This is a genomic window from Paenibacillus sp. SEL3 (genome assembly GCF_054602585.1).
Map to the genome: position 1 here is coordinate 3,202,501 of NZ_CM137725.1, position 57,671 is coordinate 3,260,171.

A 57,671-nucleotide genomic window follows, 5' to 3' on the forward strand; every position below is an offset into this window, starting at 1 on the left:
AAGGTGCCCGTACCGCAAACCGACACAGGTAGGCGAGAAGAGAATTCTAAGGCGCGCGGAAGAACTCTCGTTAAGGAACTCGGCAAAATGACCCCGTAACTTCGGGAGAAGGGGTGCCTCGGTAGGGTGAATAGCCCGAGGGGGCCGCAGTGAAAAGGCCCAAGCGACTGTTTAGCAAAAACACAGGTCTGTGCGAAGCCGCAAGGCGAAGTATACGGGCTGACGCCTGCCCGGTGCTGGAAGGTTAAGGGGAGTGGTAAGCCTTCGGGCGAAGCTATGAACCGAAGCCCCAGTAAACGGCGGCCGTAACTATAACGGTCCTAAGGTAGCGAAATTCCTTGTCAGGTAAATTCTGACCCGCACGAATGGCGTAACGACTTGGGCGCTGTCTCAACGAGAGATCCGGTGAAATTTTAATACCTGTGAAGATGCAGGTTACCCGCGACAAGACGGAAAGACCCCATGGAGCTTTACTGCAGCTTGATATTGAATTTGGGTACGATCTGTACAGGATAGGTGGGAGCCGTAGAACTTTGAGCGCCAGCTTGAAGGGAGGCATCCTTGGGATACCACCCTGATCGTATCTAGGTTCTAACTTGGTACCGTGAACCGGTGCGAGGACAGTGTCAGGTGGGCAGTTTGACTGGGGCGGTCGCCTCCTAAAGAGTAACGGAGGCGCCCCAAGGTTCCCTCAGAATGGTTGGAAATCATTCGAAGAGTGCAAAGGCAGAAGGGAGCTTGACTGCGAGACCTACAAGTCGAGCAGGGACGAAAGTCGGGCTTAGTGATCCGGTGGTACCGCATGGAAGGGCCATCGCTCAACGGATAAAAGCTACCCTGGGGATAACAGGCTTATCTCCCCCAAGAGTCCACATCGACGGGGAGGTTTGGCACCTCGATGTCGGCTCATCGCATCCTGGGGCTGAAGTAGGTCCCAAGGGTTGGGCTGTTCGCCCATTAAAGCGGTACGCGAGCTGGGTTCAGAACGTCGTGAGACAGTTCGGTCCCTATCTGTCGTGGGCGTAGGAAATTTGAGAGGAGCTGTCCTTAGTACGAGAGGACCGGGATGGACGTACCGCTGGTGTACCAGTTGTTCCGCCAGGAGCACCGCTGGGTAGCTATGTACGGAAGGGATAAGCGCTGAAAGCATCTAAGCGTGAAGCCCCCCTCAAGATGAGATTTCCCAATTAGTAAGACCCCTTGAAGACGACGAGGTAGATAGGTTGGGGGTGGAAGTGCAGTAATGCATGGAGCTGACCAATACTAATCGGTCGAGGGCTTATCCTAAGATAAAACGCAAATGAGTTTCGGATCCAGTTTTCAGGGTGTAAGCTTTGTATTGTATAAGCTCAAGTGGCTTATATGGAACAAGTAAACACACAGCATTTGGCGATGCTGATTCCTGAAAAAGAATTTACGATGTAAATTCATGTTTGGTGGCGATAGCGGAGGGGTTCCACACGTACCCATCCCGAACACGACCGTTAAGCCCTCCAGCGCCGATGGTACTTGGACCGCAGGGTCCTGGGAGAGTAGGACGTCGCCAAGCAACAGGTGAAGAGGACCATGATCTCATTGAGATCATGGTCCTCTTTTGCATATACGTATATTTTGGGAATATCCTTGCAAAAGGAAGGTAACATTTTTGTTACGGAATGTAAGAGTAAACCCTGTATAATATAGGTATTGAATCCCATACACACACGCTGCATTGTTGCAGAATTATGCAAACTCCATCATAGGGTTTTTGTATAATCAATCAGGCTGGTAAGGAGGGAAGATCATGCGGCGAAATAAATGGCTTGCTCTATTGGTGCTATTCAGTGTCGCTGTCGCGATTCTTACCGGGTGCGTGGAAGAGGAGCCTTCTTGGACATCGTTTGAGGGTGCTGCCAACGAGAAGACGTTTCCGGTTCCCAAAGAAGCTAGTAAAACCGATCGGGCCAGCAGTAATTCGGACATGGACTATGTTCGCTATGCACTGCCAGCGTTGAAGGAAAGTGATAGTCTACCTGCTCCTTATCTAGAGGAGATTGCAGCTTGGGGGTGGACTGAGGAACCGAATCTATCCACCTCCAATCAGAAGGTGTTTCAGAAAAATAAACACATGGTGCATTTGTCTGTGCATGATGGTTCTTTTACTGTATTGGTTCCAAAAGACAGAAAGGCTGTTGTGAAGAGCAAAAGCGTGGATCTTAATTAGGAGTACGGTTTTCAACCGGTAAGCAGCATAGGACTTAATGTAGATCATATTTATAGTAAACTCATAGCGTATCGTATGCTGTGTATAATGAGGAATGATGAGATTGGATGTGGGGAAGCACTCAGAACTGCCGTTGAGTAGGGAGTAGCTTCCTTTTATATATTTGCATGTTGAATAATTGCTCTACATTAATAATGAGGATAAAGGTGAGGAAAGTTTACTTGATAAGAGAATAAAGCGATTATGGTTGTTAAGTCGCAAAAAAAGGAGTAACCGATTGAGGTTGCTCCTTTTTGCTTCAGTCTAGATCGTTGTAGGTAGTTCAGATCGGAATTTTTTATCTGTACGGATATGAGTGGTTAGATTTACTGTTGATAATATGAGGCATCTTCATCGGTAAACTTCAACATGCCGTCTTTTCTCTCGCCCGTAAGCCGACTGAGGATGTATAGACGCGGTGCAATAAGCCATAGATGCCAGAAGAGTAAGGATACCGTAAAGGCTGGTGGAGACCAGAGAATGAATACGCCTGATAAGCAGATACCGATCCAGAGGGTATGTATGTGCACACGACGAAAGATGCTATAGCCTATGTACTGGTCTGTCATATAGCCTAGCCATGGTAACTTACGGTGGAATGTCCAACGTTTGCGGAAGGATGCTCCGCCACCGATGTATAGGACAGATCGTGAGATTACGAAGTGTACCCATAAGGTAAGGAAAAAGGCAAGAGCAAACAAAAACACGCTAGGCCAGGAAAAGGCAAGAAGCAGAAAGAGAAGCATAATAATAGGCAGTGAAATATGACTCCATACTAGTTGACGCGGTATACTGATTTTTTTAATGAGCTTGTAGTGATAGTAGGTAGCTTTGGTTCCGGTTTCCTCTGTCATGCGAACAGTCCTTTCATTAATCTACTGCATCACAAGTGGCTTCCCGTCCACAGCCGGAAAAAGGGACGGTACTTCGCTCATGCCGCTTTAAATAAGCATTTAATCGTTTTTGTAGAAATACAGAATGATCGACATCCAGTGTTAGCTAGCCTACTCTATAATTACTGGAAAAGCTATCACTGATGAAGTGTTCAAGGCTCCGATGAAAGGGTATCCATACATAAGAGCTTTTTCTTATTATATCGGCATAGACGGCTGTTTTTTAAACATACGGGGTACAAACACCATAATGGCCCAGGAGGAATATATATAGAGTATATCGTCAAACTGAGCTATGAAAAGGTTTAAAATAGTAGAAAGTGCCCCATACTAATAGTAAAAGAAACAAGGTGGGATGGATATGCATGATCAAGGCGGCCACCGCTGTATTATATGCGGACAGCACAAGCATGAAGGCATTTTTATCGTTTCCGAGTTTATCTGTGATACGTGTGAAGCTGAAATGGTACACACGGATGCAACTGATGCCAAATATCATTTTTTTATTGATCAACTAAAGCAAATCTGGGTACAGAAAAATGCATAATATCCTTTGCTAATTAGTCTTTGAAGGATTGGCATTCAAGGTCTGTCGATACGGGCCTTTTTTTCTGTGAGTAAAAGTAGGATTCCGCTTGATTTTACGATAAAATAAGGTAGATATAAAGCTTTGTTTGGAAGGATTGCAGAATGATGGGGAAAAAGGCGGTACACGCACCATTAATGGAAGCTCTAATACGTTACCGGACTCAGGGCAATGCTTCTTTCCATGTGCCCGGTCATAAAAATGGACAAGTATATGAGCATGAAAATATTGCATCTCTGTTGCAAGAAGTGATGTCTATTGATGCGACAGAAATTACTGGACTGGATGATTTGCATCACCCAGAAGATGTGATTCGTGAAGGGCAAGAGCTGGCTGCAAAGTGTTTTGGTGCTGAAGAGAGCTTTTGGCTAATTGGAGGAAGCACGGTCGGTAATTTGGCTATGATTTTAACTGTATGTACGGAGCCGGGAGATCTACTGCTGGTACAGAGAAATGTACACAAATCTGTCCTGAACGGTCTCATGCTGTCAGGGGCTAATGCGGTATTCCTGGATCCGGAAATAGATACACTGAGCGGATTGGCGGTTGCCCCAACGACGGATACAATAAAGGCTGCACTGAAGACATATCCTTCGGCAAAAGGGGTGTTACTTACACTACCTAATTACTATGGGATGGGACATGACCTAACGGCAACGGCTAAGGTCTGTCATGCAGCCCATGTGCCGCTATTGGTAGATGAGGCCCACGGTGCCCATTATGGGCTGCATCCTCGTTTGCCAGCCTCTGCGCTATCCTGCGGGGCTGATGTAGTCGTCCAATCGACACATAAAATGCTCCCAGCCATGACCATGGGGGCCATGTTACATGTGCAGGGAAAGAGAATTCATCGGGAACTACTTCGTCAGCGACTGGCGATGGTGCAAAGCTCTAGCCCTTCTTATCCGTTAATGGCTTCATTGGATTTGGCAAGATGGTATATAGAGGCGTATGGAGCAGATGCCTTTACCATGGGCTTAGCGGCAGTAGATGCTTTTAGAAAGGGCCTGGAGCAGCTCCCGCGCTTTCGCTTGTTAGAATCTACACAGCAGGCACTAGAGGGGGAATACGCTCACAGGGGAACCTCTGAGGTCCTAGAAAGGGCTGAGGAGGGAATAAGCAGATATTCAACCCAGGATCCCTTTAAATTGGTGCTGTATGATACATGGGGTATACTGGATGGATTTGAACTCAAGCACGAATTGGAGACTTACGGATGTGTTCCAGAGATGAGCGACGAAAAACATGTTGTTTTATTGTTTACGTTAGGCTCTACGGCTAAGGATGCGAGTCACCTGTTGCAGGCTCTTGTGCATATAAATAATGATATAAGATTTAAGGAGACGGCTGGTGAGCCGGGGCCAACGGAAAAAGAGCAGCAAAGACTCGAATTAGATTTTTCCACGTGGAACAATGATAGAATGAAGGGATACTCTATTCCGGTGCCGTTTGGGCTTCGACCGATTAGCCCCGATCAGATGGAGACGGTGCCTGTAGAGGAATGCGCTGGTAGGGTAGCGGCCGAAATGATTATCCCGTATCCTCCAGGTATTCCACTGCTATATGCAGGAGAAACGATCACAGAAGCGATTGCACTGCGGATGGGTCGTCTACGTAAGCTGGGAGCCAAATGGCACGGGGTAGCAGATGAAAGTATGCTTACAATTCGGGTATTCCGTTTACAATAAAGATTAGATACTAGAGACTTAACAAATACAGAAGACTGAATAAAAGAAGCATACGTAGCCTGTGGGTGACTTTTATTTTTCAGACAGGAAAGCAGGGAATAACATGAATCGCAAAGGGATTTTTATTACACTGGAGGGGGGAGACGGCTCCGGTAAAACAACTATGATTCAACGGCTGGCGAAGTTTATGGAGGAAGAAGGCTATCCAGTCATCACGACAAGGGAGCCGGGTGGCATCGAAATTTCCGAAAAGATTCGTTCTATCATTTTGGACCCTGCTCATACCAGTATGGATGCTCGAACAGAGGCACTTTTATACGCGGCGGCACGGCGTCAGCATTTGGTGGAGAAGGTAAAGCCGGCTATTGAACAGGGAGCTATCGTATTATGTGATCGTTTTGTGGATAGTAGCTTAGTCTATCAAGGATTTGCAAGAGGAATCGGAATTGAAGAGGTAGCTTCAATTAATCGTTTTGCGGTAGATGATTGGGAGCCGGATGTCACATTTTATCTGGATATTGAGCCCGAACTGGGATTGGCAAGAATTAGTGCGTCACGAGGAGCAGAAATGGACCGCCTCGACATGGAGAGTATATCGTTTCACCATAAGGTGCGAGAGGCATATTTGGAGTTGGCTCGCAAATTTCCGGAGCGAATTACAATTGTTGATGCATCTCCGGCGCCAGAGCAGGTGGAGCAAGTATTGAAGGATTTGCTGAAAACACGGTTTGCTCAGAATTTTAGCATATAATTGTCGAAGGATATACGGTAAAATTGAGCTAGGGACAAGGTTGTCTCTAATATGACTTGAAGGAGGAATACAGGATGAAGCTGATTATTGCGATTGTACAGGATAAGGACAGTAATAGATTATCCAGCGGACTGGTGAAAGCTAATTTCCGTGCTACCAAATTGGCGAGCACAGGAGGATTTCTGCGTGCAGGTAATACGACATTTATGATCGGTGTTGATGACAATCAGGTGGACTCATTAATGAACGTCATTCGCAGCAGTTGCAAGGTTCGTGAACAGCTGGTCACACCCGTTACCCCTATGAGCGGGACGACGGACTCCTATTTACCGTTGCCTGTTGAAGTCCAGGTGGGTGGAGCGACGGTATTCGTGATGCCTGTAGACCGTTTCGAGCATTTCTGAATCTACACAATAGGGCCTATTCTGCCGATATGATAGGGGAATCGCCTGTATCTTCCTGCATGATGGGAATGAGGGCAGATCTACTAAAACGGCAGCGCTACAGCGCAGTCCCCGGAAAGCCGAAGAAACCCTGAGTTCTAGGTTGAACTGTTCATGAAGGGGGAAAGTGGAAGCATCCGGGGAGAAAGCAGGTTTATATGAAAATAAATCCGGGCTATCGCCCTTTACAAAGTACATTGTCTACAAATGAAATGAGTGCAAAGCCAATTCAGCCCAAGAGCTTCTCCGACGTTATGCAGCAAAATGGTGAGCAAGCTTCGCAGGAGGAATTGAATCGGCGCTTTAAGGAAATACAAATGCAGGGAGATCGTCTTGCACGTTCAATGACGATTCGTGAGCTGAAGGCCTATAAGATGCTGGTTAAACGGTTTTTGGAAGATACCGTTCGGCGAGGCGTGTCCATGAAGGACACGAAGGGCTGGGATCGCCGGGGACGCAGCAAACGTTATAAGCTGATTGATGAAGTGGATGAGCTGTTGCTCAAAATGGCAGATGAACTGCTCGAAACCGAGCAAGGCAAGATTGAGCTTTTGCAAGGGGTCGGTGAGATCAGAGGATTGCTAATTAATCTCTCATTTTAATGCAGACTTATGTTATAAATGAATACAGACGGGCTATTGCCACGAAGAAATAATCTGCTTGCTGATCATGCTGGCAGATTATTTTTGACTATGTACATGCCTGGAAGAACAACGATTTGCCGATGGATCACAGTTGTTTTCAGTGGAGAAAGTGAGGAAATATGTCTTTTCAACATATAATGGGCCAGGATGTAGCCAAAAAAATGCTGCAAAGTGCACTACGGAATCATACGGTCAACCATGCCTATGTTTTTAGCGGGCCGCCGGGAAGCGGGCAGATGAACATGGCGCAGATCTTTGCTAAGGCTTTATTTTGTGAGCGACAGACGGACGATGCATGTGGGGAGTGTTTGTCATGCCGCAAGGTAGAGCACGGGAATCATCCAGATTTGCATATTGTAGAGCCGGATGGAGCTACGATTAAAATTGATCAGATTCGCGGGCTTCAACGTATATTTTCTTACAAATCTGAAAGCTCCAATCCGAAGGTATATATCATTCGACAGGCGGATACCATGACAGTGCAAGCTGCTAATAGCTTACTTAAATTTCTGGAGGAGCCCCAAATTCCAGTGGTCGGTATACTCATTTCTGAAAATGGACAGGCGTTGCTGCCTACGATTCAATCACGGACGCAGCAGGTTCCTTTCCACGCTTTACAGCCGGAGGTGATGATGCAGGCATTAATTGGGGAAGGCTATACGGCAGGGCTTGTCCGGTCGGTCGTTCATATTGCTTCAGGACTGGAATCATGTAGAGAAATTCTCCAGCAGAATTGGTTTGCAGAAATTAGAAACGTAGTGTTACAATTAGTGAAGGAGTCCATGAGTCGGGGGAGCTCGTCTATTATTCTGGCTCAACAGAAGATTTTTAAAACTGGACTTTCTGAACACCTGGATATTCTGTTTCATCTGTTTCATTTGTGGTTTAAGGATATGCTTCATTTCCGTTACGGAAGGCACGAAAGCATTGTTTTCATAGATCATTTGGAGTCCGTCTCCAAATTGGCAATCACCCGCAGCACGGAACAATGGGTCTCTTATATGGATTTGGCCGCGAATTGCAGGAAGAAGCTCCGTTTTCACGTCAACGGGCAGTTATGCGTGGAGCAGCTTCTGATTGGGTTGTCCGATACAAGCGGTTCTATCACCGGCTAACAGGAAGGCGCGCTTGTTCCACTCTGCACAATCCGCGACGCCAGGTTCCCGGTTTGTGCGACAGTGAGACTTCAATTGCGGCCATTCGTACAATGTCGGCTTCAAATGAGGTTTAGTGGCATACAAGGGGGTTAATTTTTGTATAGTGTAGTGGGTGTCCGTTTCAAGAAGGCGGGCAAGACTTATTATTTTGATCCGCTGGATCTTCCAGTGGAGAAAGAAAACTGTGTCATTGTAGAGACCGCGCGCGGTATTGAATATGGCAAGGTTGTAGTGGGCAAAAAAGAGGTAAATGATTCGGATGTTGTCCTGCCCTTAAAAAAAGTCATTCGTATTGCTGGGGATGATGACGCTCTTGTGGTAGAAGAGAATAAATTAGCGGCCAAGGATGCATTCGGCACGTGTTTAAATAAAATTAAAGACCATGGCCTTAAAATGAAATTGGTAGATGTAGAATTTACATTTGACCGCAATAAGATCATTTTTTATTTTACGGCAGAGGGTCGAGTAGATTTTCGAGAGCTTGTAAAGGACTTGGCCAGTATTTTTCGTACACGGATCGAGCTGCGGCAGATCGGCGTACGGGATGAGGCTAAAATGCTTGGCGGAATTGGACCTTGTGGACGTATTCTGTGTTGCTCCTCATGGCTGGGGGATTTTGAGCCGGTATCTATTAAGATGGCGAAGGATCAGAGTTTGTCGCTGAATCCGACGAAGATTTCCGGGTTGTGCGGGAGATTGATGTGCTGTCTCAAGTTTGAACATGATAACTACGAAAGTATGCGAGAAGAGCTACCTCAGGTGGGTAAGATGGTTATCACCTCTTTGGGGGAAGGTAAAGTCGTAGGTGTGAATGCAGGTCATCGCACGGTGCATGTTCAACTGTTTGAGATCAGTAAGGTCAAGGAACTTCCAATGGACGATGTAGTCGTCAAGTAAACCATTAGGTTGCTTCGGGGTGGAAACTTGGATAAATTAAATGTTTTTGCGCGTATTCACGAAATGGAAACCCAAATGGGACAGTTGCATAGCGATCTGGGTGAATTGAAACTGGCAGTTAAAGAGCTGCTGGAGGAAAATCAACGACTAACGATTGAAAACGAACAGGTGCGCAAGATGCTCAAACGTGAAACCTCTGGAGAAGAAAAGACGGCAAACAAGCCGAAGCTTCCTCCTCCGATCGTCATTAAGGATGAAGGGCAAACGGGTGAGGTCGTGGGCGAAGGCTACGACAATCTAGCAAGGCTGTATCATGAAGGATTTCATATATGCAACGTGTATTACGGACATTTGCGAACGGAAGGCGATTGCCTCTTCTGTCTGTCATTTTTGAATAAATAAAAACAAGCCGTAGGAGCAAGATGCCTACGGCTTTTTTTGTAGGGAAGTATGAGTGAAAAGCGACTTTGGTTATAAAAGATGGGAGAGCACTATGGAGGAAAAAGAAAAGAAGTCTGAACGAATTGATGATCTGCTTTCACATAATTTGCGCATTATCCAGAGTGATGAAGTATTCAGCTTCTCGATGGATGCGGTCTTGCTGGCACGTTTTGCTGGTATTCCGCAGCGTGGAAAGATTCTTGATCTGTGTACAGGCAATGGGGTTGTCCCCCTGCTGCTAACGACACGAACAAAAGCGTCTATTGAAGGAATTGAGATTCAACCACGCTTGGCAGATATGGCTAGACGCAGTGTCAGCTTGAATGGATTAGAAGCAGCAATTCAGATTCGGGAAGGGGACCTGCGTGAGCTGGTTCACATCACGGGACATGGTGTTTATGATGCGATTACCGTGAATCCCCCCTATATGCCGCTAAATGGTAGCGATATCAAGCTGAATCCTCACCAGGCAATTGCCCGTCATGAAGTGAACTGCACACTGGAAGAAGTCATTCAGGCATCCACCCGGCTTGTCCGTAATGGGGGAAAAGTATCCATGGTTCATCGCCCGCAGCGGCTGGGCGAGATTATAACCTTGATGCGTAAACATAGTTTGGAACCCAAAAGAATACGTTTTGTTCACCCACGAGTTCATATGGAAGCCAATATGGTACTGGTTGAAGCATTACGTGACGGTAAACCCGAGGTTCGTTTGTTGCCTCCGCTCATTGTATATCAGGAAAATGGGAATTATACTCAGGAGATAAGAGATATCTATGGAGAAGTAAGCAAGGGGGATTCTGTGTGAAAGCAGCTGTACAAAAAAGCTTTAGTAACAGCGAAGAAGAACGGGGAAAGTTGTATCTTGTTGCAACACCCATTGGGAATCTGGAAGATATGACCTTTAGGGCAATTAACACCTTAAAGTCGTGTAGTATTATCGCTGCCGAAGATACGCGGCAGACACGTAAACTGCTCACTCATTTCGAAATCACACCGGATATGCTCTTTAGTTATCATGAACATAATAAGGTTGCCAGTGGGCCTGAACTGATACGTTACATAATAGAAGGGAAAAACTTGGCGCTGGTTAGCGATGCAGGTCTACCGGCCATTTCTGACCCTGGTTCGGATCTGGTCAAGCTGGCACTGGAAGCGGGAATTAGCGTCATCCCCATCCCAGGAGCGAATGCGGCACTATCTGCTTTAATTGCCTCAGGACTGGATACAGAAAGGTTCACCTTCGCTGGTTTTCCACCACGGGAGAAAAAGGACCTAGAGAAGCTGTTGCTATCGTTTCAGGTATCTCACGGCACAATTATTTTTTATGAATCGCCTCATCGTATTGTGAAGACATTGATGGTGTTGAAGGAAACATTAGGTTCACGCAAAGTGGTGCTTGCGCGTGAGCTGACCAAGCTGCATGAGGAATGGGTACGAGGAACCGTGGAGCAATGCCTTGCTAAACTAGAGGAAAATCCACCGATTGGTGAGTATTGTCTAGTGGTTGAAGGAAAAGACGAAGAGGAAGAAGAACAGGAACGTCAGGCATGGTGGCAGTCCTTATCTTTGGAGTCCCACGTCGCACATTACGAGCAAGAGGGACTTACACGCAAGGACGCAATGAAGCGTACAGCCACAGATCGTGCAATCTCCAAGAGAGATGTTTACAACGCACTCTTATGAATATCTGCCTAAACAAAAAAGGGCCTTCCAACGGTTGGGTTCAAACCGTGGAAGGCAACAAGGAGTGTATATGAAAAAGGTTAGAATTAACAATATCTGATAAGTCTATTATATACTAAAATTCTCAGTTTGTCACAGGTGTTGGGATTTCAGAAATGCAATCTTGGCAAACAATTTTCCCTTTGAAGTAAATTACGTTCTCAGCATTACCGCAGAAGATACAAGCAGGCTCGTATTTTTTAAGCATGATGCGTTCGCCATCAACATAAATTTCCAACGCGTCTTTTTCCCCGATTCCCAGGGTACGGCGCAATTCGATTGGAATAACAACACGTCCGAGCTCGTCGACTTTTCTTACAATACCAGTGGATTTCATCATAATAAATCAGGCTCCTCTCGCCGTTTAAAATAATATAAGTGTCATGATTCGACAAAATTTTCTCTTTTCTGATATTTACTATACCAACGATTCCCAAAACAGTCAACCTAAAAAATGTAGTAACAGTCTGATTATGCAAAAGTATTTAGATTAAAGAGCTTTACTCATGTGCATTGCCTTATCTTATTGATGATTTATTCAATTTGTCGATTTGGAAATGTCGAAAAACTATAATTCGACATATTACGACAAAGAATGTCGAATGAGGGAAATGCTTTAGGATTTTATTGTATTTTAATCCATTATTCCGAATATTAAAGGAGCTGATATCTTGCACCAGCCACTCAGTGAAGAAAAAGTATTTAAAGACCCGGTACATAATTACATTCATGTTCAGGATACTGTGATATGGCGGTTGATCAACACGCCGGAGTTCCAACGTTTACGCCGCATACGGCAGTTAGGCACATCGTATCTTACGTTTCATGGAGCGGAGCATAGCCGTTTTTCACATTCATTGGGCGTATATGAGATTACGAGAAGTATTATTTCTCAATTTGAACGTGGAGATTTCCCAGATTGGCCGAAAGAGGAAAGGCTGGTTGCTCTGTGTGCAGCTCTATTGCATGATGTGGGGCATGGCCCATTTTCACATTCAATTGAGGAAGCCTTTCATATGAACCATGAGGATTGGACATGCCGCATTGTACTGGGAGACACGAAGATCAACGCCGTGCTACGGCAAGTCGACGAGAAGCTTCCACAAAAGGTGGCTGCAGTTATAGCCAAAACGTATGATAAGCCGATTGTTGTTAACTTGGTGACCAGTCCGCTAGATGCCGATCGTATGGATTATTTGTTGCGGGATGCTCATTCGACAGGTGTCAACTACGGCACGATTGATTTGGATCGTATTTTACGACTGTTGCGTCCTCATAATGGGAGAATTGTTGTGAAGGAATCAGGCATGCATGCAGTAGAGGATTATTTAATGTCACGCTATCAGATGTATTGGCAAATTTATTTTCATCCTGTAACACGCAGCTCGGAGATCCTTTTACGTAAAATTTTCAAGCGAGCAAAGGAATTGTTTAAAAACGGATATGAGTTTGGTTTTCTGCTGGACCCGCTGCCGGATCTGTTGAAAGGAGAGCTTACAGTAGAGCAATATCTAATGCTCGATGAGTCATTAATTCAGACCGTATTTAGCCAGTGGAAACGAGAAAAAGACGAAATTTTAAGTGATTTGAGCAGCCGCTTTATGGACCGTAGATTGTATAAATATGTAGAGATTGAAAATATGGATACAGATACCATTGACAGTATTCGGAAAGCTTTGGAAGAGGCTGGTTTGCACCCTGAATATGATTTTGAAATTGATTTTCCGACGGATCTTCCTTATGATGTGTTTCGGCAGGGTGGCTCGACGGACAACCAGATTTTACTGCTTGGACGTCAGGGCGAGGTGAGTGAAATATCCGAAGTTTCGGAAATTGTGCGCTCCATAAGTGGTATTCACCGAGGGAAATATCATATGTATTTTCCCCAGAATAAATTGAACGCGGTAAAAGACAGGCTTCCTGCCGAAATAAGGAATTATTTTGTCAAAGAATAGACAACTATATAGAAATGTAAGTAAAAAAAGGAGATGTAAACCTTGGATTTGTTCGACACTCATACTCACTTGGATGCGCCACAATTTGACGAAGATCGTGAAGAAGTTATAGCACGTGCTGTCGAATCAGGAGTAACGCGGATGATCAATATCGGATTTAATCGTGAGACCATTCCATCCACCATGAAATTGGCCGAGACGTATGATTTTATTTATGCGGCAGTTGGATGGCACCCGCAGGATGCGATTGCAATGCAAGAGGGCGATTTAGAATGGATTGCATCGTTATGCAGTCATAAGAAGGTCGTAGCCATCGGAGAGATCGGTCTGGATTATTATTGGGATACATCACCGAAGGATGTTCAGCATCGGGTGTTTCGAAATCAAATTGGTCTGGCTCGTGAGCTCAAAATGCCCATTGTTATTCATAACCGGGATGCCCATGAAGATATTGTTAAGATTTTGCGTGAGGAAAAAGCGAGTGAGATTGGCGGAGTCATGCACTCCTTTTCTGGGAGCTGGGAGACAGCCCAAATGGTGCTGGATATGGGATTTCACCTTTCCTTCGGTGGTCCTATTACGTTTAAAAATGCCAAGCAGCCAAAAGAGGTGCTGGCACAGGTGCCACTGGACCGTCTGCTCATTGAAACGGACGCGCCCTACCTGACGCCGCATCCGTTTCGCGGGAAGCGAAATGAGTCTGCGCATGTGAGACTGGTAGCAGAGGCTGCAGCCCAAATTAAGGGGATTACAGTGGAGGAATTAGTGTCAATAACGACCCAAAATGCCTTGGAACGATTTGACATTCAATAAAAAAGCGAAGAAATCGATCAAAATAAAGAGATAGACGAAGCTAATCATGAATTTGTTGCAGGAAACTCGAGAATATTACAATATTTTAACCGAATATTTTGAAAAATGTACTTGAAACCTGCTTTACAACATGCATAGAAACAGGATATCATCTTTTCAGTGAATTGTTGTTTGAATGTAAACATCAACAAGTCATTTCATGAACCAGTCTCGCTGAGTCCCTTTTACAGGGAACGGGGGAACCGATATGGCTTACAGTACGTCCGGCGTATGTGCAAGAAGGGAACGTCCCTTTCGCCAGCCGGCTCGACCTAATTTCTTTTCCCGGATGGGATTGAACAGGTGGAGGAGCCGTATTTCGATTTCTTTCTGGGTCTTCGGGGTGAATGTGAAGGCGACCGCCATGAGCGGTTGACCCAAGCTAGGGCGACTCTCTACGTCCGAACCCGACAGCTAACCCCGTAAGCGTAACAAGAGAGAAGCCATCTCGTGCATGAGTTTTCCCGCATATTCACACATGCCGGAAGCCACGAAAGAGCTCTCTAGTCTCTTTCTTTGGCTTTTTTTGTTGTGAATAAAAGAAAATCTGTCATCATACTGTGGTTAAACAGGGGAGGACAGCATGCCGCGAAGACGGGTACATGGTGCAGGACAGTCGCAGTTTGGGCTTGTCTTGTAGAAAATCTGTTATAGTCACGTCAAATCTCAACTATGTCTTACTCCAGACGGCGGGCTATGTAAGGAGGACGGAGGAAATGGGCATTTTCCAAAAAGAGGAGACCCATGAGTCACGCTCATCCAGCATGTCTTACGTATTGCGTTGGAAGCAAGAGAATGTGCGCCAGGCTGCTTTGGTTGCTATTTTTCTAATCGCGCTAACGATTATGATTTCAATTCTGATGTACACGCAATCTAAAAAACAAGTCTTTTTTGTCATTGATGGCAAGGCATCTGCGGTAGAAACCCGGGAATCCAAGCTTCAAGATTTGCTGAGCGAGCATTCCATTTCACTTCAGCCGCATGATACAATTTCTATGCCGCTAAATGGAGCAGTACAGGATGGGGACCGCATAGTCATTAAACGTGCCAATCAAGTTAAAGTATCTTCAGGCAATGAGACGAAAAAGCTGTACACAACAGAAAATACAGTAGAAGGTGCCATTCGTACCTCGGGCTATAAATTATCGTCAACGGATAAAGTTTATCCTGCGTTGGATGCCTCTGTTTCGTCTAACATGGACATAAAAATCGTCCGTGTGAAGAAACAGCAGGTCGAACAGAAAAAACAGGTGCCTTATCAGGTCATCAAAACGGCCGATCCAAGTCTTTATAAAGGCGATAATCGGGTCATTCAAAGCGGCAAATCGGGTGTGGTAGTCCAGCACGTTCAAAAGGTATATCATGATGGAAAGTTGGTATCCAAACAGCTGGTTAACAAGGAAGTTGCACAGAACCGTGTGGATAAGGTTATTGCGGTAGGAACGAAGAAAAAGCCGGTCGTTCTTGCTGCTTCCGTCGGTCCCAATGATGCGGTTAAGACAACAACGGTTAGTTCGGGCAGTGCTGTCCGTAAAGCAGGCGTCAATTTTAAATATAGCAAAGTTTTACAAAATGTCTCCATGACGGCGTATTCCTCACAGGAGCCAGGTATCGGTACACGTACTGCATCCGGCACGCGCGTGACGGAAGGTCGTACCATCGCTGTCGATCCGAGTATAATTCCAATCGGCTGGTGGGTGTATATCGAAGGGGTGGGCTTCCGCCGTGCGGAGGATACCGGTGGCGCGATTAAAGGCCACAAAATCGATGTGTATTATGAGAGTTTGAGCCGAGCCAACCAATTTGGTCGTAAGCACGGTAAAACCGTATATGTTATCGGACCGGTAAAGCCTGAAATCAACTAAAACAGGTTGTGTATGTTGAGGGCAATGCGATAGTATTAACAACATAGTTATGCCATGCTAAGAAGAGGATATCCTCTTCTTATTTTGTTTTCAAAAGCAGGGAAAGATAAATATAGCTTGCTGTGTAGCAGTGGAGGGAAATGCAAATGATCAAGGAAGTGATCGTGGTAGAGGGCCGGGATGATACGGTGGCCATTCGCCGCGCTGTTGAAGCGGATACGATAGAAACTGGCGGCTCAGCCATTAATAAAATGACGCTGCGTAAAATTGCATTGGCGCAGGAGCGGCGGGGGGTCATCATTTTAACCGATCCCGATCATGCAGGGGAGCGCATCCGTAAGATTATTGCTTCCAAGGTACCCGGCTGCAAGCAGGCCTTTATACCCGAGGCAGAAGCGACGCGCAAAGGAGATATTGGTGTGGAGAATGCCTCACCGGAAGCGATCAGACACGCTCTCGCACGGGTTCATACGACAGTAGAAGGCGCCGACCCGCTGATTGAGTGGGCGGACCTGATTGATGCTGGACTTATCACCCACCCCAATGCTGCTGCACGCCGTATGGCCTTAGGGAATGTGCTGGGTATTGGTTATTGTAACGGAAAGCAGCTACATAAACGGCTCTCTGTATTTCAGATCAGCCGCGAGGAATTTGCCGGAGCGCTGGCACAAATTGAAAGTGAAGGATTGTGATATCCGTATGACAGGAATTCAAGATATAGCAACACCGCGGCGTACAAAGGAAATTATTCAACGGCACGGTTTTTCGTTCAAAAAGAGTTTGGGACAAAATTTCCTGATTGATCAAAATATTCTCAATAAGATTGTGAATGCTGCCGGATTGGATGAGACGAAGGGCGCACTTGAGATTGGTCCTGGGATTGGCGCTTTGACCGAGAAGCTGGCGCAATCGGCCAAGGTAGTTACCGCTGTTGAGATTGACCAGCGGCTACTGCCAATTCTCGAAGAAGTGTTGGCCCCTTATGAGCATGTGAAGGTACGTCATGGAGACGTGCTGAAGCTGGATTTACGCGAGGTGTTTGCAGCTGATTTTGCAGACGTGAGTAAAGTAAGTGTCGTGGCTAATCTGCCGTATTACGTTACTACACCGATTCTGATGAGGCTACTGGAGGACAAGCTTCCTTTGGAGAATATCGTCGTTATGATCCAAAAAGAAGTGGCTGAGCGTATGGCTGCGTCTCCTGGAACGAAGGATTACGGTAGCCTGAGCATTGCAGTACAATATTACAGCGAACCTGAATTGGTCTGTATTGTACCGAATACAGTATTTATTCCCCAGCCAAATGTGGAGTCTGCAGTCATTCGGTTGCGTGTACGGGAAGCCCCTCCGGTGGAAGTGGTGGATGAGAAGCACTTCTTTGAAGTGGTTCATGCTGCTTTTGCCCAGCGTCGTAAAACGATTTCCAATAACTTAAAAAGCCGATTCTTCACCAAAGAGAACAAGGACACGTTGGAGCCGTTGTTGCAACAAGCTGGTATTGAACCCTCCCGTCGAGGAGAAACGCTAAGTATTGAGGAATTTGCGCGTCTCAGTGCTGTTCTGGTGGAAGCAGGTATATCCTAAGCTGGAACCAAACTGTGCATTCACCCATACGATATACGAGGGGTGATACAGTGTGATGAGTTTAGGAGACTTGGTCGTTCGGAAATCGTACGGCGGAGATGTCACGTTTCGCGTTGAGGACATCCAGCGGGATAAAGCGATCATTAAGGGAATAGAATTTCGGTTGCTGGCCGATTCCCCGGTGAACGATCTGGTCAGAGTGCCTGCAGACCAGATTAGCGGTAAGACTCAGCAGGCTCACATTAAGGCTGGTGAGTCTCTTAATCTGTTGCAACGGGCACGCCAGCAGCAAGCTGCTCGTAGTCAGGCAGCTCTGGTTGGGGACTGGAGTGATCCAGTCGAGTCAACGTATTTTGAAATGCCGGGAAAGGTTCTTCATCTGGATGGAGATCCCGGCTATTTGAAAAAATGTCTCAGTTTATATGAACAGCTCCGTGTTCCTGCAGAGGGACATCACGTTCATGAATCGGCAATGGCGGATACGTTGTACCGGCTGCTTCCCCGTATCCGTCCGGATATTGTAGTGATTACCGGACATGATGGCGTGCTAAAGCAGCCACAGCCTTACGATTTGTACAGCTTGAAAAGTTATAAAAATTCGCAAAATTTTGTGGCGGCAATTCAGGTAGCAAGACAATATGAACGTCATCTGGATTCGCTGACCATTGTAGCGGGGGCGTGCCAGTCCCATTTTGAGGCGCTGCTGCGTGCGGGAGCGAACTTCGCCAGCTCACCAGGGCGTATCCTGATTCACGCGCTGGACCCCGTTTACGTGGCTGCCAAGGCGGCCTTTACTTCGATCCGTGATACGGTGAATATGGGGGACCTGTTTCACCAGACAATCAGCGGCAGTCGCGGAGTGGGTGGAATTGAAACCAGAGGAAGCTATCGCATCGGCCTGCCGAAGCTTGAAAATTTGTCAACGCTTAAAGTAACGCCTTCTGCAATCTAGGATTCAAATGTGCCAATAGGATTGACTTGAACAAAAAGCCTCTGCTTTCAGAGGCTTTTTGTCATTTTTTATATAAATTATTCCTGTTCGCAAAAAATTAAATTGACAACTTATTTTTCGTGTTGTTATAATATTTAGCTCGATTTGACAATCCATCTAAAATTCGTTATAATGGACAAGGAAAGAGGTGGTCGTTAGGCAATGGCTAAAAATACGCTGTTGGAAATCAAACGCAGTCTCGACGCACATGTAGGGCAAAAAATTTTGCTGCGGGCTAACGGCGGACGCCGTAAGACCGTCGAACGAACTGGTGTCTTGGAAGAAACGTACCCTTCTGTTTTTATCGTCAAGCTGGATCAGGAGCAACAGACGTTTAAACGTGTCTCCTACAGCTATGCTGACATCCTTACCGAGTCGGTGGAAGTCAGCGTATATGATCCCGACTCCCATACAAGTGTAGTAGAATATTTTGAAACACCTTAATTCATTTCGTGATTTATACCAGCTTTGCAGGTTTAACGACGGCTTCGTCATTTCAAATGACGGGGCCGTTTTGTATATACAGAGCAGGATGAAGCATGACATCTCTGCACATACTAAGCCGGGAATGATCTTCCTTATTCCATTGCCGAAGGAGGCGTATGTATGAGCCGAAGAAGACGGAGTGTCATGTCGGAGGAGCTAAAGTACGAGCTGGCCAAAGATCTTGGATTTTACGACACGGTCAAGGAAGAAGGCTGGGGAGGCATTAAAGCCAAGGATGCGGGCAATATGGTCAAGCGGGCCATCCAGCTTGCTGAGCAGGCTGCTTCTCGCAAATCGTAGCCATCGGTGGTGCTGATGAAAAGCGGGGATATCCGGGATTAGACCGGGTCATCTCCGCTTTTTTGAACCTCATGACTTGACACGCTGAGTCTGATATAATATGTTAAGCTGTCTTGAGGGAAAAGTTGAAGGTGGGTGAACGCCTTGAAAATATATGAAAAAGCACCGGCGAAAATCAATTTAATGCTTGATGTTCTACGTAAACGGGACGATGGTTATCACGAGGTCGAAATGATTATGACCATGGTCGATCTGTCTGACCGATTGACGATGTCTGAGTTACCGCGTGATACCATTATTATTTCAAGTCAAGCCGGGTACATACCATTGGATGAAAAGAATTTGGCTTTTCAAGCTGCGCGTCTGATCAAAGAACGTTATAACGTGTCTACGGGCGTCCACATCCATCTGGATAAGCATATCCCGGTGGCCGCAGGGTTAGCGGGTGGAAGTAGTGATGCTGCCGCAGCGCTGCGTGGACTGAACAAGCTATGGAAGCTTGGTATCTCGGATGCAGAATTGAGGGTGCTGGGTGCGGAACTGGGCTCAGATGTACCTTTCTGTATTACAGGGGGTACAGCTTTAGCAAGTGGACGCGGAGAACTGCTCAAGCCACTTCCGAATCCGCCACAATGCTGGGTGATCCTTGCGAAGCCGCCGATTAATGTATCGACGGCAGAAGTGTATGGTCGTGTCAAAGCAGATCAGATTGCGCACCACCCGTCTGCCCGCCAGATGGAGCATGCGATCCGTAACGCTTCTTTTACCGATGTATGCAACGCGCTGGGGAATGTACTTGAGGATGTAACACTAAAGCTGTATCCAGAGGTAGAGCATCTCAAAAACTCCATGATCCGCTTAGGAGCAGACGGCGTGCTGATGTCAGGTAGTGGACCTACGGTGTTCGGACTGGTATCGAAGGAAGCCAAAGTGCCACGAATTTACAATGGACTAAGAGGGTTCTGTAAAGATGTGTACGCAGTACGACTTTTGACTTGATTTTAGATGCTTTTTTCTTATTATAGTGGTAATTGTTGTACAAATACGTACGAAGATGATATATTTACTATTAAATATTCGGATTTTACTATATCACTTACATTCCGCCAGCAACCGGCCAGTCCGCCGGTGCTTTACTGTACAAAGCGGGCGGCAGGAGAATAGATCGCGAGGAATTGTTGTGAAAAAACTTAAAAGAAGCTCACGATTGGTGGAAATGACTCAATTTTTGTTGTCACGGCCGCATACGCTGGTGCCTCTTACTCATTTTGCGGATCGCTACGGGGCAGCTAAGTCGTCCATAAGCGAGGATCTGGCCATCATCAAGGAAGTTTTTGAGGATGAGGGCACTGGCGAGCTTCTGACGCTGGCGGGAGCGGCAGGGGGCGTGAAACTGATCCCGAGGCTTTCCAAGCAGCATGCGCTTGCGTTTGCGAACGACCTGTGTGCGCAACTGGAGCAGCCTGACCGCATATTACCGGGAGGATACCTGTATTTGTCCGATTTGCTGGGCCAACCTGCGATGATGAACGAAGCTGGTAAAATATTCGCAACCGCTTTTGCCAATCGTCAGATTGATGTGGTTATGACGGTGGAGACCAAGGGTATTCCACTTGCCTATGCAACCGGAGCACAGCTGAATTTGCCAGTCGTTCTCGTACGGCGTGATCATCAGGTAACAGAAGGCTCGGCTGTAAGTATTAATTATGTTTCAGGATCACAAAAGAGCCTGCATACGATGTCTTTATCCAGACGTGCGATGCGTGAGAAATCGCGTGTGCTCATCGTAGATGATTTTATGAAGGCCGGGGGCACGATTCAGGGGATGGTCGACTTGCTGGCTGAGTTTGATGCTGAGGTGGCCGGTGTAGGTGTGCTGGTAGAATCGGGCGAGGTGGAGAACGAAGAGCGCCTGCTGCACGATTATATTTCACTGGCGAATCTGACCGCAGTCGATTCTCGAAGCAAGCAAATTACGGTCAAGCTGGGCAATTATTTTGATGAGTGAACAGGGCAGTAAATTGTCACAATCCATCATAAAATACCTAAATATGTCGAAAAGAAATCTTTTCAAAAAAATTACCTGAATTTAGGATACGAATTGCCGAAAAAAAGAAGGATTTCGAACTGCTGTGTGGAATGTATACACCAAGTCCTATTTGGAAAAAGGTGGTGAAACACACATGCAGATTACGGATGTTAGACTCCGCCGAGTGAACTCAGAAGGAAGAATGAAGGCGATTGCATCCATTACGATTGATAACGAGTTTGTTGTTCATGACATCCGAGTTATCGATGGTAATAACGGGATGTTCGTAGCTATGCCAAGCAAACGAACTCCAGACGGAGAGTTTCGCGATATCGCTCACCCGATATCTTCAGGAACCCGTGAGAAGATCCAAGCTGCTGTATTGACTGAGTACGAACGTGCAGCTGTGGATGAAGAAGTTGCTATTGAAGAAGGCGCTTAATTCGCCTAAAGCAGGATTGGGGTACAAAAGAAAAAGAGAGCCACTAACTGTGGCTCTCTTTTCTTTTTGTCTGGAATGAGATATATTCTTTAGTGAGTTAACAGTCAGTTTTAAGGCAACTTGGAGCCATCCGGGCTGCCGAAGCGGCTTTTTCATAAGACAGGGACTAGGCAGCGATGCGTCCCGGGGATGAATGTCCAGCACAAGCTGGCCTGAAAAAATAGCCATTAGCCAAAGGTTCGCCGTTATTTTTCAGGAGGATTGTGAAAAGTTAAGCAAAATCTGATCTGGGAATTAACGTTTTAGCCAAGGGGTAACTGTTATTTTCAGGATAGGAGGTTGGACTTGTTGGAAAGGTTGGCAGTCATTCTTGCCGCAGGGCAGGGAAAACGTATGAAATCCAAATTATATAAAGTTCTGCATCCGGTGTGCGGAAAACCGATGGTTGGGCATGTGCTCGACACGGTTCGTGAAATCGGTGTGTCCCGAAGTGTAGTCGTCGTGGGTCATGGAGCAGAGGCGGTACAGTCTTATTTGGGACCGTCGGCAGAATATGCGCTTCAGGCAGAGCAGTTGGGAACGGGCCATGCTGTTAAGCAAGCCAAGGACTTGCTCGGTCAGGAAAAAGGTACAACCATTGTCATTTGTGGGGATACTCCTTTGATCACAGCGGAGACGCTGGAAGGCTTGGTGCAATTGCACGAGAGCCGTGGGGCAGCTGCGACGATTTTGACCGCTGAGTTGGACGACCCGAAAGGATATGGACGAGTTATCCGTGATGCTTCCGGGGCCGTGCTCAAGATCGTGGAACAGAAAGATTGTTCACCTGAGGAAGATGCTGTCCGGGAGATCAATACGGGAACGTACTGCTTTGACAATGCCAAGCTGTTTGCAGCGCTGGACAAGGTAACGAACACCAATGCACAGCAGGAATATTATCTGACAGATGTCATTGGTATTTTGCATGGTGAAGGTGAACAGGTTGAGGCGTATTTGACAGATGATGTGTCTGAATCCATCGGTGTTAACGACAGAGTCGCTTTGTCGGTAGCTGAGGGCTATATGCGTGAGCGCATCGTTCGCAAGCATATGCTAAATGGTGTCACTGTCATTGATCCGTCTTCTACCTATATCGGGAGCGAGGTTGTTATTGGTTCCGATACGGTACTGTACCCGAACACATGGCTGCATGGTCAAACACAAATCGGAGAAGATTGTGTGATTGGTCCGCAGGCTGAGATTCAGAATACGATTATCCATTCAGGCGCAACGGTAAAACATTCGGTGTTGAACGAAGCGGAAGTGGGAAGCAGTACATCTGTGGGGCCGTTTGCTTATCTGCGTCCAGGCGCGAAGCTTGGCGAACATGTGAAAATTGGTGACTTTGTTGAGGTGAAAAATGCGACCATTGGAGATCATTCCAAGGTGTCTCATTTGAGCTATGTCGGTGATGCCAAGGTGGGTACAAATGTAAATATTGGCTGCGGGGCAATAACGGTCAATTATGATGGATATAATAAATCCATTACAGAAATTGAAGACGATGCCTTTATTGGTAGCAACGTGAATCTGATCGCCCCGATTAAGATTGGAAAAGGTGCTTATGTTGTAGCAGGCTCCACTGTAACACATGCTGTCCCTGATAACGATCTGGCTATTGCCAGACCACGTCAAGAGAACAAAGTCGGATATGCGGACAAAATCCGCGCACGTGCCAAAGCGAAGAAGAAAAGATCGGAATGACCTTAATCAGCAAGCTGTTGAATCTGTAATGAATGAACCAGCACGGAGGGTTTCTATTAATGACTTATTGCGATTCCAAACTCAAAATATTTACTTGTAACTCCAATCCGAAGTTAGCCCACCAGATTGCGGACTACATCGGCATCCCAATGGGGGAATCCCATACCACATCGTTTAGTGACGGTGAAATCCAGGTTAAGCTGTCGGAAAGCGTACGCGGCTGCCATGTGTATATTGTGCAGTCAACTTGTCTGCCGGTTAACGACAACTTGATGGAGTTATTGGTTATGATTGATGCACTTAAACGCGCTTCTGCCAAAAGTATCAATGTCGTTATGCCATATTACGGTTACGCTCGTCAGGATCGTAAAGCTCGTTCACGCGATCCGATTACAGCGAAACTTGTCGCTAACTTGATTGAAAAGGCGGGGGCTCACCGCGTAATCAGTATGGATTTGCATGCGATGCAGATTCAGGGATTCTTTGATATTCCAGTGGATCATATGCTGGGAGCACCAATTCTGGCCCAATATTTCCGTTCCAAGCAAATTGAGAACCCGATTGTCGTTTCACCCGATCATGGCGGGGTTGTTCGTGCGCGCAAGCTGGCGGACTTCCTGAGTGCGCCGCTCGCTATTATTGATAAGCGTCGTCCAGAGCCAAATGTCAGTGAAGTGATGAACATCATCGGGAACATTGAGGGTAAAACGGCTATTTTAATTGATGATATCATTGATACAGCCGGAACGATTGTATTAGGTGCAAATGCGCTTAAAGAAGGCGGCGTAAAAGATGTGTATGCGTGTTGTACACATGCCGTATTGTCTGGTCCTGCGATGGAAAGACTGGAGAATTCGCCATTAAAAGAGGTGGTTGTGACGGATACGATCCCGATCGTTCACCCGAATCCGACAAGCAAGCTGAAGGTATTGTCTGTGGCTCCATTAATGGGAGAAGCTATCATCCGTGTGCATGAAGAATTGTCGATCAGCAAACTGTTTGAAATCGAATAAGCGCTGGCTCATTAAAAAGGGGTTACCTTTTCCATGTGGAAAAGGTAACCCCTATCAGCATGTCAGGCTAAAAGCCTGGGCGAGATATGAATGTGAAACGTTGACGATTGTATAGTGTGTCCTCTATTTCGACGAAATGCTCATTAAAACGCGCAACGATGCCAATCTGGATATGTACATTCCCGTCATAAACCTGGACAGGAACGGAATGTTTTAAATGATATAGAAAATGGCTGTCATATAAGAGGATATCACCTTGATTGAGCATACCGGCACGCACCTTCCTATTCATAACAGGATTTTGCAAAATTCGATTCCAGTCGCTCCAAAGTGCAATATATAGACGAACTAGACCATTTCGATCTATATATTGTTCATTGAAAGTCGCTTATTAGATTTTTGCAAAATCCTCAATACAACTATTTTACCAAAAAATCCAGACTGTGAAAGAGGGTGTCAAGGTTATGAAGTGGATTGTAGGATTGGGCAACCCCGGTCCCCAATACGAGAAAACGAGACATAATGTCGGATTTATGGCATTGGATGCTCTTGCCTCGCGTCATAACATCCAGATTAACCAAAGCAAATGCAAGGCGTTGATTGGAGAGGGCCACATTGGTGGCGTGAAAACTGTACTGATTAAGCCAATGACCTATATGAATCTATCAGGCGAGTCTCTACGTGCTTATATGGACTATTATAAGGCCGATATGGAAGATCTGGTTGTCGTGTACGATGACCTGGATACAGAAGTCGGTAAAATAAGATTGCGTTATCAAGGTAGCGCAGGCGGCCATAACGGCATTAAATCGATCATTCAACATACCGGCACGCAGTCCTTCAATCGGATTCGCATGGGCATTTCCCGCCCGGAGCCTGGACATGCTATTGTCGATTATGTTCTAGGTACCTTTCCAAAGAAGGAAAAAGAATTGCTGGCCGGAATGATCGAGGACACGTGCAACGCCTTAGAATACAGCTTGAGTCATCCGTTTGAACGGACGATGGCTGAATTCAACAAGTAAGTTTAGACGTAGGCAGACGGGCTTAAATGGAAGATTGTTGGACATACTGAAAGGTATAGAAAACTTTCAGGAGGCATATACATTACATGGTTGTTAATTATGTATGCAGACATTGTCGAACTTTCTTGGGACGAATTGATTCCGCGGCAATAACCGAAGAAAGGTTAGGCTTCCATTCCTTGACCCCTGCCGAACGTAGAGATATAATAGCGTATAATTCGGGCGGTGAAGTGACCGTCAAAGTCATTTGCGAGCATTGCAGTCAGGCACTGGAGAATAATCCAGAGCTGAGTCTGCTCGTTAATCCGCTCCAATAACAGGTATTCAACTGGTCCGATGTACCAGCTTGAGAGGTGAAGCGGCAATTCCGCTTATGGAGCCTTGGCAGCATTGCTGAGGCTTCTTTTTCGGTTTACATGTAACTATTTATAAGCATAAAGGGGTGCCTTTTTTGTTACAAGCACTTATTCAGGCTTTTACGAAGGATGCTGATTATGCATCCATTGCAGCAGGCATATCATCAGGGATGAAGGAACAACTGATATCAGGTTTATCAGGCTCTTCCCGACAGGTACTGATGGCCGCGCTTGCCGAAGATACCGGACGACCGTTAATGGTCATGACGCACAATATGTTTGCCGCTCAAAAAATAGCAGATGACTTACAGGAAGCGCTTTCCCCTGATCAGGTTTTATTGTATCCTGCCAATGAGCTGGTAGCTGCTGAAGCAGCCATATCCAGTCCAGAGACCTTATCCCAACGAATTGATGTATTGATACGCTGCGCCCAGGGTTTTCGTGGGATTGTTGTCGTGCCGTTTTCTGGTGTTCGACGTTTATTGCCAATGGCGGAAACATGGCGTGAGGCTCGTATTGAGCTGAAAGAAGGCGAAACAATTCAGCTGGAAGTGTTTTTGCTACATATGGTCGAGATGGGATACCAGCGTGTAGAGCGTGTGGAATCACGTGGAGAGATGAGCGTACGTGGAGGAATTATTGATTTTTATCCAATGACAACCCGTTGGGGCTATCGTGTGGAGCTGTTTGACGATGAAATTGATTCGATCCGTAAGTTTGATCCGCAAGATCAGCGCTCGGTGGAAAAGGTTCAGGCCGTTACTGTAACGCCGTGTAAGGAAGTTATTGCGAATAACCAGCGTATGGATCAGGCGGCAGATGCCGCTGCTATTTTGTTGGAGGAGCAGCTGGGCAAAATGACGGATCGTCAAGCTAAGCAGCATCTGAAAGAAGAGATCCATCGTGAAATTGAGTTGCTGCGAGAGCATGTGTATTTTGACGAAATCTATAAATATATCTCCCTGCTGTATCCTGAACGTAAAACCCTGGCAGATTATATGCCGGAAGATACGATTCTGATTATTGACGAACCGGCGCGTATGCTGGAAACAGCCAAGCAACTGGAACGGGATGAGTCAGAATGGAATCTGCATTTGCTTCAAAACGGTAAAACGTTACCGCAGCTAGAACTGTCAGACGACGCGGACAATCTGCTGTACAACCGGAGATTTCAGACGTTGTTCCTGTCGATTTTCCTCCGTCAGGTTCCTCATACCCAGCCGCAAAATATTTTGAACTTCATCTGCCGAGGCATGCAGGATTTCCATGGCCAAATGAATGTGCTCAAGGCGGAGATGGATCGTTGGCGCAAAGCTGGCACACAGGTTATGATGCTGGCGAGTGGAGATGAACGTCTGGACCGGATGCGCCGAGTGCTTGAGGATTATGGTATTGATGAGCCGACGATGGCTATCGGCAATCTGCAAAGCGGTTTTGAAATGCCATCTATTCACCTGGCGGTCATTACCGAGGGTGAAATGTTTTCTCAGAAGCAGCGGAAAGCTCGTAAGCAGGGCCGCCATGTGGACAATGCAGAACGAATTAAGAGCTATAGCGAGCTGAAGGTGGGCGACTACGTCGTACACCAAAATCACGGGATCGGGAAGTACATGGGGATCGGCACGCTGGAGGTTGGCGGTATCCATAAGGATTACATGCATGTCCTCTACGCGGGTGGAGATAAGCTGTCAGTGCCGATTGAACAAATTGATTTGATTCAGAAATATGTTGGCTCAGAGGACAAGGAACCCAAGATTTATAAACTGGGTGGCAATGAGTGGACACGGGTTAAAAGTAAGGTGCGCAGCTCGGTTCAGGATATTGCGGATGACTTGATCAAGCTATATGCAGAACGACAGTCGGCACCAGGGTTTGCTTTTGAAAAGGATTCACCGGAGCAACAAGAGTTTGAGGATATGTTCCCGTATGATGAGACACGTGACCAGATTCGGGCCATCGAAGAGATTAAGAAGGACATGGAGCAGAGCCGCCCGATGGATCGTTTGCTATGCGGTGATGTAGGTTACGGCAAAACTGAAGTTGCGATTCGTGCTGCTTTTAAGTCTGCTATTGAAGGCAAACAAGTAGCGGTGCTGGTACCGACGACGATTTTGGCACAGCAACACTATGAGACGTTCCGTGAACGTTTTTCAGGGTATCCGTTCAATATTCAGGTATTGAGCCGTTTCCGCTCGCGCAAAGAGCAGAATGAAACGATTAAAGGGGTCCGGCAAGGCACGGTCGATATTGTCATTGGTACCCATCGTCTGTTGTCGCAGGATCTGGTGTTTAAGGATTTGGGAATGCTGATTGTCGATGAAGAACAGCGATTCGGCGTAACCCACAAGGAAAAGCTGAAGAAGCTGAAAACGAACGTAGATGTGCTGACGTTAACGGCAACACCTATTCCGCGTACGTTGCATATGTCCATGCTGGGTGTACGTGACTTGTCAGTCATTGAGACGCCACCGGAAAACCGTTTTCCAGTGCAAACGTATGTGGTTGAGCATAGCCAGACTCTAGTCCGTGAGGCCATTGAACGCGAGATGGCACGCGGAGGGCAGGTGTACTATCTGTATAATCGTGTGCAGGGTATTCAGGAGATGGCTGCAGAGATCAATGCGCTCGTACCGGAGGCCAAGGTGGGCGTGGGTCATGGACAAATGTCCGAAACCGAACTGGAGAAAACTATTTTGGATTTCCTGGATGGCGAATATGATGTGCTGGTCAGCACCAGCATTATTGAAACTGGCGTGGATATTCCCAATGTGAATACACTCATTGTGCATGATGCCGATAAAATGGGGCTTTCCCAGCTTTATCAGCTGCGTGGGCGTGTAGGTCGTTCCAATCGGATTGCCTATGCTTATTTCACGTACCAGCGGGATAAGGTGCTCACGGAAGTGGCGGAGAAGCGCCTTCAGTCGATTAAAGAATTTACGGAGCTGGGCTCCGGCTTCAAGATTGCAATGCGCGATTTGTCCATCCGCGGCGCGGGTAACTTGCTTGGCGCTGAGCAGCATGGATTCATCGCATCCGTCGGCTTTGATCTTTACTCGCAGATGCTGGCTGAGGAAATTAATAAACGTAAAGTCAGCGTACTTGGAGAAGAGGATCAGTCCAATCGGAATTGGAGTACGTCGATTGATTTAGGCGTCGATGCTTACCTGCCGGGTGACTATATTTATGACAGCATCCAGAAAATTGAGATTTATAAAAAGGTTGCAGCGGTCAGTACCTTTGACGAGGCTTCTGAACTGGAGGATGAACTGGTCGACCGATTTGGCGATCTGCCAGAGGCTGTGCGTCATTTGCTAGCCGTGGCCCGTCTCAAGGTATATGGACGCATGTATGGCATCGAGTCCATGGTACAACGGGATGACAATATCGTGTTGAAATTCCATGAAGGGCGCCAGCAGGCGGTACAGACCGCCAAACTTGCCGAGATTGGCAATCGCTTTGAAAGACGTGTACAATTTGAACAGGGCACTTCTATGAGCGCACGCATAAAGGGTAAAGGTCTAAGTGATCCACAGTTGTTAGAACTGCTGGAACAATTTTTGAGTGCATTGAAAGAAGCATTCACATTGAAGGAGGAACTGCAAAATGCCACAACTAAATAAAAGAAAACCTTGGAGAATGCTCTCCTTGGGAATGGCAGCGCTGCTAGCTATATCCGTTCTGGCAGCATGTACGAAGCAAGCGGATGAGAACAAGGTCAAGGATGAACCGAAGGACAACAGCAAGGTTGTCGTGACCTATAAGGGTGGAACGATTACCGAAAATGAGTTCAACCAAGAAATCAGCATGATGAAATTCCTGTACCCAGAGTATGAGGCTGCGTTAGCTTCGGATCAGGTACGAGAGCAAATTGTAAAGCAGGAAGTGGTGTACAAGCTTCTGGCGGCTAAAGCGGACGACAAAGCCAAGGAGCAGGGTGCCAAAGAAGGGAACGAACAACTAGAGCAGTATAAAAAGTCAGTCGGAGAAGATAAGTTCAAGACATTTCTGAGTGATAAAAAACTGACCGAACAAGGTGTGAAAGATTACTTCACGCGTGTAATGACGGTAATCAACAGCGAAACTAACAAAGTAACAGATGATCAGCTAAAACAGGAATTTGAGAAAAATAAAGATCAATTCACGACAGCAACCGTGCGTCATGTATTGATTAACTTCCAAGATCCTAAAACAAAGAAAGAGCGCAAAAAAGAGGATGCCCTCAAGCTGGCGAAAGAAGTGAAGGCGAAGCTGGACGGAGGAGCGGATTTTGCGACGATTGCCAAGAAATTCTCAGAAGACCCAGGTTCTGCGTCTAACGGAGGTCTGTATGAGAATGCATCTGTAGCGCAATGGGTACCTGCCTTTAAAGAGGCCGCTGAGACCCAACCGATTAACAAAATCGGTGAGCCGGTGGAAACGGAATACGGATATCACGTGATCAAAGTGGAGTCCCGCAATGAGCCAACGTTTGATAAATTGAAAGACAACGAAAAGGCTGCCCTGAAGAATAAATTGGCCGGGGAAAGTATCCAAAACTTTACCGAAAATGATTTGACGAAACTTGATTTGAAAATCAATCTGCCGAAGGTACCAGCTACGCAAGAGAAAAGCGGTGCAACTTCTGGTGCCGGTAGCACAACTACACCGGGCGCAACAACAAACGGTACGGGCGATGCCAAGGCAGGAACAGCCAAAGATGGAGCTACAAACGAAGGTAAATAACTGAACATGCATAAGGAATTGGGAACAGATGAATACTATGGTCAGATATCACCATAAACACCATGACCGTGACGTTCTTCGTGACCGCTTCTGGGGGAGTGGAAGCGTCTTTCGATACCGTCAGTAGTTTACTAAATTCTTCTTGAGAAAGTGGGGCAACATGTGAAATGAAAGCTACTGGTATAGTTCGCCGTATTGATGACCTTGGGCGGGTAGTTATTCCAAAGGAAATTCGCCGCACCTTGAGAATTCGTGAAGGAGATCCGCTTGAGATTTTTGTGGATCGTGACGGAGAAGTCATTTTGAAAAAGTATTCACCTATTGGTGAACTTGGTGATTTCGCCAAAGAATATGCTGAGTCCCTGTTTGAAAGCACGGGCCATATTACAATGATTACCGATCGGGACACCATTATTACGGTGGCTGGAGGCTCTAAAAAAGAGTTTCTGGACAAGCCAATCGGTAGCATTATCGAAGGTAGTATGGATAATCGCAAAACTGTGCTGGAGACAGCCAGCGGCTCTTATGAGCTAACGCGAGACCACGAAGAAACACTCTCGTCCTTTGTGGCGGCTCCCATTGTTTCCGGTGGTGATCCCATTGGTTCCGTTGTATTGTTGAACAAGGACGAAAATGTAAAAATGTCCGAAATGGAGGTCAAAATGGCTGAAACAGCCGCTGGCTTCCTGGGCAAACAAATGGAACAGTAACATCCCGTTTCACCCCTGTATGACGTACAGAATGGCGAAAGCCGTCCTACGTTGCACAGGGTTTTTTTTCTTTCCGTGAGAAGAGGCGGTATAATAGGACTCGGGTAAGATGCATATTTCAGGTGGGAGTGGAGACGGAGAATGCAGGAAAATCGCGCCGCTTCGCGGCTGCTACGAGGTGCTGTCATTTTGACACTGGCAGCGGTAGCGAGCAAGCTGATCGGCACAGTGCAAAAAATCCCGCTGCAGAATATCGGCGGCGACGGCGTGTTTGGCATTTATAATACGGTTTATCCTTTTTATACGCTGTTCATTACCATTGCAGCTGCTGGATTTCCGGCTGCAATATCCAAATTTGTAGCTGAGTTTGAGGCAGTGGGAAACCGAGCAGCGGGGCAACGTGTTGCTCGGTTATCTTCGCTTGTCTTGGGTGTCTTCGGGTTAATCCTGGGCGTGCTGATGTATACGTGTGCGCCGCTCATGGGTCAATGGATCGACAATGCTCACGTCATTCCGTCGGTGAGGGCGGCGGCGTTTGCCTTTTTGTTCGTGCCGGTTATGGCGGGACTGAGAGGATATTTTCAAGGTTTGCAAAATATGCTTCCGACTGCTGTTTCCCAAGTGACGGAGCAGGCGATAAGGGTAAGCGTGATGATTATACTGTTGCTGCTCATGCTGTCACAAGGAGCGGGAGCAGATATGATTGCTGCCGGAGCCGTGTTTGGTTCAGCAGCAGGTGGAGCAGCGGGCTTGGTCGTCATGTTGCTATATTGGCGAAATCACAGGAAGAGGCTTAGAAGGCAAGGGACGGTCATGGCGACAGTGCAAGCACAAGCTGGAGAGCTACACCCAGCGGAAAGCAATGGTGCCTTGTTAAAGGCGATACTGCGTTATGCCCTGCCTGTTTGCCTTGGAGCGCTAGCCGTTCCGTTAATTAGCCTGGTAGACACATTTACTGTACCTCGCTTGTTAAAGCAGGAGGGATTGGACGATACTGCGGTTATGGTGGCCTTTGGCGTGTATAACCGAGGTCTGCCGCTGGTACAGCTAGTCATGATGTTTGCCACCACCCTGTCGGCATTATTCATTCCATCGCTGGCTGAGGCCCGGGTAACCGGCGGTACGGAACTGGCACGTCGCCAGTGCGAGCAATCGCTGCGCTGGTTTTGGCTACTGGGACTGGCCGCTTCGACAGGCTTGATCGTGCTGGCTGTGCCCGTCAATGTGATGCTGTATGCGGACGACACCGGCAGCGGGGTCATGCGCTGGATGGCGCTAACCGCCGTAGGCGGCACGCTCAGCATTATCTCGGCTGCGCTGCTGCAAGGGCTTGGCGCGGTTCGCGCGCCGGCTCTGGCGATGCTCGCGGCCGCAGCAGCCAAGGCGCTGCTAAACTGGCTACTCGTGCCGCATCTAGGCACGGCTGGAGCCGCCATTGCGGGGGCTGTCGCCTATCTGCTAGCGGCGGTGATCAACATCGTGCTGCTGGCCCGCTTGGTAGGCCTGCGCGCGAGCTGGTCCGCCAGCGTGCTCAAGCCGGCGGTGCTGCTTATCGCCCTGGCTGGTGCGGCCGGGGCAGCGATGTGGGGCACCAGCGCTGTGCTGGGTGCCTTGGGGTGGGCTGCCGAAGGTCGTGCCACGGCAGCCGTGGAGAGCCTGCTGGGTGTAGCCGCAGGCGCCGTTGTGTTCGTGATCGGCCTCGCACGCTTGAGGCTGATCACGGAAGCCGAGCTTGTGGCGGTGCCCAAGCTCGGACGCCCGCTGGCAGCCGTGCTGCGCAGGCTACGTGTACTGGCTTAGCCAGGCATACGGCTTACGGCGTGAATCGGCACAGCCATTTTATGAGCCTATACCACTTTGTGGTATAGTAATGCCAAAGCAAAGGAAGCGGAGGCGGGGTTAGGCCGTGTATTTTTTCGAGCATGAGCCTTGTTTCTGCGAAACGGAGGATGGGATATGAGCGTAACATTAACGGTCGTAGGTTTGGGCTCGGGGGATCCGGATCAGCTTACGATAGGGATATTGAACAAAATGCGAGGCGCTTCAGCGCTGTATCTGCGGACCAAGGAGCATCCTGCGGTTCAAGTGCTGAATGAGTTTGAGGTGGCTTTTGAGTCGTTTGACGAGGTATATGAGACAAAAGAGTCTTTCCCAGAGGTATACGAGGAAATTACCAGCCAATTGATTACGACGGCTGCTAAGGCGGCAGACGGAAGCGAAATCGTCTATGCGGTTCCTGGTCACCCTATGGTGGCAGAAGCAGCGGTGCAGTTGCTTAAGGAGCGTTGTCCTGCGCAAGGGATTGAACTGAATATTCTGGGCGGCGAAAGTTTCCTGGATGAAGCTTTTGTGCGTCTTGGTTTTGATCCGATTGAGGGTTTTCAGCTGCTGGACGCAGGAACACTGGATGCCAGCTGGCTCCAGCCTCAGCTGCATACGCTGATCGGACAGGTGTATGACACCTTTACGGCTTCTGATGTGAAGCTGTGCCTGATGGAGCGGTATCCTGACGATTATGAGGTATATGTCGGTCACGCTCTTGGGGTAGAAGGGGAGGAAGCGGTGCACAAGGTACCGCTGTACGAGCTGGATCGAGTAGAGGGCTACGGGAACCTATCCTTGGTATACGTACCTCGCAGTGAAGATGAAGCGCTGAAACGGCGTTCTTTTGACCGTTTACACGAGATTGTCGATATTTTGCGCAGCCCGGAAGGCTGTCCTTGGGATCGTGAACAGACACATCAGTCGATTCGCAAAAATCTGATCGAAGAAACGTATGAAGTCATCGAAACGATAGATGAGGACGACCCTGAGCATATGAAGGAAGAGCTGGGCGATCTGTTGTTGCAAATTTTGCTGCATGCCCAAATGGAAGAGGAAGTCGGAACCTTCAATGTGTATGATGTTATCCAGGGGCTGAATGATAAGCTTATTTTCCGTCATCCACATGTATTTGGTGACAATCAAGCGAATGATGCGGAAGAAGCGCTGCAAAACTGGGAGCAGATGAAGGCTGAGGAAAAACGGCTTAAAGGCACGACGGCGGCATACCCTTCTGTACTGGACGGGGTTCCGCGAGATCTGCCTGCTCTTATGAAATCGTACAAGCTCCAGAAGAAAGCAGCTAAAGTGGGCTTTAACTGGGATAGCATTGAGGGCGTATTCGATAAATTGGACGAAGAAGTGGCTGAGCTGAAGGAAGCGGTTCGTGAAGGGCATGCTGCGGAAGCCCAGTTGCTGGAGTTAGGCGATGTGCTATTTGTTGCCGTGAATGCAGCCCGGTTTATGGGAGTAGACCCGGAAGAGGCATTGTCGGCTACCAATCGCAAATTTGTCGACCGTTTCCAGTATATTGAGCAGAAATTACGCGAGCAGGGGCGTCGTCCCGAAGAAAGCAGCGTAGATGAAATGGAGACTTACTGGCAGGAAGCGAAAAAGCTCCTTGGTAAAGCGTGATTCCACATATTCGCTTTTGGCTGCACAGAACAGTAAAATGAGACATATGCAGGGTTGAAAGAAGGCCCAGTTTGAGAGGACTTGCCAATGGGCAGAGTTTTGTAGTAGGATGTTGGCTTAACTGGGGTCGAATAAAAAAACGCCTGTCATTGCAGGATTTTTACGGACAAGCCAGAATAACTTGTAGTAATTCTGAAAATAACTGTAGCTTATAGTTAAGCGTGTTACAGTGACATTCAGAAGGGCTTCGGCCACAGTTGGACCTCACGTCTGCTCCATCAATGGACATGTAGCGTGATGATTATTTTTTGACATTTGGGAGGCTTTTATCTTATGAACAAGACAGATCTGATCAACAATATTTCCAGCAAAAGCGGTTTGAGCAAACGTGACGTTGAAGCTGTATTGAATGGCGTTCTTGGTGAAATTACAGATGCACTCGCTAGCGGTGACAAAGTGCAACTGATCGGCTTTGGTACTTTCGAAACACGCAAGCGTTCCAGCCGTACAGGCCGCAATCCACAAACCGGTAACACGATTGAAATTCCAGAATCGACCGTTCCTGCTTTTAAAGCCGGTAATAAGCTTAAAGAAGCCGTTAACTAATGCGTCTTGATAAATTCTTGAAAGTCTCGCGGCTGATTAAGCGGCGTACGGTAGCCAAGGACGTCTCCGAACAAGGGAGAGTGCTGGTGAACGGACGCGAAGCCAAGCCGAGCAGTGCGGTCAAAGTAGGCGATGAAATTACCGTCCAGTTTGGCCAGAAGCTGGTGACCGTGCGAGTGGAACGGCTCGCCGACACTACACGCAAGGACGAGGCTGCAAGTATGTACACGTTGGTAAAGGAAGAGCCTATTGCCAGGGACAATGGTTTAAACTGGTAAGCAGACATCTGACTTTCTCACAACTGTACATGAAAGCATTCCTTCATTATTTTATGAAGGAATGCTTTTTTTCTTTAGATGACGAGTTTTCGTCCATCATATGCTGATTAACAGCAAAAGCGGTTCTAAATCATACGGCCCCCTTCATAAGCTAAGAACAGAAGGAGGGGTACATGCCATGATTGAACAAGGGAAGTCGAAGCACCATGATCTGCGCATGCAAAGCCGCAAGCAACTCGATATTTCAGGCGTCAGCAATGTGGAGAGCTTTGACAGTGAAGAATTTTTGCTTCAGACCGAGCTGGGCCATCTCACCATTCGCGGACAACATTTACATATCAAAAACCTCAGCCTAGAAGAGGGACTGTTGTCCATTGAAGGTCTGATTACTTCCCTCGTCTACCTGGAGCCCGGGGCCCCGGCTAAAAACGGAAAAAGCCTATTCGGCAAGATCTTCAAATGAACCCTTACACGCAATGGCTGACGTTAACGTGGATGCTGGTGTCGGGCATAGCCATGGGAGTGGTGTTTGACAGCTACCGGGTGCTGTCCATCCGCTTTCATTTTGCCCGCTGGAGCGTTCATATATTGGACGTGCTGTACTGGGTGGCCTCGGCTTTGTTTATTTTCCGTGTGCTATACGCGAGTAATCGCGGTGAGCTGCGGTTTTATGTCTTTTTAGGACTACTTTTGGGGGTTTGGCTCTATTTTTGGGCCTTTAGTGTTACAACCCAACGTTTTGTGGTAATGTTATTAGAGATAGTTCGCAGACTGACGTTGATCGTGAACAGCATACTGCGCATCCTGATTGTTCTTCCGGTGTTAGCGCTGTATCGGCTGTTACGCAAGCTAGTCGGATGGACATGGGCACTTATTGTGTTCCTGGGAAGGATGCTGATATACATCCTGATGCCGGTTTGGAAGCCGATCCTATGGCTGATCGGTCCACTTAAAGCGCGCTGGAGGACTCCAGAGTCGCTCGTAAAGCTGGGTATCAGACTGAAAAACACAGCGAAAAGATGGTTTGGAAGGAGGTAGTATCATGCGTAATTCGTCTGTAGATCGCCATTCATCTTCTACGTCCAAGTCCAACGCGGGCGGGCGCAGGCGAATCATGATTTGGTTGCTATCGCTTGCCGCCTTTGGTAGTTGGGCAATTTTTACCTTTTTTTCTCAAGGCATGATTATGGCCGATCGAAATGAACAGCTCATCCAGAAGGAAAAGCAGAAGCAAGCTGCTACACAAACGGAACAACAGCTTCAAACCGAAGTGAATCGTCTCAAGGACCCTGAGTACATTGGCGAGATTGCCAGAAGCAAGTACGGTCTTTACAAACCGGAAGAGACGCCAATCATCGGAGATCAGAAATAGGAACATTATCGGGCCAATGCTTAGTTGACCTTGGTTCCGCCATTTTGTATAATCAAATCACCACAGCGGGATTTTTTTGCAAAAAAATCGGTTGTATATTTTAAGGGAGGATCATTTTATTCTATGGCAATTGAAGTGGGCACCAAGTTAGAGGGCAAAGTGACAGGCATCACGCATTTTGGAGCATTTGTGGATTTGTCTGGAGGTGTCACGGGTCTCGTTCACATCTCGGAAATCGCCGATAACTATGTTAAGGATGTTAACGACCACCTGAAGATTAATGATGTCGTGACGGTGAAAGTCATTAATGTTGACAAAGATGGCAAAATCGGACTTTCCATTAAGCAAACGATTGACAAGCCGGCAAGTGAAGCCCGTCCCCCAAGAGCTCCAAGACCGGAGCGTACGGGAGGACCAGGCGGAGGCGACCGTTTCGGCGGTGGAGGTTCAGGTCCAAGTCAAGGACGCGGTGGTGGTGGCGGTGGTTTCAACCGCGATCGTGGAGGCCGTTCTTTCAAGCCTGCACCGGGTAAACCTTCATTTGAGGATAAAATGTCACGCTTCCTGAAAGATAGTGAGGAACGCATTTCGTCGCTGAAAAAGAACACCGAAGGTAAACGCGGAGGACGCGGCGCGAAGCGTGTTTAATTCACTTTGACAACCGTATCAACCATACACGGAAAACCGTACAGTCGAAAGACTGCTACGGTTTTTTTGCGTTCTACCGACAATAGATGCGACACGCAATGGCTGTGGGCGATAAATCCGGTTATCGTTATACATGCATTTTATGAGATTCGCAATTTTGATGAAGACGAGGAAAGCATTCGTGCTGGAAAGCGAATGTTTTTTTTGTCGTGAGGACATAATCGTCCGACAAACTCCAACGGTTTTCCGTCTATCTTCTGTGCAAATCGCTAGTCTTGGTCATAGTGATGGACGACATAGAGAGGTCAAGCAAGGAGTTAAGAGACACAACTTCCATCTGCTTCCATACGGGCGTGGCTTGATGTTCAAGGCGATGCTCTGTCCTTTCGCGCAGAACGTTTTTTTGTCGGAAATTTCTTGGAATAAGACGTGAGGTTCTGACAAACTTTCTCAATCATTCCGGTTTAAGATGGGAACATCAAATTGATGAATGGGGTGCCTGACGCATGATGGAGAAATGGAACGTGGTACATTTTCCGGGGTTAAAATCTAGAAAGTCCAAATCCAAAGAGCGTACGGAAGGTTGGTCTTCCAGACTCAGAAAACGGCTGGATTCACATAAAGTGGTGCAATGGGTAACAGCGCAAAGATGGATGCTGCTATTGTCGGCTATGGGAGTTCTACTGGGACGCGCCACTATTTTGGACGAGCTTTCTCCTTTTGCCCTCGCTTATTTTGCGGTCATAACGTTCCTTCGGCGTGACCTGATGCTGCCTGTAGCTGTATCCGTTGTGTTAGGCAGCCTGTTAGCTCCTTACCCATCGTTATTTATGATTGGTGGTGAGCTACTGGTATTTTATTTCCTGTATCGCGGGTTACGAACCTTCGATCGTCTGGAACTATCCTATGCTCCGCTTATGGTTTTCTTGTCTGTGTTTATGGTCAATTTATTTAACGCCGTGATGGCTCCAACTTTCACATGGTATGAACTTATCATTGTGGGAACGGATGCGGTTCTCAGCTTTATGCTTACGCTGGTATTTACACAGGCCATACCGTTGTTTACGTACCGCAAGAAGACAAGCCAGCTCAAAAATGAGGAAATTTTATGTCTTATTATATTATTAGCCTCTGTGATGACGGGAGCAGTAGGATGGACTGTTCATTCATTGTCTGTCGATCATGTATTGTCGCGATATTTGGTCTTGGTGTTTGCTTTGGTGGGAGGTGCTTCGCTGGGTGCATCGGTCGGTGTAATTACCGGTTTAATTTTAAGCTTGGCCAATATGTCTGCAATTGTGCAGATGAGTTTACTCGCTTTTGCAGGTTTGCTGGCAGGGATGCTGCGTGAAGGGAAAAAAGGTGCTGTTGCGCTTGGGATGCTGCTAGGCTCCTCCATTCTGACGATCTATTTGGATGGGACCGGGGACGTGCTGACGTCAACCTGGGAGAGCTGTGCGGCGATTCTATTATTTTTAATGACCCCAAAAAGTTTCTTTAAAGCGGTTTCTACCTATGTTCCCGGTACGCAGGACCATGCTAAATATCAGCATGAATATGCCAAAAGGGTTCGCGATCTCACCGCAGAGCGGGTAACGAAGTTTTCCCGTGTATTCAGTCAGTTATCCCGCAGCTTTCACCAGATATCTGCGAGTGAGAGTACGAAGTCGGACGGAGAAATCGAACATTTTATGAATGCGGTGGCCGAAGGGACATGTGCCTCCTGCTTCAAGTGTGAGCAGTGCTGGGACGGCAAGTTTATGCAAACCCATCAGTATATGACGGAAATGATGAGCGCCATTGAGGATAACCCGGATTTGGAGCCGGAGCAGATACCCCCGCAATGGAGCAAGGCATGTGCTAAAACGGGCGCTGTCCTGCAAGTGATGAAGCAGCAGTATAGCCTCTACCAACATAATATGCAATGGAAGCGCCAAGTATACGATAGTCGTCAGCTTGTTGCTGACCAGCTATCGGGTGTATCACAAATTATGGAGGATTTAGCGCGAGAAATTCAGCGGGAAGGGCAGACCATGCATCGGCAGGAGGAGCAAATACGAGAGGCTCTTGATAGACTGGGATTGTCCATCCAATCTATTGAGATTATTAACCTGGATGCAGGTCAGGTAGAAATAGAGATTGTCCATGCCTATACAAGGGGATTTGATGAATGTCGGAAAATCATTGCTCCACTGCTGTCGGACATACTGGACGAGCATATAGCTGTGATGCGCGAAACGGAGGCAGATCGCCGCCAAGGCTTAGCTACAGTCATGTTCGGCTCTGCTAAAACGTATGAGATTGCTACAGGGGTAGCTAGCGCCGCCAAAGGAGGCGATTTTTTCTCAGGAGACAGCTACAGCATGATGGAGCTAGGGAACGGGACTTTTGCAGTCTCGTTAAGCGATGGTATGGGGAACGGAGAGCGCGCGCAGCAAGAGAGCAGTGCAGCACTTAACATTTTAGAGGAATTACTGCAATCGGGTATGGACGAAAAATTGGCGATCAAGTCGGTTAACTCTGTCCTGATGCTGCGATCACCTGAGGAAATGTATGCTACGGTCGATATGGCGCTGATTGATCAGTATACGGCCCAGACAACCTTTATGAAAATTGGGTCTACGCCAAGCTTTATTAAAAGAGGAGAGGAGGTCATTCCCGTATCTGCCAGCAATTTGCCGATTGGCATTATACAGGATATTGAAATTGATTTGGTATCCCTGCAGCTCCAGCCGGGTGATATTCTCATTATGATTACAGACGGTATATACGACTCACCGGGTTACGCGGTTAATAAGGAAATATGGATGAAACGCATGATTCAGGAGATTGAAAGCGAAGATCCTCAGCAGTTGGCCGACTGTTTGCTAGAACGGGTTATTCGATACCAACAAAATCAAATCTATGACGATATGACAGTAGTCGTTAGTAAAATAGATCACTTCCGCCCAGAATGGGCAACTCTCCATGTACCTGGCATGAGGTGGTTGGAACGTCCACGGACGGTGAGCTAATCCGACATTGCCCGGGAAATTCCTTATTCGCTTTTTAAAAATCCGCATCCTTCGTTTGAATCGTTCCGGATTAGGCAAAGATAGAATCTATCGGAATAGATTAAGAGGAAGCGGAGGTCAAAAAACGATGAAGCAAATTTTGATCATAACAGACGGGTGCTCAAATGTAGGTGTTAGTCCAGTCATGGCGGCTGCCCAAGCTCTACGGGAAGGTATTACAGTGAATGTCGCCGGAGTCATAGATTATGGAACTATTGGCGAGCTTGGCAGCGCGGAGATTCAAGAAATTGCTAAAGCAGGGGGAGGGTTTAGCCAAATCGTTGGGACGAAGCAGTTGGCACAGACCATGCAGATGATGACGCGCAAAACGGTGGTTCAAACCATTCAGCAGGCGGTTAATAGAGAGTTAACGCACATTTTGGGCGAGGGTGGCGCCAAACATATCGGTGAACTTCCTCCGGCAAAACGAGCCCAAGTAGTTGAGGTGATGGACGAGCTGACAGAAACAAGCACCCTGGAGATTGCCTTGCTCATTGATGCAAGTGCGAGCATGAAGCCCAAGCTGCCTGCTGTAGAGGACAGCATTCGCGATTTGCTGCTCAGCTTGCAGTCGAGAAGCGGACACAGCCGTCTATCGGTATTTCATTTCCCAGGCGGCAAAATGGGAGAAGACGCAGTCATGGATATCGGTTGGACCTCTGAGCTTAACCAGATCAAATCGATATTTGGACGCTTGCGGATGAAAGGGGCGACGCCGACAGGTCCTGCCATTTTACAAGTGATTGATTATTACCGATATGTTACACTAGGAGAACAGAAAGATCTGGAAGAATCCTATGGCAAAGGAGAAGGGATGCTCGGTGACTACGTCGTCTGATCCCGTTCTTGCACCCGGAACGGTCATCAAGGGCAAGTGGAAGCGGAGCAGCTATGTCATCCAGCGCTTGCTGGGCCGGGGAGCGAACGGAACTGTATATTTGGTAAAAGAAGCACAGGCCGATCGGCAATTTGCTCTGAAAATGGGGAAGAACACGCTTGATCTGCAATCGGAGATTAATGTGCTGACCACATTGCAGTCTCAGGGCACTCAGGCCGCCCTCCAGCGAAATGGAAATCCTTCCTTTTTGTTTGAGGTGGATGATGTAGTGTTACGCAGCGGAGAGATACCCTTTTATGTTATGCGGTACGTTAAGGGTGATCCACTTCATCGCTTTGTGGCAGCCAAAGGGCCGGAATGGTATGGCGTGGCTGGAACCGGTATACTGAATCGTCTGGCGGATCTCCATCAGGCAGGGTGGGTGTTTGGCGACCTGAAGCCGCAGAATATTTTGGTCAATGCCTATGGAGAGGCTGAATTAATTGACTACGGTGGGGTGTCTCTTGCTGGCCGGAGTGTTAAACAATTTACAGAATGGTATGACAGGGGATTTTGGAATGCTGGCAGCCGAAATGCCGATTCCCAGTATGACCTGTTTGCCTTCGCTCTTCTAACGATTCATATATTGGAGAGCGAATCGTTAAAGGCGGCTGCCAGCAGGCTGCCACAGTTGCGTAATACGGCAGAATTGACGGTCATCATTCGCCGCAGCCGTGTATTACGCCCCTATGCCGAATGGCTACTGGGTGCAGTGCGTGGAGAATATTCCGATACTCGTGCAGCGGCCCGATCTTGGTCACGTTTGGCTTCCGCACATGTCAGGCAATCGTCGGTCAAAAGAGGGAATCCACGCTGGCTGGGATATGCTTTCACGGTATCGCTTTTGCTGCTTGCCGGAGCGCTCTGGATTGCGTTAAGGTAGCAGCATGACTTACATAAGATAACAGATGATCATCATTTTTACGGTCGGAAGAAAAGAGGGTCGGGAATGGGAACAACAAAACCGACCGGTGTTGTACAGGAAGTGCTCGCTTTGGCGCGAGATCATTCACTGTGGAGCCCCGGAGACCGCATTGTGGTTGCTGTATCCGGTGGGCCGGATTCGGTGGCCCTTTTGCACATTTTACATGAAATATCCGTTATACATATGCCTTTACAACTCGTCTGCGCTCACGTTCATCATGGATTCAGACCAGAGGAATCGGATGCGGAGGCTGAAGTGGTACGCAATATTGCCCGAAAGCTTGAACTTCCATTTGAAATGACTCGGGTCGATGTACCCGCTTATATGAAGGAGAGTGGTAAGGGACCACAGGAAGCAGCACGCGAGCTGCGCTACAGCTTTTTACATGATATGGCTACAAAGTGGGAAGCACAGCATATTGCAATGGCTCACCATGGCGACGATCAAGCCGAAACGGTTCTCTTGCACTTGCTGCGTGGTAGCGGCCCAGCAGGTTTGGCGGGTATGCGTTTGGCACGCAATGAAAAAAATGTGCAACTCATTCGCCCGCTGCTACGTATGTACAAGGCTGACCTGATTGAGTTTTGTAACTTGTATGGTCTTTCCTACGTGATAGACAGCACTAATTTATCGTCCAAATACCGCCGTAACGCCATCCGCATGGATGTGCTTCCTTTTTTGGGGCAATATAATGAGCGACTGACACCATCTCTGAACCGGCTGGCCGAAACGATGGCTGACGAAAATGACTTTATGGAGGCATCTACGCTGTCAGTATACGAGAAAATGGTGAGCTTGGATAATGGCAGGTACATGTTTCCCATCGCTTCATACCGTAAGCTACCCGTTGCTTTACAACGGAGGTTGATTAAACTAATATTAAATTATCTGCCTTCGGACAGTGAAAATTTTGATTTTCGTAAAATTGAGACCGTTCGACTAAGACTTCTCCAAGAGGCATCTTCTACATGGAGTTTGGATTTGGGAGGCGGTGCGGTTGGAGTCCGGGAATATGACCAAGCGGTTTTGTTTGACCGTACGCAAGTCGTTATGGGCGAATGGTGCTATGGACTAAGTGTATTGCCTATTTCCGGTGAGCTAGAGTTGCCTGAGGCAGGTGGTATACTTCGGTGGCGAAGGGCTTCCTATTTGGATGGGGATCATCCGGCCAATAAGGAGGAAGCGTGGTTCGACGCAGATCAATTGAGTCTGCCTTTGACTGTACGCTCGCGATTACCTGGAGATACCATGTATGTAATGGGATTAAACGGAAGAAAAAAGGTTAAAGATATTTTTATTAATGAAAAAATACCTCCTTCAATGCGTTCCGTTATTCCCATCGTCTGCGACCACTCTGGAGCTATTCTCTGGATTCCGGGCGTACGACGTTCTGTACATGCCGCGGTGCAAGAGCACACGTCTTCGGTTATATATATGTCATGGCAAAGACGAGAGAGTCCGGGGCACCGGTAATTGCACAGGAACGGCTTTCATAGTATAAACTTAGGAGGTTTACACCGTTGCAAAATGATATTCAGGAAATATTGATCAGCGAAGAAGAAATTCAGAGTAAAATTAAGGAATTGGGTGCACAGCTCAGCGTAAAATATGAAGGGAAAAATCCATTGGTGATTTGCGTACTGAAAGGTGCGTTTATCTTTATGGCTGATTTGGTTAAATCCATTACAGTGCCATTGGAGCTTGATTTCATGGCTGTATCAAGTTATGGAGCGTCCACAAAATCCTCAGGTATCATCAAAATCATTAAGGATTTGGACGCATCTGTGGAAGGACGCGACGTTCTGATTGTCGAAGATATTATCGACAGCGGCCTGACGCTGACACATTTGATTGAACTGCTCAAGAATCGTAATGCCAATTCGGTATGTGTCGTAACCTTGTTCGACAAGCCTGCACGCCGGACGGTTAATCTTGAAGCAGATTATACTGGATTTACGCTTCCAGATGCGTTTGTTGTCGGCTATGGTCTGGACTATGCCGAGCACTACCGGAACCTCCCATACATAGGGATTTTGAAGCCGGAAATCTATACCAGCTAATCTCAGCCTCCAGTCCTAGGACTAAATAAGGCCCTTTGTTGAGAAGGACTTACAGGCTATGGTAAAATAACTTAAGTGTCTCGAGAGGAGGTAGGGGATGAATCGGTTCATCCGGAATTCTGGTTTTTATTTGATTCTTTTTTTAGTTGTGGTGGGTATCGTTCAGTTTGTTAGTAACAGTAACGAAGCCTCCGATCTCCCTAGATATGACCAATTACGGCAAGAGGTTAAAGCTAATAACATCTCTAAAGTAACGGTCCAATTTGACGGTTACGCCTATCTTGTAACCGGTGCATATAAGAAGCAGCCGGCTAATGCTAAATCGACCAATTTTTCCGTATATGTTCCACCAACGGATCAAGCACTAAGTGAACTGGTAAATGCCAGCGAAACGAACGGGTTTGAATATGTACAGAAGAAAATGGAAGGCGAAAGCATCTGGCTGACGTTTTTGACTTCTATCATTCCTTTGGTGATCATGTTCCTGTTGTTCTTCTTCCTGTTTAATCAGGCACAGGGCGGTGGCGGCAAAGTTATGAACTTCGGCAAGAGCAAAGCCCGTCTGTATAACGAAGAGAAGAAGAAGGTTACGTTCGAGGACGTGGCAGGGGCTGACGAAGAGAAGCAGGAGCTTGTCGAAGTCGTAGAATTCTTGAAGGACCCACGCAAGTTTGCAGCTGTGGGCGCTCGTATTCCGAAAGGTGTTCTGTTAGTGGGCCCTCCAGGTACGGGTAAAACACTCTTGGCAAGAGCTGTTGCAGGCGAGGCTGGAGTACCGTTTTTCAGTATCTCAGGTTCTGATTTTGTAGAAATGTTCGTCGGGGTCGGTGCTTCCCGTGTTCGTGATTTGTTCGAGAACGCTAAGAAGAACGCACCTTGTATCATTTTCATTGATGAGATTGATGCCGTTGGACGTCAACGTGGCGCTGGATTGGGTGGCGGACATGATGAACGTGAGCAGACGCTCAACCAATTGCTCGTAGAGATGGATGGATTCGGCGCAAACGAAGGTATTATCATCGTAGCTGCTACAAACCGTCCGGATATTCTCGACCCGGCGTTGCTTCGTCCAGGACGTTTTGACCGTCAAATTACGGTTGACCGTCCAGATGTTAAAGGCCGTGAAGCAGTATTGTATGTACATGCTCGCAACAAGCCGTTAACGAAGGATGTTAAATTGGACGTAATTGCGAAACGTACAACAGGCTTTACAGGCGCTGATCTCGAAAATCTGTTGAACGAAGCTGCCTTGTTGGCGGCTCGTCGTAACCGCAGGGATATTTCGATGCGAGAAGTAGATGAAGCCATCGACCGTGTTATCGTAGGTACAGAAAAACGCAGCCGCGTAATCAGTGACCGCGAGAAACGAATTGTTGCTTATCATGAAGCAGGCCATACGATTATTGGTTTCTTCTTGGAAAATGCCGACATGGTTCACAAGGTAACGATTATTCCACGTGGACGTGCAGGCGGATATGTCATCATGCTTCCGAAGGAAGACCGCATGCTGACAACTAAGCAGGAATTGCTGGACAAAATCACTGGATTGTTGGGTGGACGCGTATCCGAGGAACTGTTCATTGGTGAGATCGGAACAGGAGCCTATAGCGACTTCCAACAAGCAACAAGCATCGCACGTAGCATGATCGTAGAATATGGTATGAGTGAGAAACTTGGTCCGATGCAGTTCGGTACTTCACAAGGCCAAGTATTCCTTGGACGCGATATCGGTCATGAGCAGAACTACAGTGATCAGATCGCTTATCAGATTGACCAGGAGATGAATCGTTTCATCACTGAATCTTATGAGCGTGCTAGAGAACTCCTGACCAAGTATTCCAAAGAGGTTCATTTGATTGCTCAAACCTTGCTGGTAGAAGAAACCTTGGAACTTGAACAAATCAAACGTTTGATTGAGACAGGTTCTTTGGATGGTGGCACGACTGAGGGAGAAGGAACACCGGAAAACGGTGAGCCTGTGATCGACAACATTGGAGACGTCCGTGTACGTATTCAAGGTAAGGATGAAGAGCCTAAGAATACAACAGATCAACCGAATGATATCCCTAATCTGCAAAAGCCAGAGGATGATAACAATTCGGGCAACTCCGGTGGTACTCCACCGTCAACAACCTAATCATTCAATGGATAGTTGAATAAGCTTATATGCAAGCTCCGGGGAACCAGGTATTATTGGTTTTCCGGAGCTTTTTAAATGGAAGATTATTGCTAACGTGATTTGACAGACACCGGAACGTTGTGTACATTTATTGTTAAATAAACGGCTGTCGTCTTCTTAGCTTATAAAAGCCAACAGCTGCTGCAATCGACTTTCTATTATTTTGAACATATACGTGAGCGCATACTGTAGAACCTATGGTGTGCGCTATTCTTCTGTGAAATCAGGTGAAGTCATGATTCCAAGATATCTAGTTGATTTTGATGTAGCGGAATTGACCCGATTGGAAGCCGACGTGTTAATTATCGGCTCGGGCATTGCGGGCTTATATACAGCCATTAAGGCTGCAGAGAATCGGAAAGTGTTGCTGATCACCAAGAAGACTTTGATGGAAAGCAACACACGTTATGCTCAAGGCGGCATTGCTGCTGTCACATCGGATGAGGATACACCTGCTTATCATATGCAGGACACCCTGATTGCTGGTGCAGGTTTGTGCGAACCTGAGGCGGTCAGAACGCTTGTCCATGAAGGTCCAGGTGGTATTCAAGAGTTAATACGTATGGGAACGGCTTTTGATCGTGTGGATGGTGAACTAGCATTGACACGGGAAGGAGCGCATAGCCATCGGCGTATTCTGCATGCGAATGGGGACGCTACGGGTTATGAAATTGTTCGTGCGTTGTCAAAGCAGGTTGCTGCTCATCCCGGTATCGAAGTGTGGGAAGAGTGCATGGTCATCGACCTGCTGACTGAGCATGGTGAGTGTATTGGGGCCCTCGTCCAAAAGCCAGGTGGGGAAAGGTCGTATATCACTGCTAATGCAACGATTTTGTGCTCAGGAGGTAGCGGGCAATTATACCGTTATACGACCAACCCGGATATTGCAACCGGGGATGGTATTGCTATGGCGTATCGTGCTGGGGCGATTGTCCGGGATATGGAATTCATACAGTTTCATCCTACGGCGTTGTGCCATCCGGGCGCTCCAAGGTTTCTAATTTCCGAAGCTGTACGGGGAGAGGGAGCCGTGTTACGCAATATTCACGGAGAACGCTTCATGGACAAGTATGATTCACGGCAGGAGCTTGCACCCAGAGATATCGTAGCTCGTGCTATCATTCATGAGATGGAACGCACCCAAGCTGCGTTTGTATACTTGGATATTACGCATGAGCCGCCTGAGCGGGTGAAGCGACGTTTTCCAACTATTTATCGGACATGTCTGTCATTTGGTTTGGATATGACGACAGACTGGATTCCCATTGCGCCTGCTGCCCATTACATGATGGGTGGTGTTCAGACCAATTTACACGGGGAAAGCTCCATTGCGCGTTTATTCGCTTGCGGGGAGACCTCTTCTACAGGTGTTCATGGAGCTAATCGTCTTGCGAGCAATTCATTATCTGAAGCTATTGTATTCGCCAGCAGGATTATTGAGCGACTGCATTCATTGCCACCGCTGGTCGGCCATACGTTGATATCTTATAGCGATAACCGCACAGAGTTCCCGGCTTCATCCGTCACGGAGCAACGGCTTAAGCTGCAAGAAGCAATGGTTCGTTATGCTGGAGTTCGTCGGCACGGCGAGGGGCTGCAAGCAGCATTAGATGAGCTGCAAGGGCAAATGCCTATTTTCGGGGCTGTGATCGCTAGCCGGGAAGAGATCGAATTTGCCAATTTGCTCACATGTGCTTTATTAGTAACAGATGGTGCGCTACTGCGTGAGGAGAGCCGGGGAGCGCATTATCGCGAGGATTTTCCTGAGACAGATGATAGCGCCTGGCGAAAGCATGTTCAGCAGCGACGTGATCAAGGGATAACGGAGGAGTACGTTCATGACATCTAACAGCGAGCTTTATGGAGAGTTTAGTGGATATCAGGAGGAACTGACGGCACAAATTCGCAGCTGGCTGCGAGAAGATACGGGCTCTGGCGATGTGACCACGCGCTGGACGATTGAGCAGGGCCACCAATCCAAGGCTGTCATTCATGCCAAGGAGAGCGGCGTAGTTGCGGGTTTACCCGTGGCTGCCCTTGTATTTCAGGTAGTGGACCCTTCCTTGTCGTTTACTCCGCTGGTGACCGATGGACAGTGGATTGAAAAGGGAAGCGTTTTGGCTGAAGTAAATGGAAGTACCCATGCGATTCTGACTGGAGAGCGACTGGCGTTAAATTTGCTCCAACGAATGTCTGGCATTGCCACGCGGACTCGAGCTTTTATAGATCAATTGCATGGTTTGTCCACCCGATTGGTGGATACACGCAAAACAACACCGGGACATCGGCTGCTGGAGAAGTATGCTGTTCGTGTAGGCGGTGGCTCGAATCATCGCTTTGGCCTGTACGATGCTGTTATGATTAAGGATAATCATATTAAGGGCGCAGGTGGGATTGAACAAGCTGTGAGTCGAGCGCGCGCTAATATACCGCATACGATGACGATTGAAGTTGAGACGGAAAACATGAAACAAGTGCAGGAAGCCCTGGAAGCTGGGGCGGATATCATTATGCTGGATAACATGTCTGCCCCAGATATGAAGGAAGCCGTTCGGTTCATTCGAGAACGGGCACCACATGTCAAAACAGAAGCCTCGGGCAATGTATCGCTGGATACAGTGCGTGAGATGGCTGAGAGTGGCGTAGATGTGATTTCTGTAGGCAGGCTGACATACTCTTTCAATAACCTGGATATCAGCCTTGACCTTAACGCAAAGAAAGATAGGTGACACCCATTGATTCTTGTAGTGGATGTAGGTAATACCAATATTGTTCTGGGGATGTACGAAGGGCGGGAGCTGTTGCACCATTACCGGATCAGTACCTCCAGACAGGCAACCGCAGATGAATACGGCGTACTCATACATAATCTTTTTAGTATGGGTGGCGTATTAAAGGATGACATCCATGGAGTTATTATTTCCTCTGTCGTTCCGCCATTGGTCCGTGTATTAGAAGAAATGTGCGATAAATACATAGGCAAAACGCCGTTAATCGTCGGACCGGGAATCAAGACCGGTCTTAACCTGCGTTATGAGAATCCGCGTGAAGTAGGTGCGGATCGGATCGTGAACGCTGTTGCGGCTGTCGAACGGTTCGGCGGGCCGCTGGTTGTGGTGGATTTTGGAACCGCGACGACGTTTGATTGTATTGACGATAAGGGAAACTACCTGGGTGGTGTAATTGTACCGGGTATCGGGATTTCGACAGAGGCACTGTATCAACGGGCTTCCAAGCTGCCCCGCATCGAGTTGGAGAAACCCAAAAAGGTTATTGGTCGTAATACGGTTCATGCCATGCAAGCTGGGATTATCTTCGGTTATGCTGGGCAAGTGGATGGCATTGTGAGGCGCATTAAGGAAGAAATGCAGGCGGAGCCTACGGTTATTGCTACCGGAGGTCTTGCAGAGCTAATCGCATCAGAGACAGAGAGCATTCAGAAAGTGTTGCCGATGTTGACGCTCGAAGGATTACGTATCATTTACCAACGTAACGCTGAATAAAAAAGTGGATATAAGCTGCCGCTGCGTCCAACCGATGATCTTATCGGTTTGGATTAGCGGCGTTTTTCGTCTATACTGAAATATGTTACGTTTTTGAACAATTCGCGTGATCTGTCGATGCAGGTTGTTTATATAGTAGGAAATTATGCTTCAATGATGAGCAATACTAACGAAAATAAGCAGCATAGCTGTCCTGGAGAATAGGGGAGGATATCAATATGGAAAATAAGCAGGATCGACTTATTCGTGGCACAGCCATGGATGGGAGGGTTAGAGCTTTTGCTGTTCGGACAACTCAATTGGTAGAGGAATTGCGGAGAAGACATGATACGTATCCAACGGCTACCGCTGCTTTGGGGCGAACCCTCACAGCAGGAGCTATTATGGGTTCTATGCTAAAAGGCAAAGAGCGATTGACCATTCAAGTTAAAGGTGATGGACCAATTGGGCAAATCGTCGTTGATGCCAATGCTGTAGGGGAAGTGCGAGGTTATGTTACTGAACCACATGTGCATTTGCCGAGCAATAGTATGGGCAAACTGGATGTAGCGGGTGCTGTAGGTACAGAGGGGTTCATTCATATCATCAAGGATTTGGGGTTAAAAGAACCGTATCGCGGCAGTACTCCGATTATTTCTGGTGAACTGGGTGAGGACTTTACCTATTATTTTGCCAAATCGGAACAAACCCCGTCAGCGGTGGGCTTGGGTGTGCTGGTAGATACTGATAACTCGGTTATTGTGGCCGGTGGATTTATTATTCAGTTGCTTCCAGGCTTGAATGATGATGAGATAACTGCGATCGAAAATGCAGTCAGCTCCATTCCGCCCGTTACCGCTTTGCTGGATCAAGGGTTGGAACTTGATGAAATGCTGCGCTGGATGTTGCCGGACGTTCGGATTCTCGATGAATTGGATATCCATTTTCAATGTGAGTGTTCACGTGAGCGCGTGGAAAAAACATTGATCAGTTTGGGAGAAAGCGAATTAGAGCAGTTAATTGAGGAAGAAGGACAGGCTGAGGTCGTATGTCACTTTTGTAATGAGGCTTATCAGTTTAATAAAGATGAGCTGCAAAATCTGTTAGATCAAGCCAAAGCCTAACCGGATGGGCGGTGCAAGCGATGACTACACGGGAAAAGGGATTATGGACAGCTGTCATTATTCTGACCGTTAGCGTCGCCGCCTTGGGTGGTCTTATCATGCTTCGGGGGCTGCCAAAGCCGGGTGATGTAAGCAAGGATGACGGCGATCATACTGTGGCGGAGATGGGTCAGGAAGGCATATCGGAGGAACAGTGGGTAGCGGAACTGAAAAAGCGATATGGAACCAATACGCTGTTGCAAATGTTGAATCGTAAAGCCGTGCAGGCTGAAACCAAGCGTCTCGGTATCAAGATCACCCAAGAGGATTTACAGCAGGTGCTGGAGCAGGATAGTAAAGGGTATGAATCAGATCATACCTACTTTGATGAAATGCAGCGACAGTTTGGCTTAGATCCGGTTGACTTGCGGAATGAAGCGGAATACCGGATTGGTTTGGAGAAAATAGCTACGCAGGGTATTCAAGTTCGGGAAGCTGAGATTGACGAGTATTGGGAGCAGCATCCCGAGGAATTTGCCGTCGGTAAGCAGATCCAATTGGCAGCTCTTTATGTGGATAATGCGGAGGAGGCAGAAGCGCTGCTAGACCGGGTTAAGCAGGGGGAGAGCTTCGATGTGCTGATTCAAGAGCATTCACGTAAGCCTTTCGACAAAGATAGCAGTGGACAGCTGGGATGGGTGGATGAATATGATCCATTTCAACCGGAGGCGATTATGAAGGCGGCGAGAGAGCTAAGCTCTGGGGATGTTGCGGGTCCAATCTCTGTTAACGATGGCTATGCTGTCATTTATGTACAGGATGTCCGGTTGAAGAATTCTCCGGATAAGCAGCAGATCCGGCAGCAAATTCGTCGATCTCTTGCGCTTGCACAAGCCGCTCCTTTGGAAGAGGTTGAGAAGAGTCTGCGTGATAAGTATGGAGCGCGTATTTTATCTGAAAAGAATGCATCCTCCGCTTCTCTGTAACGTAGTGAAAGAATATTGGTTTGAAGGAAGCGCGATGCTGATAACGCGGGTTGACAGCATCGCAGCTTACTCACTTGTATTGACATTGGAATTGAAGATTGTTATGATTAGCGTATAAAACCCACTATTTTTATCGGAAATTAAATGAACGGTACAAAATTAAATTGATTGACTAAGAATGATCTACAATATGATTTCGCATTTTTTAATATATCATCTACAGTCAGGGAGGAATTATCATGGCTAAAGTTGTTAATAACATCACCGAACTTATCGGGGAAACCCCCCTTGTTCGCCTCAACCGGATCGTACCGGAAGATAGCGCCGAAATCTATTTGAAACTGGAATATCAGAACCCAGGCTCCAGTGTAAAAGACCGTATTGCGATTAGTATGGTAGAAGAAGCTGAACGTGAAGGTCTGCTTAAGCCAGGCGGTACCATTATTGAAGCAACTAGCGGTAATACAGGAATCGGCTTGGCTATGGTTGCTGCTGCGAAGGGCTATAAGGCAGTCATCGTTATGCCAGAAACGATGAGCATAGAGCGTCGTAATTTGTTGCGCGCTTATGGAGCCGAACTTGTGTTAACACCAGGATCAGAAGGCATGAACGGGTCCGTTAAGAAAATGGAAGAATTGCTGAGTGAAAATCCGGATTATTTTGCTGCTGAGCAGTTCAAGAACAAAGCTAATATCAAAATTCACCGTGAAACGACCGGTCCTGAGATTGTGGAAGCCATTCATTCCATTGGCGGAACTCTGGACGCTTTTATAGCGGGAATAGGTACTGGCGGAACCATTTCTGGAGCCGGTGAAGTGCTTAAGAAAGAATTCCCTGATATTAAAGTTGTGGCCGTAGAACCTGCCTCTTCCCCGCTGTTAGCAGGCGGTAAGCCAGGACCCCACAAGATCCAAGGGTTGGGTGCCAACTTTATTCCTGAAATTTTAAACCGTGATATCTATGATGAAATTATTCATGTAGAAAACGACGAAGCTTTCGAGGTAGCACGTAGAGTGGCCAAGGAAGAGGGCATTTTGTCCGGTATTTCATCTGGCGCGGCTGTCCATGCGGCTTTGAAACTTGCTAAGCAATTGGGCAAGGGTAAACGGATCGTTGTCATTATTCCAAGTAATGGAGAACGTTACCTGAGTACACCACTGTACAATTTCGAGCTGTAATTATGTCGTAATTGTGTATACTATACGTAAGGATTCCCTCATTTCCCTGTTGCAGGGGAGTGGGGGTTTCTTTTTAAGGAGAGAATGTAGACTTATTGAAAAGTTGGGAAGGGGAAGCACACACTGATGAAATCGACAGCTAGAGTGACGGAGGCGCAGTGGCAGGTTTGGCAGGAGGAAGGCTGGAGCATACTTCCCTATATCGCTGAGTACCCATTACCCGTGGGAGGGCTACCGTCATCGTGGCGGAAGGCTTGGGAGGATTCGTCGCCATATGCCTTTTTGCTGGAGAGCGCTAAAGGTGGGAGGTACACCTATCTGGCCTTAAATCCGGTTGCTGTATTGGAAGGCAAGGGAGAACATGCAGTTTGGACTGACTTGCAAAGTGGGAAGCATGGAGATATACATGGTCAACCTTTGAAAGTCATGAACAACTGGATCGCTCCTTACCGTGCACCGCGTGTACCTGGCATGCCCTTTTTCTCTGGAGGATTTGCGGGTTATCTTGGATACGATGTAGCTCGCTCGTTGGAGCGTTTGCCATCTCAAGCTGCAGACGATACGGGCATACCTGATTATGTATGGATGAGGGTGAATGAGTTATGGATTTATGATCACGAAAAATCCTGCATATATTGTGCTGTTCATATGCCCAATCCTGCCCGCTCCGGTGAATTCAGTAGCCAGACTGATTTGGCTAATGAGCTTATGGTGGATGAGACCATATCGATACTTGGCAAACTTTATGCCGAAGCGGTCCAACGTGCAGAACGCATGCTGACTCAGTGGAAGAACATCATACATGCGGGAGAGACTGATCCAGCTCATCCTCGCCGTTGTGCTCGGCTGTCCGAAAAAGGATTAGAGGCTGCTCATCAAGAATCTGAAGGTTGGACAGCGGCATTCAGCCAACAAGATTTTGAACAGGCCGTAAGACGTGTGCAGGAATATATTGCCCAAGGGGATGTATTCCAGGTTAACTTGTCGATTCGTCAGCAACGTACGCTTGCAGCCCTTCCTGAGAATATATATGAATGGCTTCGTCTGCTGAATCCATCCCCTTATATGGGTATGCTGCGTATGCCGGATTTACGGATCGTCAGTGGATCGCCAGAATTGTTGGTGAAGCTGGAGGATGGACGTGTGAGCGCCCGACCTATTGCAGGTACGAGAAGAAGGGGGCTAACACCGGATGAAGATGCCACTATGGCAGCAGAGCTTCTATCAAGCGAAAAAGAACGCGCCGAGCATATTATGCTCGTCGATCTGGAGCGTAACGATATCGGACGGATTGCCGAATACGGATCGGTGCATGTACCTGAACTGCTGACTGTCGAGTATTATTCGCACGTTATGCATTTGGTTTCTCAGGTGGAGGGGAAGTTAGCCTCAGGTCGTACAGCTATAGATGTAATTGCGGCTACTTTTCCAGGCGGAACCATTACCGGGGCACCCAAGGTGCGCACGATGGAAATCATCGAAGAATTAGAGCCTGTCCGGCGGGGGCCTTATACTGGGTCCCTTGGATGGATTGACTATAACGGTAATATGGAATTAAATATTATAATAAGAACACTAGCTGTTAAAGGCAGCACTGCCTATTTACAGACAGGTGCGGGGATCGTCATTGATTCAGACCCGTACAGGGAATATCGGGAATGTCGGAACAAGGCCAAAGCTGTCATGAAGGCGGTACAATGTGGTGAAGAAGAAGCCGCTTTGAGCAGAAGCGGTATCACAGGAGGGTGAGTCGTATGATTTTGGTGATTGATAATTATGATTCGTTTACGTACAATCTTGTTCAGTATTTGGGTGAACTTGGCGAAGAAGTAATCGTAAAACGGAACGATGAGATTGATGTGAAAGGCATAGAAGAGCTGGCACCAGAGCATATTTTGATCTCGCCGGGTCCATGCACGCCGAATGAGGCGGGGATATCACTGGATGTGATCAGCCATTTTAAAGGTCGCATTCCGATTTTTGGCGTTTGCCTCGGCCATCAGGCCATCGGACAGGCTTTTGGCGGTAAGGTTATCCGGGCTGAACGACTCATGCACGGTAAAACCTCACCGATTCTTCATCACAATACGTCAGTATTTGAAGGCCTGCCTTCTCCGTTCACAGCAACCCGGTATCACTCATTGCTGGTAGAGCGCGAGAGTCTACCTGAGTGTCTAGAGATTACCGCTGAAACCGCAGAAGGGGAAATTATGGGTTTGCGGCATAAAGAATTTGCCGTAGAAGGAGTTCAGTTCCATCCAGAATCCATTATTACGGATTACGGGCATCAGCTGTTACGCAATTTCCTAAAACGCAAGGTAGGCGTTTGATTCATGAAATATATCGGAGTCAACGGCGTCCTCACGGAAGCCGCAAAAGCCGTGGTTCACGTAAGTGATCACGGCTTTTTATACGGAATGGGCTTGTTTGAAACATTCCGCACCTACAAGGGCGCCCCATTCTTGCTGGATCGGCATCTGCATCGACTACAGGAAGGCTGCCGAATGCTCGGCATTCCTTTTCAACCTGATGAGGAGCAGCTTACGAAACACATCCAGCATCTGATGGTGGCAAATGGGTTGGATGAAGCCTACATCCGCTACACCGTATCAGCGGGTGAAGAGGTGCTAGGATTGCCGACGGGTGACTATACGCGTCCCAACCATATTTTGTTTGCCAAGCCGTTGCCCTCTACCAATACACAAATTGGGCAATCGACTTCCCCATCGGCGCTTCAGTTGTTGCGAATCCCCAGAAACACTCCAGAGGGTGAGGTTCGCTTGAAGTCGCTCCATTATATGAATAATATTCTTGCGAAACGGGAACTTCAGCAGTATGCCGAAGCTGTCCGTTATAAGGCTGAAGGAATGATGCTTACGGCCAATGGTTTCCTGGCAGAGGGAATGGTCAGCAATCTGTTCTTTGTGCGGAATAATACGCTGTATACACCTGACTTGTCTACAGGGATTCTGCCAGGCATTACGCGTGAATTCATTTTGGAGCTGGCGCATCTGCGAGACATTCCTTGTGAGCAGGGCCTGTACCGCTGGGACGAGTTGAAACAGGCTGATGAAATTTTTATGACCAACTCTATACAAGAAATACGGCCCGTGGATTTGTTGTTGGAGCCGGGAGGAACAACGAATCATTTTTCGGTTCCCTTGACGCAGCCCAGGTCCATAACAGCTTTGCTGTTGCACGATTATAGACAGAAAGCAGGGATCAAGTGAACATACCGACCCTTTATCAACGTAGTTACCGAATGGGGGATGCCGAGCTTACACTCGGACATTCCACACAGATCATGGGTATACTGAATGTGACCCCGGATTCATTTTCCGATGGAGGATTACATTATAACCCGGAGATTGCTGTTTTACATGCATTGAAGCTGGTGGAAGATGGAGCCGATATCATTGACATTGGCGGGGAGTCTACCCGTCCCGGTCATGATCCAGTAGGTGTGGAAGAGGAGCTGGCTCGGGTCATTCCGGTCGTTCAGGCCATCCATCGTATCGCACCGCACATTCCATTATCTGTAGATACTTACAAAGCTGAAGTAGCCAGAAAGGCACTCGAAGCTGGCGCACATATCATTAATGATGTGTGGGGGTTTAAGGCAGACCCTGATATGGCACGTGTAGCTTCGGAATTCGATTGCCCGGTCATTTTGATGCATAATCGTCATGACCGTAACTATAGTGATTTAGTTTCTGATATGCTGTCCGATTTAAAAGAGAGTATCCGATTAGCGCTGGATGCGGGGGTACGTGAGGAACAGATCATTTTAGACCCAGGTATCGGTTTTGCCAAGGATTACGATGAAAATATTCATGCCATGACTTCTCTCGATAGATTGGGTCAGCTGGGCTTTCCGCTGTTATTGGCTACGTCGCGCAAAAGATTTATTCGTACAGCACTGGAT

General features: G+C 47.4%; 56 protein-coding genes, 2 rRNA genes and 1 riboswitch (2 of these 59 only partly in view). Of the genes, 55 read left to right on the top strand and 3 right to left on the bottom strand.

Going from position 1 to position 57,671, the window contains the following annotated elements:
- The 3 genes from ACYCS5_RS14825 to ACYCS5_RS14835 form a co-directional block, all read left to right on the top strand.
- Positions 1-1,287 (top strand): 23S ribosomal RNA (locus ACYCS5_RS14825); it begins 1,640 nt to the left of the window's first position.
- A gap of 145 nt (positions 1,288-1,432) precedes the next feature.
- Positions 1,433-1,549: ribosomal RNA gene (gene rrf, locus ACYCS5_RS14830) — 5S ribosomal RNA — on the top strand.
- A 234-nt stretch (positions 1,550-1,783) separates the two neighbouring features.
- Positions 1,784-2,203 carry a hypothetical protein gene (locus ACYCS5_RS14835; protein ID WP_013308104.1) on the top strand — a complete coding sequence of 140 codons (420 nt, stop codon included), beginning with the start codon at positions 1,784-1,786 and terminating at the stop codon, positions 2,201-2,203.
- Between the two features lie 365 nt (positions 2,204-2,568).
- Here ACYCS5_RS14835 and ACYCS5_RS14840 read toward each other — a convergent pair whose 3' ends face one another.
- Positions 2,569-3,096 (bottom strand): hypothetical protein, encoded by a 528-nt coding sequence (locus tag ACYCS5_RS14840; protein WP_459761278.1) that lies wholly within the window; start codon positions 3,094-3,096, stop codon positions 2,569-2,571.
- Between the two features lie 400 nt (positions 3,097-3,496).
- Here ACYCS5_RS14840 and ACYCS5_RS14845 point away from each other — a divergent pair, with 400 nt between their 5' ends.
- The 10 genes from ACYCS5_RS14845 to rsmI all read left to right on the top strand — a co-directional run bounded on the left by ACYCS5_RS14845 (position 3,497) and on the right by rsmI (position 11,428).
- Positions 3,497-3,682 (top strand): sigma factor G inhibitor Gin, encoded by a 186-nt coding sequence (locus ACYCS5_RS14845; RefSeq protein ID WP_023986422.1) that lies wholly within the window; start codon positions 3,497-3,499, stop codon positions 3,680-3,682.
- A gap of 143 nt (positions 3,683-3,825) precedes the next feature.
- Positions 3,826-5,409, top strand: coding sequence for an aminotransferase class I/II-fold pyridoxal phosphate-dependent enzyme (locus ACYCS5_RS14850; RefSeq protein ID WP_029519391.1), 1,584 nt, complete (start codon positions 3,826-3,828; stop codon positions 5,407-5,409).
- A gap of 103 nt (positions 5,410-5,512) precedes the next feature.
- On the top strand, positions 5,513-6,160 hold the full coding sequence (tmk, locus tag ACYCS5_RS14855) for a dTMP kinase (RefSeq protein WP_029519390.1): 648 nt from the start codon (positions 5,513-5,515) through the stop codon (positions 6,158-6,160).
- 74 nt (positions 6,161-6,234) lie between these two features.
- Positions 6,235-6,564, top strand: coding sequence for a cyclic-di-AMP receptor (locus tag ACYCS5_RS14860; RefSeq protein WP_007427998.1), 330 nt, complete (start codon positions 6,235-6,237; stop codon positions 6,562-6,564).
- 197 nt (positions 6,565-6,761) lie between these two features.
- Positions 6,762-7,205, top strand: coding sequence for a YaaR family protein (locus ACYCS5_RS14865; protein ID WP_013308108.1), 444 nt, complete (start codon positions 6,762-6,764; stop codon positions 7,203-7,205).
- Positions 7,206-7,366: 161 nt separating this feature from the next.
- Positions 7,367-8,362: a DNA polymerase III subunit delta' gene (gene holB, locus ACYCS5_RS14870; protein ID WP_023986424.1), complete on the top strand. Its 996-nt coding sequence runs from the start codon at positions 7,367-7,369 to the stop codon at positions 8,360-8,362.
- 138 nt (positions 8,363-8,500) lie between these two features.
- Positions 8,501-9,301 (top strand): PSP1 domain-containing protein, encoded by an 801-nt coding sequence (locus tag ACYCS5_RS14875; RefSeq protein WP_013308110.1) that lies wholly within the window; start codon positions 8,501-8,503, stop codon positions 9,299-9,301.
- A 27-nt stretch (positions 9,302-9,328) separates the two neighbouring features.
- Positions 9,329-9,703 carry a DNA replication initiation control protein YabA gene (yabA, locus tag ACYCS5_RS14880; RefSeq protein WP_025722558.1) on the top strand — a complete coding sequence of 125 codons (375 nt, stop codon included), beginning with the start codon at positions 9,329-9,331 and terminating at the stop codon, positions 9,701-9,703.
- Positions 9,704-9,794: 91 nt separating this feature from the next.
- On the top strand, positions 9,795-10,550 hold the full coding sequence (locus tag ACYCS5_RS14885) for a tRNA1(Val) (adenine(37)-N6)-methyltransferase (protein ID WP_029519389.1): 756 nt from the start codon (positions 9,795-9,797) through the stop codon (positions 10,548-10,550).
- Positions 10,547-11,428 (top strand): 16S rRNA (cytidine(1402)-2'-O)-methyltransferase, encoded by an 882-nt coding sequence (rsmI, locus tag ACYCS5_RS14890; RefSeq protein ID WP_029519388.1) that lies wholly within the window; start codon positions 10,547-10,549, stop codon positions 11,426-11,428. Before ACYCS5_RS14885 ends, rsmI begins: the two co-directional genes overlap by 4 nt.
- Positions 11,429-11,552: 124 nt before the next feature.
- Here rsmI and ACYCS5_RS14895 read toward each other — a convergent pair whose 3' ends face one another.
- Positions 11,553-11,807: an AbrB/MazE/SpoVT family DNA-binding domain-containing protein gene (locus ACYCS5_RS14895; protein WP_007428005.1), complete on the bottom strand. Its 255-nt coding sequence runs from the start codon at positions 11,805-11,807 to the stop codon at positions 11,553-11,555.
- A 331-nt stretch (positions 11,808-12,138) separates the two neighbouring features.
- On the opposite strand from ACYCS5_RS14895, the gene ACYCS5_RS14900 reads away from it, so the two are divergent.
- The 13 genes from ACYCS5_RS14900 to ACYCS5_RS14960 all read left to right on the top strand — a co-directional run bounded on the left by ACYCS5_RS14900 (position 12,139) and on the right by ACYCS5_RS14960 (position 24,727).
- Positions 12,139-13,422: an HD domain-containing protein gene (locus tag ACYCS5_RS14900; RefSeq protein WP_029519386.1), complete on the top strand. Its 1,284-nt coding sequence runs from the start codon at positions 12,139-12,141 to the stop codon at positions 13,420-13,422.
- A gap of 42 nt (positions 13,423-13,464) precedes the next feature.
- Complete coding sequence (locus ACYCS5_RS14905) at positions 13,465-14,235, top strand: TatD family hydrolase (RefSeq protein ID WP_459761279.1); 771 nt, start codon at positions 13,465-13,467, stop codon at positions 14,233-14,235.
- Between the two features lie 201 nt (positions 14,236-14,436).
- A riboswitch (cyclic di-AMP (ydaO/yuaA leader) is annotated at positions 14,437-14,719 on the top strand.
- A gap of 271 nt (positions 14,720-14,990) precedes the next feature.
- Positions 14,991-16,139, top strand: coding sequence for a G5 domain-containing protein (locus ACYCS5_RS14910; protein ID WP_459761280.1), 1,149 nt, complete (start codon positions 14,991-14,993; stop codon positions 16,137-16,139).
- A gap of 146 nt (positions 16,140-16,285) precedes the next feature.
- Positions 16,286-16,831: a ribonuclease M5 gene (gene rnmV, locus ACYCS5_RS14915; protein WP_013308117.1), complete on the top strand. Its 546-nt coding sequence runs from the start codon at positions 16,286-16,288 to the stop codon at positions 16,829-16,831.
- A gap of 7 nt (positions 16,832-16,838) precedes the next feature.
- On the top strand, positions 16,839-17,723 hold the full coding sequence (gene rsmA / locus ACYCS5_RS14920) for a 16S rRNA (adenine(1518)-N(6)/adenine(1519)-N(6))-dimethyltransferase RsmA (protein ID WP_029519379.1): 885 nt from the start codon (positions 16,839-16,841) through the stop codon (positions 17,721-17,723).
- 55 nt (positions 17,724-17,778) lie between these two features.
- Positions 17,779-18,675, top strand: coding sequence for a sporulation peptidase YabG (gene yabG / locus ACYCS5_RS14925; RefSeq protein WP_023986432.1), 897 nt, complete (start codon positions 17,779-17,781; stop codon positions 18,673-18,675).
- Positions 18,676-18,876: 201 nt separating this feature from the next.
- On the top strand, positions 18,877-19,158 hold the full coding sequence (gene veg / locus ACYCS5_RS14930; RefSeq protein WP_013308120.1) for a biofilm formation stimulator Veg: 282 nt from the start codon (positions 18,877-18,879) through the stop codon (positions 19,156-19,158).
- Positions 19,159-19,320: 162 nt separating this feature from the next.
- Positions 19,321-19,500 (top strand): small, acid-soluble spore protein, alpha/beta type, encoded by a 180-nt coding sequence (locus tag ACYCS5_RS14935; protein ID WP_007428013.1) that lies wholly within the window; start codon positions 19,321-19,323, stop codon positions 19,498-19,500.
- A gap of 144 nt (positions 19,501-19,644) precedes the next feature.
- Positions 19,645-20,499, top strand: a complete 855-nt coding sequence (ispE, locus tag ACYCS5_RS14940; RefSeq protein WP_459761281.1) for a 4-(cytidine 5'-diphospho)-2-C-methyl-D-erythritol kinase — start codon at positions 19,645-19,647, stop codon at positions 20,497-20,499.
- Between the two features lie 181 nt (positions 20,500-20,680).
- The gene (gene purR, locus ACYCS5_RS14945; protein ID WP_013308122.1) at positions 20,681-21,508 is read left to right on the top strand and encodes a pur operon repressor; all 828 of its coding nucleotides are present in this window, start codon (positions 20,681-20,683) and stop codon (positions 21,506-21,508) included.
- Positions 21,509-21,683: 175 nt separating this feature from the next.
- Complete coding sequence (gene spoVG, locus ACYCS5_RS14950; protein WP_007428016.1) at positions 21,684-21,971, top strand: septation regulator SpoVG; 288 nt, start codon at positions 21,684-21,686, stop codon at positions 21,969-21,971.
- Positions 21,972-22,316: 345 nt separating this feature from the next.
- On the top strand, positions 22,317-23,714 hold the full coding sequence (glmU, locus tag ACYCS5_RS14955; RefSeq protein ID WP_165150744.1) for a bifunctional UDP-N-acetylglucosamine diphosphorylase/glucosamine-1-phosphate N-acetyltransferase GlmU: 1,398 nt from the start codon (positions 22,317-22,319) through the stop codon (positions 23,712-23,714).
- Between the two features lie 59 nt (positions 23,715-23,773).
- Entirely contained in the window at positions 23,774-24,727 is a 954-nt protein-coding gene (locus ACYCS5_RS14960) for a ribose-phosphate diphosphokinase (protein WP_013308125.1), read from the top strand.
- A 67-nt stretch (positions 24,728-24,794) separates the two neighbouring features.
- On the opposite strand, the gene ACYCS5_RS14965 is transcribed toward ACYCS5_RS14960, so the two are convergent.
- Positions 24,795-24,995, bottom strand: coding sequence for a hypothetical protein (locus ACYCS5_RS14965; protein ID WP_029519375.1), 201 nt, complete (start codon positions 24,993-24,995; stop codon positions 24,795-24,797).
- Positions 24,996-25,191: 196 nt separating this feature from the next.
- Here ACYCS5_RS14965 and pth point away from each other — a divergent pair, with 196 nt between their 5' ends.
- From pth to folP, 29 genes are all read left to right on the top strand, one after another.
- Positions 25,192-25,752 (top strand): aminoacyl-tRNA hydrolase, encoded by a 561-nt coding sequence (gene pth, locus ACYCS5_RS14970; protein WP_029519374.1) that lies wholly within the window; start codon positions 25,192-25,194, stop codon positions 25,750-25,752.
- An 86-nt stretch (positions 25,753-25,838) separates the two neighbouring features.
- Positions 25,839-26,069, top strand: a complete 231-nt coding sequence (locus tag ACYCS5_RS14975; protein ID WP_007428020.1) for an anti-sigma-F factor Fin family protein — start codon at positions 25,839-25,841, stop codon at positions 26,067-26,069.
- A 134-nt stretch (positions 26,070-26,203) separates the two neighbouring features.
- On the top strand, positions 26,204-29,731 hold the full coding sequence (gene mfd, locus ACYCS5_RS14980) for a transcription-repair coupling factor (protein WP_342425484.1): 3,528 nt from the start codon (positions 26,204-26,206) through the stop codon (positions 29,729-29,731).
- Positions 29,715-30,833 carry a peptidylprolyl isomerase gene (locus tag ACYCS5_RS14985; protein WP_165150738.1) on the top strand — a complete coding sequence of 373 codons (1,119 nt, stop codon included), beginning with the start codon at positions 29,715-29,717 and terminating at the stop codon, positions 30,831-30,833. Before mfd ends, ACYCS5_RS14985 begins: the two co-directional genes overlap by 17 nt.
- A 167-nt stretch (positions 30,834-31,000) precedes the next feature.
- Positions 31,001-31,543: a stage V sporulation protein T gene (gene spoVT / locus ACYCS5_RS14990; RefSeq protein WP_029519371.1), complete on the top strand. Its 543-nt coding sequence runs from the start codon at positions 31,001-31,003 to the stop codon at positions 31,541-31,543.
- Positions 31,544-31,684: 141 nt separating this feature from the next.
- Entirely contained in the window at positions 31,685-33,343 is a 1,659-nt protein-coding gene (locus tag ACYCS5_RS14995) for a putative polysaccharide biosynthesis protein (RefSeq protein WP_459761282.1), read from the top strand.
- Between the two features lie 156 nt (positions 33,344-33,499).
- The gene (yabN, locus tag ACYCS5_RS15000) at positions 33,500-34,999 is read left to right on the top strand and encodes a bifunctional methyltransferase/pyrophosphohydrolase YabN (RefSeq protein ID WP_209950316.1); all 1,500 of its coding nucleotides are present in this window, start codon (positions 33,500-33,502) and stop codon (positions 34,997-34,999) included.
- A gap of 333 nt (positions 35,000-35,332) precedes the next feature.
- A complete protein-coding gene (locus tag ACYCS5_RS15005; RefSeq protein ID WP_007428028.1) occupies positions 35,333-35,605 on the top strand; it encodes an HU family DNA-binding protein in 273 nt (90 codons plus the stop codon).
- Positions 35,605-35,883, top strand: a complete 279-nt coding sequence (locus tag ACYCS5_RS15010) for an RNA-binding S4 domain-containing protein (RefSeq protein ID WP_016818913.1) — start codon at positions 35,605-35,607, stop codon at positions 35,881-35,883. Before ACYCS5_RS15005 ends, ACYCS5_RS15010 begins: the two co-directional genes overlap by 1 nt.
- A 178-nt stretch (positions 35,884-36,061) precedes the next feature.
- Complete coding sequence (gene yabP, locus ACYCS5_RS15015) at positions 36,062-36,346, top strand: sporulation protein YabP (protein WP_025721693.1); 285 nt, start codon at positions 36,062-36,064, stop codon at positions 36,344-36,346.
- Entirely contained in the window at positions 36,343-36,921 is a 579-nt protein-coding gene (gene yabQ / locus ACYCS5_RS15020) for a spore cortex biosynthesis protein YabQ (RefSeq protein WP_029514620.1), read from the top strand. Before yabP ends, yabQ begins: the two co-directional genes overlap by 4 nt.
- A gap of 4 nt (positions 36,922-36,925) precedes the next feature.
- A complete protein-coding gene (locus ACYCS5_RS15025) occupies positions 36,926-37,255 on the top strand; it encodes an FtsB family cell division protein (RefSeq protein WP_029514621.1) in 330 nt (109 codons plus the stop codon).
- A gap of 123 nt (positions 37,256-37,378) precedes the next feature.
- Complete coding sequence (locus ACYCS5_RS15030) at positions 37,379-37,903, top strand: S1 domain-containing RNA-binding protein (protein WP_014279051.1); 525 nt, start codon at positions 37,379-37,381, stop codon at positions 37,901-37,903.
- 506 nt (positions 37,904-38,409) lie between these two features.
- Positions 38,410-40,917 (top strand): stage II sporulation protein E, encoded by a 2,508-nt coding sequence (spoIIE, locus tag ACYCS5_RS15035; protein ID WP_459761283.1) that lies wholly within the window; start codon positions 38,410-38,412, stop codon positions 40,915-40,917.
- A 127-nt stretch (positions 40,918-41,044) separates the two neighbouring features.
- Complete coding sequence (locus ACYCS5_RS15040; protein ID WP_029514624.1) at positions 41,045-41,794, top strand: vWA domain-containing protein; 750 nt, start codon at positions 41,045-41,047, stop codon at positions 41,792-41,794.
- Complete coding sequence (locus ACYCS5_RS15045) at positions 41,778-42,716, top strand: protein kinase domain-containing protein (protein WP_023986445.1); 939 nt, start codon at positions 41,778-41,780, stop codon at positions 42,714-42,716. Before ACYCS5_RS15040 ends, ACYCS5_RS15045 begins: the two co-directional genes overlap by 17 nt.
- A gap of 66 nt (positions 42,717-42,782) precedes the next feature.
- Positions 42,783-44,231: a tRNA lysidine(34) synthetase TilS gene (gene tilS, locus ACYCS5_RS15050; RefSeq protein ID WP_069011235.1), complete on the top strand. Its 1,449-nt coding sequence runs from the start codon at positions 42,783-42,785 to the stop codon at positions 44,229-44,231.
- Positions 44,232-44,278: 47 nt separating this feature from the next.
- The gene (gene hpt / locus ACYCS5_RS15055) at positions 44,279-44,818 is read left to right on the top strand and encodes a hypoxanthine phosphoribosyltransferase (protein ID WP_023986447.1); all 540 of its coding nucleotides are present in this window, start codon (positions 44,279-44,281) and stop codon (positions 44,816-44,818) included.
- Between the two features lie 97 nt (positions 44,819-44,915).
- Positions 44,916-46,955 carry an ATP-dependent zinc metalloprotease FtsH gene (gene ftsH, locus ACYCS5_RS15060; protein WP_340953579.1) on the top strand — a complete coding sequence of 680 codons (2,040 nt, stop codon included), beginning with the start codon at positions 44,916-44,918 and terminating at the stop codon, positions 46,953-46,955.
- Between the two features lie 277 nt (positions 46,956-47,232).
- Positions 47,233-48,846: an L-aspartate oxidase gene (gene nadB, locus ACYCS5_RS15065; protein ID WP_459761284.1), complete on the top strand. Its 1,614-nt coding sequence runs from the start codon at positions 47,233-47,235 to the stop codon at positions 48,844-48,846.
- Positions 48,836-49,726, top strand: coding sequence for a carboxylating nicotinate-nucleotide diphosphorylase (gene nadC, locus ACYCS5_RS15070; RefSeq protein ID WP_459761285.1), 891 nt, complete (start codon positions 48,836-48,838; stop codon positions 49,724-49,726). Before nadB ends, nadC begins: the two co-directional genes overlap by 11 nt.
- A 6-nt stretch (positions 49,727-49,732) precedes the next feature.
- Positions 49,733-50,500 carry a type III pantothenate kinase gene (locus tag ACYCS5_RS15075; RefSeq protein WP_039274025.1) on the top strand — a complete coding sequence of 256 codons (768 nt, stop codon included), beginning with the start codon at positions 49,733-49,735 and terminating at the stop codon, positions 50,498-50,500.
- A 218-nt stretch (positions 50,501-50,718) separates the two neighbouring features.
- Positions 50,719-51,603, top strand: coding sequence for an Hsp33 family molecular chaperone HslO (hslO, locus tag ACYCS5_RS15080; protein ID WP_025718327.1), 885 nt, complete (start codon positions 50,719-50,721; stop codon positions 51,601-51,603).
- A 20-nt stretch (positions 51,604-51,623) separates the two neighbouring features.
- Positions 51,624-52,568: a peptidyl-prolyl cis-trans isomerase gene (locus ACYCS5_RS15085; RefSeq protein ID WP_459761286.1), complete on the top strand. Its 945-nt coding sequence runs from the start codon at positions 51,624-51,626 to the stop codon at positions 52,566-52,568.
- A gap of 239 nt (positions 52,569-52,807) precedes the next feature.
- Complete coding sequence (gene cysK / locus ACYCS5_RS15090) at positions 52,808-53,746, top strand: cysteine synthase A (protein ID WP_029514630.1); 939 nt, start codon at positions 52,808-52,810, stop codon at positions 53,744-53,746.
- Positions 53,747-53,872: 126 nt separating this feature from the next.
- Positions 53,873-55,495, top strand: coding sequence for an anthranilate synthase component I family protein (locus ACYCS5_RS15095; protein WP_029514631.1), 1,623 nt, complete (start codon positions 53,873-53,875; stop codon positions 55,493-55,495).
- A 5-nt stretch (positions 55,496-55,500) separates the two neighbouring features.
- Positions 55,501-56,076, top strand: a complete 576-nt coding sequence (gene pabA, locus ACYCS5_RS15100; RefSeq protein WP_029514632.1) for an aminodeoxychorismate/anthranilate synthase component II — start codon at positions 55,501-55,503, stop codon at positions 56,074-56,076.
- 3 nt (positions 56,077-56,079) lie between these two features.
- Positions 56,080-56,976, top strand: a complete 897-nt coding sequence (locus ACYCS5_RS15105) for an aminotransferase class IV (protein ID WP_029514633.1) — start codon at positions 56,080-56,082, stop codon at positions 56,974-56,976.
- Positions 56,973-57,671 carry the 5' portion of a dihydropteroate synthase gene (gene folP, locus ACYCS5_RS15110; protein ID WP_165150714.1) on the top strand. The gene runs 168 nt beyond the window's last position, so 699 of the gene's 867 nt are visible here — the first part of the coding sequence; the start codon lies at positions 56,973-56,975; its stop codon lies off the right edge, out of view. Before ACYCS5_RS15105 ends, folP begins: the two co-directional genes overlap by 4 nt.

Coding starts and splice junctions, on each gene's coding strand:
- cysK (WP_029514630.1), top strand. CDS start 52,808: ATGGCTAAAGTTGTTAATAACATCACCGAACTTATCGGGGAAACCCCC.
- pth (WP_029519374.1), top strand. CDS start 25,192: ATGAAGTGGATTGTAGGATTGGGCAACCCCGGTCCCCAATACGAGAAA.
- ACYCS5_RS15040 (WP_029514624.1), top strand. CDS start 41,045: ATGAAGCAAATTTTGATCATAACAGACGGGTGCTCAAATGTAGGTGTT.
- rnmV (WP_013308117.1), top strand. CDS start 16,286: ATGATCAAGGAAGTGATCGTGGTAGAGGGCCGGGATGATACGGTGGCC.
- ACYCS5_RS14840 (WP_459761278.1), bottom strand. CDS start 3,096: ATGACAGAGGAAACCGGAACCAAAGCTACCTACTATCACTACAAGCTC.
- ACYCS5_RS14960 (WP_013308125.1), top strand. CDS start 23,774: ATGACTTATTGCGATTCCAAACTCAAAATATTTACTTGTAACTCCAAT.
- veg (WP_013308120.1), top strand. CDS start 18,877: ATGGCTAAAAATACGCTGTTGGAAATCAAACGCAGTCTCGACGCACAT.
- ACYCS5_RS14910 (WP_459761280.1), top strand. CDS start 14,991: ATGGGCATTTTCCAAAAAGAGGAGACCCATGAGTCACGCTCATCCAGC.
- ACYCS5_RS14985 (WP_165150738.1), top strand. CDS start 29,715: ATGCCACAACTAAATAAAAGAAAACCTTGGAGAATGCTCTCCTTGGGA.
- ACYCS5_RS15010 (WP_016818913.1), top strand. CDS start 35,605: ATGCGTCTTGATAAATTCTTGAAAGTCTCGCGGCTGATTAAGCGGCGT.
- hslO (WP_025718327.1), top strand. CDS start 50,719: ATGGAAAATAAGCAGGATCGACTTATTCGTGGCACAGCCATGGATGGG.
- ACYCS5_RS14975 (WP_007428020.1), top strand. CDS start 25,839: ATGGTTGTTAATTATGTATGCAGACATTGTCGAACTTTCTTGGGACGA.
- ACYCS5_RS14885 (WP_029519389.1), top strand. CDS start 9,795: ATGGAGGAAAAAGAAAAGAAGTCTGAACGAATTGATGATCTGCTTTCA.
- holB (WP_023986424.1), top strand. CDS start 7,367: ATGTCTTTTCAACATATAATGGGCCAGGATGTAGCCAAAAAAATGCTG.
- ACYCS5_RS15095 (WP_029514631.1), top strand. CDS start 53,873: ATGAAATCGACAGCTAGAGTGACGGAGGCGCAGTGGCAGGTTTGGCAG.
- pabA (WP_029514632.1), top strand. CDS start 55,501: ATGATTTTGGTGATTGATAATTATGATTCGTTTACGTACAATCTTGTT.
- ACYCS5_RS14965 (WP_029519375.1), bottom strand. CDS start 24,995: ATGCTCAATCAAGGTGATATCCTCTTATATGACAGCCATTTTCTATAT.
- ACYCS5_RS14865 (WP_013308108.1), top strand. CDS start 6,762: ATGAAAATAAATCCGGGCTATCGCCCTTTACAAAGTACATTGTCTACA.
- spoIIE (WP_459761283.1), top strand. CDS start 38,410: ATGATGGAGAAATGGAACGTGGTACATTTTCCGGGGTTAAAATCTAGA.
- ACYCS5_RS15030 (WP_014279051.1), top strand. CDS start 37,379: ATGGCAATTGAAGTGGGCACCAAGTTAGAGGGCAAAGTGACAGGCATC.
- nadC (WP_459761285.1), top strand. CDS start 48,836: ATGACATCTAACAGCGAGCTTTATGGAGAGTTTAGTGGATATCAGGAG.
- spoVG (WP_007428016.1), top strand. CDS start 21,684: ATGCAGATTACGGATGTTAGACTCCGCCGAGTGAACTCAGAAGGAAGA.
- spoVT (WP_029519371.1), top strand. CDS start 31,001: ATGAAAGCTACTGGTATAGTTCGCCGTATTGATGACCTTGGGCGGGTA.
- ACYCS5_RS14835 (WP_013308104.1), top strand. CDS start 1,784: ATGCGGCGAAATAAATGGCTTGCTCTATTGGTGCTATTCAGTGTCGCT.
- tmk (WP_029519390.1), top strand. CDS start 5,513: ATGAATCGCAAAGGGATTTTTATTACACTGGAGGGGGGAGACGGCTCC.
- nadB (WP_459761284.1), top strand. CDS start 47,233: ATGATTCCAAGATATCTAGTTGATTTTGATGTAGCGGAATTGACCCGA.
- tilS (WP_069011235.1), top strand. CDS start 42,783: ATGGGAACAACAAAACCGACCGGTGTTGTACAGGAAGTGCTCGCTTTG.
- ftsH (WP_340953579.1), top strand. CDS start 44,916: ATGAATCGGTTCATCCGGAATTCTGGTTTTTATTTGATTCTTTTTTTA.
- ACYCS5_RS15005 (WP_007428028.1), top strand. CDS start 35,333: ATGAACAAGACAGATCTGATCAACAATATTTCCAGCAAAAGCGGTTTG.
- ACYCS5_RS14860 (WP_007427998.1), top strand. CDS start 6,235: ATGAAGCTGATTATTGCGATTGTACAGGATAAGGACAGTAATAGATTA.
- ACYCS5_RS14935 (WP_007428013.1), top strand. CDS start 19,321: ATGAGCCGAAGAAGACGGAGTGTCATGTCGGAGGAGCTAAAGTACGAG.
- ACYCS5_RS14850 (WP_029519391.1), top strand. CDS start 3,826: ATGATGGGGAAAAAGGCGGTACACGCACCATTAATGGAAGCTCTAATA.
- yabQ (WP_029514620.1), top strand. CDS start 36,343: ATGAACCCTTACACGCAATGGCTGACGTTAACGTGGATGCTGGTGTCG.
- yabN (WP_209950316.1), top strand. CDS start 33,500: ATGAGCGTAACATTAACGGTCGTAGGTTTGGGCTCGGGGGATCCGGAT.
- ACYCS5_RS15025 (WP_029514621.1), top strand. CDS start 36,926: ATGCGTAATTCGTCTGTAGATCGCCATTCATCTTCTACGTCCAAGTCC.
- ACYCS5_RS14845 (WP_023986422.1), top strand. CDS start 3,497: ATGCATGATCAAGGCGGCCACCGCTGTATTATATGCGGACAGCACAAG.
- ACYCS5_RS15105 (WP_029514633.1), top strand. CDS start 56,080: ATGAAATATATCGGAGTCAACGGCGTCCTCACGGAAGCCGCAAAAGCC.
- yabG (WP_023986432.1), top strand. CDS start 17,779: ATGAGTTTAGGAGACTTGGTCGTTCGGAAATCGTACGGCGGAGATGTC.
- ACYCS5_RS14995 (WP_459761282.1), top strand. CDS start 31,685: ATGCAGGAAAATCGCGCCGCTTCGCGGCTGCTACGAGGTGCTGTCATT.
- ACYCS5_RS15085 (WP_459761286.1), top strand. CDS start 51,624: ATGACTACACGGGAAAAGGGATTATGGACAGCTGTCATTATTCTGACC.
- ACYCS5_RS14895 (WP_007428005.1), bottom strand. CDS start 11,807: ATGATGAAATCCACTGGTATTGTAAGAAAAGTCGACGAGCTCGGACGT.
- yabP (WP_025721693.1), top strand. CDS start 36,062: ATGATTGAACAAGGGAAGTCGAAGCACCATGATCTGCGCATGCAAAGC.
- rsmA (WP_029519379.1), top strand. CDS start 16,839: ATGACAGGAATTCAAGATATAGCAACACCGCGGCGTACAAAGGAAATT.